Annotated in this window: 50 protein-coding genes, 1 tRNA gene and 4 pseudogenes (2 of these 55 running past the window's edge); 26 read left to right on the forward strand and 29 right to left on the reverse strand. The window is 59.2% G+C overall.

Annotated features, from left to right (window positions below; translation table 11 throughout):
- On the forward strand, positions 1–3060 hold the 3' portion of the coding sequence (locus tag AB7933_RS05100; RefSeq protein WP_024073230.1) for a CusA/CzcA family heavy metal efflux RND transporter. Its footprint begins 84 nt before the window's first position; 3060 of the gene's 3144 nt are visible here — the last part of the coding sequence; its start codon lies beyond the left edge, outside the window; its stop codon occupies positions 3058–3060.
- Positions 3061–3175: 115 nt separating this feature from the next.
- Here AB7933_RS05100 and AB7933_RS05105 read toward each other — a convergent pair whose 3' ends face one another.
- From AB7933_RS05105 to AB7933_RS05115, 3 genes are all read right to left on the reverse strand, one after another.
- A complete protein-coding gene (locus AB7933_RS05105) occupies positions 3176–4579 on the reverse strand; it encodes a heavy metal sensor histidine kinase (RefSeq protein WP_024073231.1) in 1404 nt (467 codons plus the stop codon).
- Entirely contained in the window at positions 4576–5250 is a 675-nt protein-coding gene (locus tag AB7933_RS05110) for a heavy metal response regulator transcription factor (protein WP_024073232.1), read from the reverse strand. Before AB7933_RS05110 ends, AB7933_RS05105 begins: the two co-directional genes overlap by 4 nt.
- A gap of 339 nt (positions 5251–5589) precedes the next feature.
- Positions 5590–6909 (reverse strand): OprD family porin, encoded by a 1320-nt coding sequence (locus tag AB7933_RS05115; RefSeq protein WP_024073233.1) that lies wholly within the window; start codon positions 6907–6909, stop codon positions 5590–5592.
- Positions 6910–7134: 225 nt separating this feature from the next.
- On the opposite strand from AB7933_RS05115, the gene AB7933_RS05120 reads away from it, so the two are divergent.
- The 3 genes and pseudogenes from AB7933_RS05120 (at position 7135) to AB7933_RS05130 (ending at position 8285) form a co-directional block, all read left to right on the forward strand.
- Positions 7135–7467, forward strand: coding sequence for a DUF2790 domain-containing protein (locus tag AB7933_RS05120; protein WP_024073234.1), 333 nt, complete (start codon positions 7135–7137; stop codon positions 7465–7467).
- A gap of 85 nt (positions 7468–7552) precedes the next feature.
- A pseudogene (locus AB7933_RS05125) lies at positions 7553–7659 on the forward strand (methyl-accepting chemotaxis protein); the annotation flags it as partial.
- Positions 7660–7709: 50 nt separating this feature from the next.
- A complete protein-coding gene (locus AB7933_RS05130; RefSeq protein ID WP_024073235.1) occupies positions 7710–8285 on the forward strand; it encodes a flavin reductase family protein in 576 nt (191 codons plus the stop codon).
- Positions 8286–8325: 40 nt separating this feature from the next.
- Here the strand turns inward: AB7933_RS05130 and AB7933_RS05135 are convergent, their stop codons facing one another.
- Positions 8326–9135 carry an AraC family transcriptional regulator gene (locus tag AB7933_RS05135; protein WP_024073236.1) on the reverse strand — a complete coding sequence of 270 codons (810 nt, stop codon included), beginning with the start codon at positions 9133–9135 and terminating at the stop codon, positions 8326–8328.
- A gap of 138 nt (positions 9136–9273) precedes the next feature.
- Here AB7933_RS05135 and AB7933_RS05140 point away from each other — a divergent pair, with 138 nt between their 5' ends.
- The gene (locus AB7933_RS05140) at positions 9274–9912 is read left to right on the forward strand and encodes a LysE family transporter (protein ID WP_024073237.1); all 639 of its coding nucleotides are present in this window, start codon (positions 9274–9276) and stop codon (positions 9910–9912) included.
- A gap of 43 nt (positions 9913–9955) precedes the next feature.
- Positions 9956–11050, forward strand: a complete 1095-nt coding sequence (ddlA, locus tag AB7933_RS05145) for a D-alanine--D-alanine ligase (RefSeq protein WP_024073238.1) — start codon at positions 9956–9958, stop codon at positions 11048–11050.
- 55 nt (positions 11051–11105) lie between these two features.
- Here the strand turns inward: ddlA and pgeF are convergent, their stop codons facing one another.
- From pgeF to ssuD, 8 genes are all read right to left on the reverse strand, one after another.
- Complete coding sequence (gene pgeF / locus AB7933_RS05150; RefSeq protein ID WP_024073239.1) at positions 11106–11828, reverse strand: peptidoglycan editing factor PgeF; 723 nt, start codon at positions 11826–11828, stop codon at positions 11106–11108.
- Between the two features lie 23 nt (positions 11829–11851).
- Positions 11852–13681, reverse strand: coding sequence for a gamma-glutamyltransferase (ggt, locus tag AB7933_RS05155; RefSeq protein WP_093235691.1), 1830 nt, complete (start codon positions 13679–13681; stop codon positions 11852–11854).
- Between the two features lie 36 nt (positions 13682–13717).
- Positions 13718–14497, reverse strand: a complete 780-nt coding sequence (locus AB7933_RS05160) for a PhzF family phenazine biosynthesis protein (protein ID WP_024073241.1) — start codon at positions 14495–14497, stop codon at positions 13718–13720.
- A 193-nt stretch (positions 14498–14690) separates the two neighbouring features.
- Entirely contained in the window at positions 14691–15941 is a 1251-nt protein-coding gene (locus AB7933_RS05165) for an acyl-CoA dehydrogenase family protein (RefSeq protein ID WP_024073242.1), read from the reverse strand.
- A gap of 31 nt (positions 15942–15972) precedes the next feature.
- Positions 15973–17400, reverse strand: coding sequence for an LLM class flavin-dependent oxidoreductase (locus AB7933_RS05170; RefSeq protein WP_024073243.1), 1428 nt, complete (start codon positions 17398–17400; stop codon positions 15973–15975).
- A gap of 214 nt (positions 17401–17614) precedes the next feature.
- Entirely contained in the window at positions 17615–18787 is a 1173-nt protein-coding gene (locus AB7933_RS05175) for an acyl-CoA dehydrogenase family protein (RefSeq protein ID WP_024073244.1), read from the reverse strand.
- 79 nt (positions 18788–18866) lie between these two features.
- Positions 18867–19712: an amidohydrolase family protein gene (locus AB7933_RS05180; protein ID WP_093235688.1), complete on the reverse strand. Its 846-nt coding sequence runs from the start codon at positions 19710–19712 to the stop codon at positions 18867–18869.
- Positions 19709–20854, reverse strand: coding sequence for an FMNH2-dependent alkanesulfonate monooxygenase (gene ssuD / locus AB7933_RS05185; RefSeq protein ID WP_024073246.1), 1146 nt, complete (start codon positions 20852–20854; stop codon positions 19709–19711). The genes AB7933_RS05180 and ssuD overlap by 4 nt, the downstream gene beginning before the upstream one ends.
- Before the next feature lie 432 nt (positions 20855–21286).
- On the opposite strand from ssuD, the gene AB7933_RS05190 reads away from it, so the two are divergent.
- The 7 genes and pseudogenes from AB7933_RS05190 to AB7933_RS05220 all read left to right on the forward strand — a co-directional run bounded on the left by AB7933_RS05190 (position 21287) and on the right by AB7933_RS05220 (position 28930).
- Entirely contained in the window at positions 21287–22378 is a 1092-nt protein-coding gene (locus tag AB7933_RS05190) for an AMP-binding protein (protein ID WP_024073247.1), read from the forward strand.
- Between the two features lie 8 nt (positions 22379–22386).
- A complete protein-coding gene (locus AB7933_RS05195; RefSeq protein ID WP_024073248.1) occupies positions 22387–23187 on the forward strand; it encodes an ABC transporter ATP-binding protein in 801 nt (266 codons plus the stop codon).
- A 2-nt stretch (positions 23188–23189) separates the two neighbouring features.
- Entirely contained in the window at positions 23190–24071 is an 882-nt protein-coding gene (locus AB7933_RS05200; protein WP_024073249.1) for a branched-chain amino acid ABC transporter permease, read from the forward strand.
- A 21-nt stretch (positions 24072–24092) separates the two neighbouring features.
- Complete coding sequence (locus tag AB7933_RS05205; protein WP_024073250.1) at positions 24093–25160, forward strand: branched-chain amino acid ABC transporter permease; 1068 nt, start codon at positions 24093–24095, stop codon at positions 25158–25160.
- A 49-nt stretch (positions 25161–25209) separates the two neighbouring features.
- Positions 25210–26541: pseudogene (locus AB7933_RS05210) on the forward strand (ABC transporter substrate-binding protein).
- A gap of 6 nt (positions 26542–26547) precedes the next feature.
- The gene (locus AB7933_RS05215) at positions 26548–27315 is read left to right on the forward strand and encodes an ABC transporter ATP-binding protein (RefSeq protein WP_024073252.1); all 768 of its coding nucleotides are present in this window, start codon (positions 26548–26550) and stop codon (positions 27313–27315) included.
- Positions 27316–27577: 262 nt separating this feature from the next.
- Positions 27578–28930: an OprD family porin gene (locus tag AB7933_RS05220; protein ID WP_024073253.1), complete on the forward strand. Its 1353-nt coding sequence runs from the start codon at positions 27578–27580 to the stop codon at positions 28928–28930.
- A 284-nt stretch (positions 28931–29214) separates the two neighbouring features.
- On the opposite strand, the pseudogene AB7933_RS05225 reads toward AB7933_RS05220, so the two are convergent.
- From AB7933_RS05225 to AB7933_RS05260, 8 genes and pseudogenes are all read right to left on the reverse strand, one after another.
- Positions 29215–29922, reverse strand: a pseudogene (locus AB7933_RS05225) (PDC sensor domain-containing protein); the annotation flags it as partial.
- A gap of 68 nt (positions 29923–29990) precedes the next feature.
- A complete protein-coding gene (locus AB7933_RS05230; RefSeq protein WP_024073255.1) occupies positions 29991–31034 on the reverse strand; it encodes a methyl-accepting chemotaxis protein in 1044 nt (347 codons plus the stop codon).
- Positions 31035–31778: 744 nt separating this feature from the next.
- Positions 31779–32044, reverse strand: a pseudogene (locus AB7933_RS05235) (Arm DNA-binding domain-containing protein); the annotation flags it as partial.
- A gap of 769 nt (positions 32045–32813) precedes the next feature.
- Complete coding sequence (locus AB7933_RS05240; protein WP_024073257.1) at positions 32814–33836, reverse strand: hypothetical protein; 1023 nt, start codon at positions 33834–33836, stop codon at positions 32814–32816.
- 252 nt (positions 33837–34088) lie between these two features.
- Entirely contained in the window at positions 34089–34289 is a 201-nt protein-coding gene (locus tag AB7933_RS05245; protein ID WP_024073258.1) for a hypothetical protein, read from the reverse strand.
- 676 nt (positions 34290–34965) lie between these two features.
- Positions 34966–35565: a histidine phosphatase family protein gene (locus tag AB7933_RS05250; protein ID WP_024073259.1), complete on the reverse strand. Its 600-nt coding sequence runs from the start codon at positions 35563–35565 to the stop codon at positions 34966–34968.
- A gap of 194 nt (positions 35566–35759) precedes the next feature.
- Entirely contained in the window at positions 35760–35981 is a 222-nt protein-coding gene (locus AB7933_RS05255) for a hypothetical protein (protein WP_024073260.1), read from the reverse strand.
- A gap of 396 nt (positions 35982–36377) precedes the next feature.
- Positions 36378–37145, reverse strand: a complete 768-nt coding sequence (locus AB7933_RS05260; protein WP_143036952.1) for a hypothetical protein — start codon at positions 37143–37145, stop codon at positions 36378–36380.
- 559 nt (positions 37146–37704) lie between these two features.
- Between AB7933_RS05260 and AB7933_RS05265 the strand changes: the two genes are divergently transcribed.
- On the forward strand, positions 37705–38133 hold the full coding sequence (locus tag AB7933_RS05265; protein WP_024073262.1) for a hypothetical protein: 429 nt from the start codon (positions 37705–37707) through the stop codon (positions 38131–38133).
- Between the two features lie 451 nt (positions 38134–38584).
- Positions 38585–39361 (forward strand): hypothetical protein, encoded by a 777-nt coding sequence (locus AB7933_RS05270; protein WP_143036951.1) that lies wholly within the window; start codon positions 38585–38587, stop codon positions 39359–39361.
- Between the two features lie 215 nt (positions 39362–39576).
- Here the strand turns inward: AB7933_RS05270 and AB7933_RS05275 are convergent, their stop codons facing one another.
- The 9 genes from AB7933_RS05275 to AB7933_RS05315 all read right to left on the reverse strand — a co-directional run bounded on the left by AB7933_RS05275 (position 39577) and on the right by AB7933_RS05315 (position 47284).
- Positions 39577–40224, reverse strand: a complete 648-nt coding sequence (locus AB7933_RS05275) for a YkgJ family cysteine cluster protein (protein ID WP_081730318.1) — start codon at positions 40222–40224, stop codon at positions 39577–39579.
- Positions 40225–40452: 228 nt separating this feature from the next.
- Positions 40453–41091, reverse strand: coding sequence for a DUF2625 family protein (locus AB7933_RS05280; protein ID WP_024073264.1), 639 nt, complete (start codon positions 41089–41091; stop codon positions 40453–40455).
- Positions 41092–41121: 30 nt separating this feature from the next.
- On the reverse strand, positions 41122–42657 hold the full coding sequence (tnpC, locus tag AB7933_RS05285) for an IS66 family transposase (protein ID WP_024073265.1): 1536 nt from the start codon (positions 42655–42657) through the stop codon (positions 41122–41124).
- A gap of 63 nt (positions 42658–42720) precedes the next feature.
- Complete coding sequence (tnpB, locus tag AB7933_RS05290) at positions 42721–43056, reverse strand: IS66 family insertion sequence element accessory protein TnpB (protein WP_024073266.1); 336 nt, start codon at positions 43054–43056, stop codon at positions 42721–42723.
- Entirely contained in the window at positions 43053–43373 is a 321-nt protein-coding gene (gene tnpA, locus AB7933_RS05295; RefSeq protein ID WP_024073267.1) for an IS66-like element accessory protein TnpA, read from the reverse strand. The genes tnpB and tnpA overlap by 4 nt, the downstream gene beginning before the upstream one ends.
- Positions 43374–43615: 242 nt before the next feature.
- Complete coding sequence (locus AB7933_RS05300) at positions 43616–44971, reverse strand: PBS lyase (RefSeq protein WP_024073268.1); 1356 nt, start codon at positions 44969–44971, stop codon at positions 43616–43618.
- A gap of 345 nt (positions 44972–45316) precedes the next feature.
- On the reverse strand, positions 45317–45961 hold the full coding sequence (locus tag AB7933_RS05305; protein ID WP_024073269.1) for a hypothetical protein: 645 nt from the start codon (positions 45959–45961) through the stop codon (positions 45317–45319).
- Positions 45962–46239: 278 nt separating this feature from the next.
- Positions 46240–46316, reverse strand: a tRNA-Met gene (locus tag AB7933_RS05310).
- Between the two features lie 416 nt (positions 46317–46732).
- Positions 46733–47284 carry an RNA polymerase sigma factor gene (locus tag AB7933_RS05315; protein ID WP_024073270.1) on the reverse strand — a complete coding sequence of 184 codons (552 nt, stop codon included), beginning with the start codon at positions 47282–47284 and terminating at the stop codon, positions 46733–46735.
- Positions 47285–47545: 261 nt separating this feature from the next.
- Between AB7933_RS05315 and sctW the strand changes: the two genes are divergently transcribed.
- The 11 genes from sctW to sctU form a co-directional block, all read left to right on the forward strand.
- A complete protein-coding gene (sctW, locus tag AB7933_RS05320; protein WP_024073271.1) occupies positions 47546–48619 on the forward strand; it encodes a type III secretion system gatekeeper subunit SctW in 1074 nt (357 codons plus the stop codon).
- Positions 48616–50709, forward strand: a complete 2094-nt coding sequence (gene sctV / locus AB7933_RS05325; RefSeq protein WP_024073272.1) for a type III secretion system export apparatus subunit SctV — start codon at positions 48616–48618, stop codon at positions 50707–50709. The genes sctW and sctV overlap by 4 nt, the downstream gene beginning before the upstream one ends.
- A 62-nt stretch (positions 50710–50771) precedes the next feature.
- Positions 50772–51677, forward strand: coding sequence for an FHA domain-containing protein (locus AB7933_RS05330; protein WP_024073273.1), 906 nt, complete (start codon positions 50772–50774; stop codon positions 51675–51677).
- The gene (locus AB7933_RS05335; protein ID WP_024073274.1) at positions 51674–53035 is read left to right on the forward strand and encodes a FliI/YscN family ATPase; all 1362 of its coding nucleotides are present in this window, start codon (positions 51674–51676) and stop codon (positions 53033–53035) included. The genes AB7933_RS05330 and AB7933_RS05335 overlap by 4 nt, the downstream gene beginning before the upstream one ends.
- On the forward strand, positions 53022–53435 hold the full coding sequence (sctO, locus tag AB7933_RS05340; protein WP_024073275.1) for a type III secretion system stalk subunit SctO: 414 nt from the start codon (positions 53022–53024) through the stop codon (positions 53433–53435). Before AB7933_RS05335 ends, sctO begins: the two co-directional genes overlap by 14 nt.
- Positions 53432–53884, forward strand: coding sequence for a type III secretion system HrpP C-terminal domain-containing protein (locus AB7933_RS05345; protein WP_024073276.1), 453 nt, complete (start codon positions 53432–53434; stop codon positions 53882–53884). The genes sctO and AB7933_RS05345 overlap by 4 nt, the downstream gene beginning before the upstream one ends.
- The gene (locus AB7933_RS05350) at positions 53881–54912 is read left to right on the forward strand and encodes a FliM/FliN family flagellar motor switch protein (RefSeq protein ID WP_041160833.1); all 1032 of its coding nucleotides are present in this window, start codon (positions 53881–53883) and stop codon (positions 54910–54912) included. Before AB7933_RS05345 ends, AB7933_RS05350 begins: the two co-directional genes overlap by 4 nt.
- Positions 54909–55562 carry a type III secretion system export apparatus subunit SctR gene (gene sctR / locus AB7933_RS05355; RefSeq protein WP_024073278.1) on the forward strand — a complete coding sequence of 218 codons (654 nt, stop codon included), beginning with the start codon at positions 54909–54911 and terminating at the stop codon, positions 55560–55562. Before AB7933_RS05350 ends, sctR begins: the two co-directional genes overlap by 4 nt.
- 7 nt (positions 55563–55569) lie before the next feature.
- On the forward strand, positions 55570–55833 hold the full coding sequence (gene sctS / locus AB7933_RS05360; protein WP_024073279.1) for a type III secretion system export apparatus subunit SctS: 264 nt from the start codon (positions 55570–55572) through the stop codon (positions 55831–55833).
- A 10-nt stretch (positions 55834–55843) separates the two neighbouring features.
- Positions 55844–56632, forward strand: a complete 789-nt coding sequence (gene sctT / locus AB7933_RS05365; RefSeq protein ID WP_024073280.1) for a type III secretion system export apparatus subunit SctT — start codon at positions 55844–55846, stop codon at positions 56630–56632.
- Positions 56629–57671 carry the 5' portion of a type III secretion system export apparatus subunit SctU gene (sctU, locus tag AB7933_RS05370; RefSeq protein WP_024073281.1) on the forward strand. It continues 55 nt past the right edge of the window, so 1043 of the gene's 1098 nt are visible here — the first part of the coding sequence; its start codon is at positions 56629–56631; its stop codon lies beyond the right edge, outside the window. The genes sctT and sctU overlap by 4 nt, the downstream gene beginning before the upstream one ends.

A 57671-nucleotide genomic window follows, 5' to 3' on the forward strand; every position in this document is an offset into this window, starting at 1 on the left:
GCCAGCTATCAGAAACTGCCGATCGACGCGGTGCCCGACATCACCAATGTGCAAGTGCAGATCAACTCCGCGGCCGCGGGTTTTTCGCCGCTGGAAACCGAGCAGCGCATCACCTTTCCCATCGAAACCGCCATGGCCGGTTTGCCCGGCTTGCAGCAGACCCGTTCGCTGTCGCGCGCCGGGTTGTCCCAGGTAACGGTGATCTTCAAGGACGGCACCGACCTGTTCTTCGCTCGCCAACTGGTCAATGAGCGTCTGCAAGTGGCCCGTGAGCAGTTGCCCACCGGCATCGAAACGGCGATGGGGCCGATTTCCACCGGGCTCGGGGAAATTTTCCTGTGGACCGTGGAAGCCGAAGAGGGCGCACGCAAGGACGACGGCACGCCCTACACCCCGACCGACCTGCGGGTGATCCAGGACTGGATCATCAAGCCGCAACTGCGCAACGTGCCGGGCGTGGCCGAGATCAACACCATCGGCGGCTTCGCCAAGGAGTACCAGATTGCCCCCGACCCCAAGCGTCTGGCCGCCTACAACCTGACCTTGAGTGATCTGGTCACGGCGCTGGAGCGCAACAATGCCAACGTCGGCGCCGGCTATATCGAGCGCAGTGGCGAACAGTTGCTGATCCGCGCACCGGGGCAAGTCGCGTCCATCGATGACATCGCCAACATCGTGATCACCACGGCCGATGGCACGCCGATTCGTGTGCGCAATGTGGCCCAGGTTGAGATCGGCCGTGAGCTGCGTACCGGCGCCGCCACGGAAAACGGCCGTGAGGTGGTGTTGGGCACGGTGTTCATGCTGATCGGCGAAAACAGTCGCACCGTGTCCCAGGCGGTGGCGTCGAGGCTGGAGCAAATCAACCGTTCGCTGCCCGAAGGCGTGGTAGCCGTCACGGTCTACGACCGCACCAACCTAGTCGAAAAAGCTATCGCCACCGTGAAGAAAAACCTCTTCGAAGGCGCGCTGCTGGTGGTCGCGGTGCTGTTCCTGTTCCTCGGCAATATCCGCGCGGCGTTGATTACCGCGATGGTGATTCCCCTGGCGATGCTGTTCACCTTTACCGGGATGTTCACCAACAAAGTCAGCGCCAACCTGATGAGCCTCGGCGCGCTGGACTTCGGCATTATCGTCGACGGTGCAGTGGTGATCGTCGAGAACGCCATCCGCCGCCTCGCCCATGCCCAGCAACGGCACGGCCGCCTGTTGACGCGCAGCGAGCGCCTGCACGAAGTCTTCGCCGCGGCCAAGGAAGCCCGCCGCGCCCTGATTTTCGGGCAACTGATCATCATGGTGGTGTACCTGCCGATCTTCGCCCTCACCGGTGTCGCCGGGAAGATGTTCCATCCCATGGCCTTCACCGTGGTGATCGCCCTGCTTGGCGCGATGATTCTGTCGGTGACCTTCGTGCCGGCGGCGATTGCGTTGTTCGTCACCGGCAAGGTCAAGGAGGAAGAAAACCTGGTGATGCGCAGTGCGCGCCGCGCCTATGCGCCGGTGCTCGATTGGGTGATGGCACACCGGCCACTGGTGTTCGGCCTGGCGGTGTTGACCATCGTTGCATCAGGGGTGGTGGCCAGCCGCATGGGCAGTGAATTTATCCCCAGCCTCAGCGAGGGCGACTTCGCCCAACAGGCCCTGCGCGTGCCCGGTACCAGCCTGACGCAATCGGTGCAGATGCAGCAGCAGTTGGAAAAAACCTTGATGGCCCAGGTGCCGGAAATCGAGCGGGTGTTTGCCCGCACCGGCACTGCCGAGATTGCCTCGGACCCCATGCCACCGAATATTTCCGACAGTTACGTAATGCTCAAGCCCAAGGATCAGTGGCCTGATCCGAAGAAGTCGCGGGATGCCCTGATCGCCGATATCCAGCGCGCCAGTGCAATCGTGCCAGGCAGTGCGTACGAGTTGTCGCAACCGATTCAACTGCGCTTCAACGAGTTGATTTCCGGGGTGCGCAGCGACGTGGCGGTGAAGGTGTTTGGCGATGATATGGCGGTGCTCAACGCCACCGCCGGGGAAATCGCCGAGACCTTGCAAAGGCTTGGCGGCGCCTCGGAGGTGAAGGTGGAGCAAACCTCCGGCCTGCCCGTGCTGACCATCAATATCGACCGCGACAAAGCCGCACGTTTTGGCCTGAACGTCGGGGATGTGCAGGACACCATTGCGGTCGCCGTCGGTGGGCGCCAGGCCGGCACGCTGTACGAAGGTGACCGCCGTTTCGACATGGTCGTGCGTTTGTCCGATGCGCTGCGCACCGATATCGACGGCTTGTCGCGGCTGCTGATCCCGGTGCCTGCGTTGGCGGGTAGCGCGTCCGCGCAATTGGGCTTTATCGCCTTGTCCCAGGTCGCCAGCCTGGACCTGGTGCTCGGCCCCAACCAGATCAGCCGCGAGAACGGCAAGCGCCTGGTGATCGTCAGCGCCAACGTGCGTGGGCGGGATATCGGCTCGTTCGTGGACGAGGCCGAGGCGGCCATCAGCGCCCAGGTCAAAGTACCGGCGGGCTACTGGACCACCTGGGGCGGCCAGTTCGAGCAGTTGAAGGAAGCCTCCGAGCGCTTGCGCATCGTGGTGCCGGTGGCGTTGCTGTTGGTGTTCGGCTTGTTGTTCATGATGTTCAACAACCTTAAGGACGGGTTGTTGGTGTTTACCGGAATTCCGTTCGCATTGACCGGTGGGATCATGGCCCTGTGGTTGCGGGATATTCCACTGTCGATCTCGGCGGGGGTGGGGTTTATCGCGTTGTCCGGGGTGGCGGTGCTCAACGGCCTGGTAATGATCGCGTTTATCCGCAACCTGCGTGAGGAAGGACGTTCGTTGTCAATGGCGATCAATGAGGGGGCGTTGACCCGCCTGCGTCCGGTCTTGATGACGGCGCTGGTGGCGTCCCTCGGGTTTATCCCCATGGCCCTGGCCACTGGCACCGGCGCCGAGGTGCAGCGACCGTTGGCGACGGTGGTGATCGGCGGGATTATCTCCTCTACGTTGCTGACCTTGCTGGTGTTGCCGGCGTTGTACCAGTGGGCACATCGCCGTGAAGAGGAGGCTGCCTGACTTCTTTAAAAACACCGCAAAACCATGTGGGAGGGGGCTTGCCCCCGATGGCGGTGGGTCAGTTGATACAGGTGTCAGCTGACACACTGTTATCGGGGGCAAGCCCCCTCCCACTCTAGACCTGCGCTGTTTTCAGGTGCTGGGGAAACACCAGGTTGAACCGCGTGAAGCGCCCGGGCTGGCTGCTGACGTCGGCGTGCCCCTGATGCAGGTGCATGATCGACTGCACAATGGCCAGCCCCAGCCCGGTGCCACCTTCGGCGCGGGTACGGCTGCTGTCGGCGCGGTAGAAGCGTTCGAACAGGTGCGGCAGGTGGTGCGCTTCGATGCCGCGCCCCGGGTTGCCCACCGACAACGACACGTGCTGGTCGTAGGTCTCCACCAGCAGCAACACGCTGGAGCCTTCGGGCGTATGGCGAATGGCATTGGACAGCAAATTGGAAATGGCTCGCTGAATCATCAGGCGATCCCCCATGACCCAGGCGTCGCCGCGCAGGTTCAGGGTCAGGTGCTTGTCTTCGGCACTCAGGGCGAACAGCTCCATCACCCGTTGCGCTTCCTCGCCCAACGAGACCGGGCTAAACCCGGCCCGCGCCGCTGGGTGGCTGACCTGGGCGAGAAACAGCATGTCGGAGACGATGCGCGACAGGCGCTCCATTTCCTCGGTGCAGGATTCCAGCCCGGCCTTGTACTCCTCCAAGGGGCGGTCGCGGGACAACGTGACCTGGGCCTTGCCCATCAGGTTGGTCAACGGCGCACGCAGTTCGTGGGCCAGGTCGTCGGAGAACTGCGACAACTGCCGTACACCGTCATCCAGGCGATGCAGCATGAAATTGATACCCTGGGCCAACTCACCCAGCTCCTTGGGGAGGTTGTCCAGGCTCAGGCGATGGGTCAGGTCCTGGGTGCTGACCTTGGCCGCCACGCGGCTGAACTGCTGCAATGGGGCGAGCCCGCGTTGCACCAGCCACCAGGCGCCCATGCCGATCAGGATCAGCAGCAGCGGCAGGGCGATCACCGTGGAGCGCAGGTAGGCACTGAGCAACGCCTCGTCATCGGAGCGATCCAGTGACAGCAACACACGCACGTTTTCCCCGCTGTGCAATGGCAGCAGGCGGGTGGCACTGAGGATACGGTTGCCACGGTCATCCACCCAGTTCAGGTAGGCCAGGGCCTTGCCGGCGGGTACGTCGAGCAACAGCGGCTGCTGGGGCTTGGCACCGACGCTCAGCAAGACCGGCGCATCGGCTCCGGTGCCCATGATGGTCAGGTAGATGTTGTCGTGGCCCATGATCAGGTCCAGCAGCGAATGGGGGCGGGCGCTGATGTCGTCGAGGTTGAGGCCCTGGCGCAGGCTGTGCTCCAGCTGCTCCAGCTTGTTTTCCAGGCCCCTGCGCGCAAGTTTCTCCAGTTCGTGGGTCAAGGCCAGGTAGGCCAGGGTCGCCAACAGCACGACCAGGCCGGCGCCCATCAGGCTGACCGTCAGGCCCAGGCGCATCGACAGGCTGCTGGTCCTCATGGGCGCGCCTCCAGCACATAGCCGACGCCGCGAATGGTATGGATCAGCTTGACCTCACTCTGGTCATCGACCTTGCCACGCAGGCGGCTGATGGAGACTTCCACTACGTTGGTGTCGCAGTCGAAATTCATGTCCCAGACCAGGGAAATGATCTGCGTGCGGGTCATCACCTCACCGGCCTGGCGCATCAACACGTGCAGCAGGGCGAACTCCTTGGTGGTCAGGTCGATGCGCCGGCTGCCGCGATAGGCGCGATGCCGACGCGGGTCGAGTTCCAGGTCCGCGACACGCAGCACGTCGGGCAACGGAATATGTTCGCTGCGCCGCAGCAAGGTGCGCACGCGGGCCAGCAGTTCGGGAAACTCGAAGGGCTTGACCAGGTAATCGTCGGCGCCCATGTCCAGGCCCTTGATCTTGTCGGCCAGCCGGCCACGCGCGGTCAGCATCATCACGCGTTGATTGCCGTCGCGGCGTAGTTGTTCCAGTACCTCCCAACCGTCGGTGTTGGGCAGGTTGACGTCGAGGATCACCAGTTCATAGGTGTTCTGCCTGGCCAGGTGCAGACCATCGATGCCGCTGGCGGCACAGTCGACGACATAACCACTTTCGGTCAAGCCTTGCTGCAGGTAGTCGGCGGTTTTCTGCTCGTCCTCAACCACAAGGATACGCATGGGGATTTACCTTCAAGTGAAACGAAAGGAGATGACCTCATAGAGGCTTGAATGGGCGTAGGAAAACTCTGAAGCCTGAAGTAACTTTAGGGTCAAGCCGCGTCAGGCCGGTGCGACGATTCGTCACTGAACCGGCACACAAAAAAAACGCCCCGGCTGGGGCGTAAAAATTCATCTCTGTTCCAAAGGAGCTACACAAAAGCCGCAGAGATGAGATGTGTTCGATGCGCAGTATAAAAAGTGCAACTTAACGGGAAGGTGAGGCCGATATTACAGTTCTGACAGACTTCAACTTGTGAACAGATGTAGGGCATCGGCAAGTTAATGTAAGCGGGTGTCTTAGAGCACCGCCAAGGGATATTCGACAATCACCCGGACTTCTTCCAAGTCGGATTCAAACGAACTTGAGCGCACGGTGGCCTGGCGAAGTCGCAGCGACAGATCCTTCAAATTGCCGCTTTGCACCACATACTTGGCTTCGATATCCCGCTCCCAGCGACGTTGGTCGGTCAGCGGGTTGCCGGCGCCATCGCGGCGCATATACACCGCGTTGGCGTTGCTGTAGTCGGCGTCGGTGCCCTTGCCGTAACGGGTCATGAATGACAGGCCGGGAATGCCGAAGGCCTGCATGTCCAGGTCGTAGCGCACCATCCACGAGCGCTCCTTGGGCGAGTTGAAATCGCTGTACTGGATCGAGTTGTTGAGGAAGATCGAGTCCGACTGGCGCAGGTAATCGAAGTCGTCATCGCCGTTGTTGCGCTGGTGCGACACGGCCAGGCTATGGGCGCCAACCTTCACCCCGAGGCGGGCGCTCCAGATGTTGTTGTCGAATTGCCCGAGCAGCTTTTTGCCTTCATCCACCGCCTTGTAATAGTTGACGTCGCCAAACAGCGAGACGTCGTCATTGAGTGGGTAACTGGCGGCGCTGCCGACGTAGTACTGGTCCCAGGCGTCTTTCAGGCGGCTGCTGTACAGGCTGACGCTCAGATGCTTGTTGAGTTGGTAATCGCCGCCGAAATAGCCGATCCAGGGCGAGTCGACCGGGCCGGCATAAAACGTCGCGAAACCTTTGTTCATGCCGCTCTCGTTGGGCTGGCTCATGCCACTCAGGCGCCCACCTTGCACGCTCAAGCCTTCGAGGCTGGTGTTCTGCAAGGTCACACCGCGAAAACTCTCGGGCAATACACGCGAATCGCCGTAGGCCACCACCGGGGTCAGCGGGAATACGTCACCGGCCTTGATCACGGTATCCAGCACGCGCAGTTTCGCGGCGCCGCCGACTTTGCTGTAGTTGTCCTCGGGGTGGTTGCTGCTGTCCACCGGCAGGACGCCGAACGACCCCTTGCCACCGCTGCGGCCGGTGCCCGAGTCGAGCTTTACGCCGACCATGGCAAAGGCGTCCAGGCCGAACCCTACGGTGCCTTGGGTGAAGCCCGATTCGAACTTGCCGATCAGGCCCTGGGCCCAGGCTTCGGAATAGCCATTGCCGGTGGGGCTGGACTGGCCCTTGCGATCATCGCGGTTGAAGTAAAAGTTACGCGCCAGCACGTTCACGCTGCTGCCTTCGATAAAGCCTTCGGGTGTGTCTTCCACGGCCACGGCTGCCAGGGGCAAGGCCGCACACAGTGAAAGGGGAAGTGTGACGTAACGGATACGCATGTTCAGCTCCTCGGTGTTGGCAGTTATCAGCTTCTTATGGAGGTGGGCGTTCTTATTGATCTGGCCCGGGCTGATAGTTGCAAACCGAAGATAACGGCTGCGTGGCGCGGACATTACAATTCTGGAAACTTGCGGCCACCTAACAGATAAGTAATGTTCCAGTGAACATGGCGTCAGGGTTCGCTGGTTAATCTCGGCACTGAACTTTCAGTCGAGGAACCTGTGATGAACTTTTATAAAACTGCCCTGGGTGTATTCATTGCCGTTCTGTCATTCGGTGCGCTGGCCGAAGGCGGCGGCGACCGTACCTTCGCCCTGATGATGGAGCGCAACGAACAAGCCATGGCCGCCTACGCCGCGAAACAGGGCAAGCCGGCGCCCGAGGTGCAGGCGTATCGCTATGGCCTGGAGTTGGACATTTCCAAGGTGGTCAACGTGACGCCGCCGATCCGCTCGTGCAACGCTGTACCGTCGCGGATGACCTATGAAGACTCCAACGGCAAGCTCAATACCCTGGAATACCAAGTGATGGGCGTGTGCCGAAATAACGGCAGTTAATGGCTCTGGAAAAACAATGGGGCGCAGCCTGGAACGGCTCTTCAGAAAACGCCGGCAGCGCCGATGCAGGGCAGTGAATGCCCAGTCCCAAGTGATCGGCAGCATCGTCAAGACCATCAGTGCATCGCCGAACAGACCAACCTGCTGGCGCTCAACGCGGCCATCAAGGCGGCGCGAGCCGACCCGCAGGGCTTGTGCTTGAGGTATCGTAGGCTTTTTCACGTTTGAAGAGCCGACCCTCCATGAGCCCTACCCACCGTCGCCCCGTTCCGCTGTCCAAGGCCTACCGCTTGCTCAACCACGGCCCGACCGTGCTGGTCAGCGCGGCGCATAATGGCCAGCGCAATATTATGGCCGCCGCCTGGGCCATGCCGCTGGACTTTGAACCGCCGAAAGTCGCTGTGGTGCTGGACAAAGCCACCTGGACCCGCCAACTGCTGGAAGGCGCCGGTACCTTCGTGCTGCAAGTGCCTTGCGCGGCGCAGGCCGACCTGGTGCAGACTGTCGGCAACACTACCGGCACCGAGCGCGACAAGTTCGCCGCCTATGGCTTGCACACTTTCCAAGGGGAATACACCGACGCGCCGTTGCTGGAAGGCTGCGTCGCCTGGTTGGAATGCCGGCTGCTGCCCGAACCCCACAACCAGCAGACCTACGACCTGTTCCTCGGCGAAGTGGTCGCGGCCTATGCCGACGAGCGCGTGTTCAGTGATGGCCGCTGGCACTTCGAAGGTTTTGATGAGCTGCGCACCTTGCACCATGTGGCGGGTGGGCATTTCCTCACCATCGGCCAGCCGATTGATGGGCATCAGCTCTAGGCATGTCCCCGTGGTTGAGCGTGTTTCAACGCGGGCGCGGTCAGCGCCCGAGCATCTTCACCCAACGCGATGGCGGCATGCCGTAGGTGCTGCGAAATTGCCGGGTCATATGGCTCTGGTCGGTGAAGCCGGCGGTCATCGCCGCATCCACCAATGATTGGCCCTGGGCCAGCAAGTGACGCACCAGATCCAGCCGGCGCATGGTCAGGTAACGGTAGGGGCTGGTGCCGAACAGCAAACGGAAATCCCGCGACAAGGCCCAGCGATCGCGCCCGGCGTGATCGGCGATTTCATCCAGCGTGATGCTGCGGCCCAGGGCGCTGTGGATAAATTCGCGGGCGCGCTCGGCGGCCACGTAATCGAAGGTCTTGCGGCTGATAATGGCACCGGAGGCGTTACTCAGCGCGTGGGCCAGATCGAACATCGCGTCCTGTTCCTGCAACGGGTCGATAGGGTTATCCAGGTTTTGCAATAACACTTCGCTGGCGCGGAACAGCCTTGGGTCGGTGGATAAACCGTTGGGGATAAACGGCAACGGCTTGCCGCCGAGGATCTGTTGGATCAGCGACGGCTCTACGTAAATCATCCGGTACTTGAAGCCCTCGTCACTGCCGGCGTGGCCGTCGTGGGTCTCATCGGGGTGAAGCACCATGGTCGTGCCGGGCAGGCTGTGGATCATGTCGCCGCGATAATGAAAACTCTGCACGCCGAACAAGGTACGGCCGATGGCGTAGGTGTCATGGCGATGCGGGTCGAACGCGAAGCCGGCAAAGTACGCCTCGATACGGTCCAGGCCGCTGGCGTGCGGGGCGCGGTGCAGCCAGTCGAGAGTGGGGGTGGGTTTACCCATGGTGACTTGTCACAAAAAGAGGTGGAAACACGTTAACCCAGTCTGCGTCCCTTGTCTGCCGGGGTCTTGTACGATTGTGCAGGGGGCAGGCGAGGCCTATGATCGCGGTTCGTGCCCTGTGCTGATGGAGTTGCTCCCATGGATGTTCTCAACCCCGCCTACGTGGCGCCGCTGGTCTCGCTGGCCCTGCTGTGGACGGTGGCAGTGGTCACGCCCGGCCCCAACTTCTTCAACACGGCGCAGCTCGCCGCCAGCTGTTCGCGCCGCCATGGCGTGGTGGCCTCGGCAGGTGTGGCCACCGGGACGATCATGTGGGGGTTGGCGGGTGGCCTGGGCATCAAGTCGCTGTTTACCGCCGCGCCGATGCTGTACCTGGCGTTCAAGATCATCGGCGGCTGCTACCTGATCTACCTCGGGTTGAAACTGTTCAAGCGCTCGGCTCCGGCCATGGGCCAGAGCCTGTTGCCGGACGAACCCCGGCGTTCGTTATTTTCCGCCTGGCGCCTGGGCTTGTTGGGCAACCTGTCGAACCCCAAGGCCGCACTGTTCGTCGCGACCATCTTCGCATCCACCATGCCGCCGTCACCGTCTCCGATGCTGCTGACCCTGGCGGTGATCACCATGGCGACCTTGTCGTTCAGTTGGTACTCCAGCGTGGCGCTGGTGTTTTCCAGCGCGCGCATGGCCAACCTCTACAGCCGTTCGCGTAAATGGCTCGACCGCTTTGCCGGTGGGTGCTACATGCTGTTTGGCGCACATCTGGTAGCGAATCGCTGACCACCCGTGGTAAGAAGCCTTACTTTCAAAAGCGAGGCGGATCATGAGCAAGTTGCGCGTAGGGATTATTTTTGGTGGCCGTTCGGCCGAGCACGAAGTCTCGCTGCAATCGGCGCGCAACATTGTCGATGCCCTTGACCGGTCACGCTTCGAGCCCATCCTGATCGGCATCGACAAGGCCGGCCACTGGCACCTCAACGACACCTCGAACTTCCTGATCAACCAGGAAAACCCGGCCCTGATCGCCCTCAACCAATCCAATCGTGAACTGGCGGTGGTGCCCGGCAAGGCCAACCAGCAAGTGGTGGAAACCTCAGGCAGTGGTTTGCTGGAACACATCGATGTGATCTTCCCCATCGTCCATGGCACCCTCGGCGAGGACGGCTGCCTGCAAGGTTTGCTGCGCATGGCCGACTTGCCTTTTGTCGGCTCTGACGTACTGGGGTCGGCGGTGTGCATGGACAAGGACGTCAGCAAACGCCTGCTGCGCGACGCCGGCATTGCCGTCACCCCGTTCATCACCCTCACGCGCCGTACCGCGGCCCGCACCTCGTTTGAAACGGCCGTGAATACGCTAGGCCTGCCGATGTTCGTCAAACCGGCCAACCAAGGCTCCTCGGTGGGGGTGAGCAAGGTCGCCAACGAAGCCGAATACCACGCGGCCGTCGAACTGGCCTTGGGCTTTGATGAGAAAGTGCTGGTGGAGTCCGCTGTCCAGGGGCGCGAGATCGAATGCGCCGTACTCGGCAACGATAACCCCATCGCCAGCGGCTGCGGCGAGATCGTGGTGAGCAGCGGGTTCTATTCCTACGACAGCAAGTACATCGACGACCAGGCCGCCCAGGTGGTGGTCCCGGCCGATATCAGCACTGAAGCCAGCGAGCGAATTCGCCGCCTGGCGATCGAGGCGTTTGAGGTGCTCGGGTGCGCAGGGTTGGCTCGGGTCGATGTATTCCTCACCGATGACGGTGAAGTGTTGATCAACGAAATCAATTCACTGCCCGGTTTTACCCGTATCAGCATGTACCCCAAGTTATGGCAGGCGGCGGGGATGAGTTACAGCGAGTTGGTGAGCCGGTTGATCGAGCTGGCGCTGGAGCGGCATGCGGGGCGCAAGGGCTTGAAAATCAGCCGCTGAACATACCGAGAGGGCGCTGTGACGAGTGGCCCCGCCACAGGTGGGATGTACGCGCTCAGGGTTTGCGAGCGATCCACGAGTAGATCAGCGTCTTCGTCTCCTGCGGGTGATGGGTCCTTCGGCGGTAGCTGGCAAACAGCGGCGACGTGCAATACGTACACACTTCACTCACCTCGATCTGTTCGCGCCGAACCCCGGCCGCTTGCAGCAGCATCAGCCCATACCGGCTCAGGTCAAACCAGGCACTGTCTGTGTGTCTTGCTTGGGGGGGCGTGATGTGCGGCGCCAGCAGCGGTCGTGGTTGCTCAATGCTCCATGGCGCCCGGTCGTGTTGCCATAAGTGGCCCTGGTCAGCCTGGAACTCGGCAATGAACCCTTCGCTCACTTCATAACAACACGGTTTGATCGATGGCCCGATGGCGACCAGCAACTGATCGACGCCAATCCCTGCGTCGGCAAAGTGCTGCACGGTAGTGGCGACAATCCCGCGTTGCAGGCCTTTCCAGCCGCCATGAACGGCCGCTACGCGTTCGCCATTTTTGGCGGCGAACAGAATGGGCAGGCAATCGGCGGTGATCACTGCGATCGGCTGGTGCTGGCCTGTATGTACCCCATCCGCCTCGATCGTATTGGCCACCTGGCCCGCTTGCCACTCAATCACCGCGGCGCTGTGCACTTGCTTGCAGATGAATACTTCATCTGGCCGCGATGGGTCGTCGATCAAACAAAAACCATGGTCGACACCCGCGAGGGCGCCGAGATTATTGGCCTGCTGCAAGGGGCTTTCTCCGCTGATTGACCTCAGTCACCGTATGCCTCGCCTTCCCGTCGAGGGTCCGCGCCGCCGCTCAGCGATACCTTACCCTGGGCGTCGCGCGTGCGAATGATCGCCTGGATACCGCTGGTCATCTCAATCTCGCTCAGCGCATGGCCCTTGTCCTTGAGTGCCTGTTTCAACACGGGGCTGAACAAACCGCTTTCCAGTTCGGTTGCGCCATTACGGCTGCCAAAGTTGGGTAGGCTGATGGCGGCTTGCGGGTCGAGGTTCCAGTCGAGCATGGCCACCAGTGACTTGCTGACGTACTCGATGATCTGCGACCCGCCCGGCGAGCCCAGTGTGGCCAGCAGCTCACCGCTCTGGCGGTCGAACACCAGGGTCGGCGCCATGGCCGAGCGCGGGCGTTTACCGGGTTGTACGCGGTTGGCCACCGGCTGGCCGTTTTCTTCGGCAATAAACGAGAAGTCGGTCATCTGGTTATTGAGTACAAAGCCCTGGACCATCAGGTGCGAGCCAAACGCGGCTTCCACCGTGGTGGTCATCGACACGGCGCCACCCCAGTCGTCCACCGCTACCACCTGCGAGGTGGAGATGCGCAGCGGCGAGCGGTCGGGGGCGTAGGCCACCTGGATACCGGCCGGCTGGCCGGGCTTGGCGATGCCCAGGCTGCGTTCACCGATCAGCGCGGCGCGTTGGGCCAGGTAGCTCGGCGCGACCAGGCCGGCCACGGGCACCGGTACAAAGTCTGCATCGGCCACATACAGCGCACGGTCGGCAAAGGCCAGGCGACCGGCTTCGGCGATCAGGTGCACGGCTTCGGGTACCGGCTCAAGGCCGGCCGGCGAAGCGCTCTTCACCGGCCTCATGGGGGCGATGGCCAGGCGTGGGTCGCGGGCCTCCAGCGCCTGCAATGTGCCCATGATCTGCGCGATGGCAATCCCGCCCGACGACGGTGGTGGCATGCCACAGATTTTCCAGCGCTTGTAATCGCTACACAGCGGCACGCGTTCCTTTGCCGCGTAGCCCTTGAGGTCGGTTGCCGACAGGCTGCCTGCATTGTGGTTGCCCTGCACCTTGCGGGCGATCTCCTCGGCAATCGGGCCGTTGTACAGCGCGTCCGGACCATCCTGGGCGATGCGCTTGAATACGGCGGCCAGCGCCGGGTTTTTCAGCAGGGTGCCGGTGGCTTTCGGCGTGCCATCGGCATTCAAGAAATAGGCGGCCATGTCTGGCGAGTGCGGGATAAAGCGGTCAGCGGCAATCAGGCTGTGCAAGCGCGGGGAAATCGCGAAGCCCTGTTCCGACAGACGAATCGCAGGCTCGAACAGCTTGGCCCATTGCAGGCGTCCGGTCTTTTTGTGCGCCATGTCCAGTGCACGCAACACACCGGGCGTCGCCACCGAACGCCCGCCAATCTGCGCATCGGTAAACGCCATCGGCTGGCCGTCGGCCTTCAGGAACAAGCGCTCAGTCGCCCCGGCCGGTGCCGTCTCACGGCCGTCATACGCGTGCACGTTTTTTCCGTCCCACAGCATGATGAACGCACCACCGCCGATGCCGGACGATTGCGGTTCCACCAGGGTCAACACGGCCTGCATGGCAATCGCCGCGTCGATGGCAGACCCGCCCTGGCGCAGCATTTCACGCCCGGCCTCGGCCGCCAGCGGGTTGGCGGCGGCCGCCATATGGTGCTGGGCGTGCTGGGTGGTGAGGTCGGCGCGATAGCCCGACCCCAACTCCGGCGCCGGTGGCTGTTCGTTGACGGGGGGGTGGCAGGCCGCGAGGGCCAGGGCTGCGGCAATGATCGTCAACTGACGGCGGTAAATCGAAAACACGCGCTGAACTCCGTTCATTTTGAGAATGATCTGTTGTTCGTGGGTTACTGCGTTCTACAGGTAAATCGTGCCTTGCATATACAGCACCGCCTTGCCGGAAATGATCACCCGGTCGCCCTTGAGCGCACAACGCAACTGGCCCTTGCGTGTGCCGCCTTGCTCCGCCGTGAGGGTCGACTTGCCCAGGCGCTCGGCCCAGAACGGTGCCAGCGACGTGTGCGCCGAACCGGTGACCGGGTCTTCATTGACGCCCACGTTCGGCCCGAACCAACGAGAGATAAAATCAAATCGCGCGCTTTTGGCCGTCACTGCAATCCCACGCTTGGGCAGGCCCTTGAGTCGCGCAAAGTCTGGCGTGAGCGCGGCGACCTGGGCTTCGTCCTCCAGCAACACGATGTAGTCATCGGTGCCGAACACCTCGGCGCTTTCAATCCCCAGGGCGCTCAACATCCCGGCGGGCGGCTCACAGGGTTGCGGCGCTTTGGCAGGGAAATCCATCGCCAGTTCATCACCCTCGCGCGTGACCCGCAGCTCACCGCTGCGAGTGGCAAAACGCAGCACTTGAGGCGCATCCGGCAACTGGTGAATCAACACCCACGCCGCCGCGAGCGTGGCATGGCCGCACAGGTCCACTTCGACTTGCGGGGTGAACCAGCGCAACTCATAGAAGTCGCCACGGGGCACGAAGAACGCGGTTTCCGAGAGGTTGTTTTCGGCGGCAATGTTGTGCAGTTGCGCGTCGCTCAGCCATTCGGTCAGTGGGCACACCGCAGCGGGGTTGCCGCCGAAGGGGTGTTGGCTGAAGGCGTCGACTTGGTAGATGTCCAGTTTCACCGTGGTGTACTCCATGCGTGGTGGGAGGCTGGACACTAACAGCGGGCTCTGGGGAGCGTCAAAATACAGAAGGCGTGTTTTTTTGCGCGCATGCAAGCTGCAGGGAAGGGGGCGGCGGAGTTTTTTCTGTGTCTCAGAAAAAATGCCCCGACAGGCCGGGGCATTTTCAGGTCGCGGTTTACACAGTCCGGCGCTATTTCTGCGCGTGGTTTTGCTGGCCGCCACCGCCGATCTGCCACACGTAGGGCGGTTCGGTGCCATTGATCTCCCAGTCACCGATGATCCGCTCTTTATAGATCAATGGATTATGTGAGGCCGCTGTGCGCGCATTGCGCCAGTGTCGGTCGAGTTGCAGGCTCGTGCGTGCGGCGGATGCGCCAAGGGCGTTGAACAGGTCGCTGGTGGCGCGAAGCACCAGATCGGCAATCACCACTTGCGCTTGGGCCGACTCCAGCTCTGCCGCAATATTGGCCTCGCGTTCGGCTTGCGCATCCTTGGCGAAGTGCGCCACGTAGGCGCGTTGTGAGGCCTGTGCGGCGCGCAGGGTAGCCGCTTCGGCCGTGTAGACCTGCGCCGAGGCCTTGCCGACCACCTGCTGCACCTGCGCATCGTCACGCACCGCCGCGGCATTGCCATGGCTGAACACCCGGGTGCGAACACGTACCTGTTGGGCCACCTCTCGCACGGCCGCCTGCCCCGACCCGACCAGGACGGCCAGCAGGGTCAGTTGGTAAAACGCCGTTTGGTATTTAAAGCGCGTGGAGAAGTCGATCAGGTGGTCGTCTTCAACCACTGCGTTTTCAAACACGGAAGTGCCGCTGCCGGTGGTGCGCTGACCGAAGCCATCCCAATCGTCGCTTTGACGCACACCCGGTTGCTGCACGCGGACCGCCGCGATCACATCGGCACCGGTGTCGTCCCGTTGGGCGTACAGGTCGATCCAGTCGGCGAACAGGCTGCCGGTGCTGTAGAACTTGGTGCCGTTGGCGACCCATTGCTCGCCCTGGCGGCTGATGCGGGTAATCACCTGGCCGATCTTCACGTCGCCGACTTCGGTCCAGGCATTGCCGACCAGCTCCCCGGCCACAAACCGCCCGAACCAGGCGTTCTGCGGGCTGAATGCCTGGGCGTTGAGGCGGTCTTCGACAAACGCAAAATGCCCGCGCAGGGCTTGTGTCACGTTGGAGTCGGCAGCCGCCAGTTCAATCAACAGTTGGAACAGTTGCGGCAGCGAGGCGCCGGCCCCGCCGAATTCGACCGGGACACGCACGGCGCCGAACCCGGCTTGCTTGAGCCATTTGATCGGTTCGAACGGCAGTGTGCGAGTGCGTTCGCGCTCGACCGCGCCCTCGGCAATACGCGCAAAGATCGGCCGAAAACGCGCGGCGAGCGCTGCGTAATCCGTACCGACAGACAGTGTGTTCAGCGTGGCGAAACTGGACATGGAATGGCTTCCTCTTCAGCGCAGATAAGCGTCAAGTCAGGTCAGAGAATTTGGACGGTTTGGTGTGATCGGTGGCGTTGGCGCCGGTTTTGAATGCACCGCGATAACGTGCCGCCGGATGGTCATCGGCGGCATACGGCGAAGTGCCGTCGAGCAGGTTTTCGCGCAGGGTGTCGCCCTCATAGGAGGTGCGGACACGGCCCCGGCGTTGCAGCTCCGGAACGATGAACTCAACGAGGTCTTCGAACGTGCCCGGGGTGATCGCATAGGCCAGGTTGAAGCCGTCGATACCGCCGACGTCCACCCAGCGCTCCATCTCGTCGGCCACCGTTTTCGGGCCGCCCACCAACACCGGGCCTAGGCCGCCGATGCTGCGGTGTTTGATGATGTCGCGTGGCGTCCACTTGCGGTCGGGGTCGGCGGTGGCGAGCAGTTCCAGCACCGAGCGGATGCTGTCGTTGTCGATCGCCTCCAGGGGTTGGTCCGGGTCGTATTCGGAAAAGTCGATGCCGGTCCAGCCGCCATAAAACGACAACATGCCTTCGCCATTGGCATAGCTCAGGTAGTCGCGGTATTTGGCTTGCGCGGCTTCATCGCTTTCAGCGGTGATCACCGTCAACAGCGTGAACACCTTGACCGAATCACGGCTACGTCCCGCTTCCACGGCGCGGTTGCGGATGTCATCGGACACCTCGCGCGCCTGTTCTGCGGTGGCCGGGCTGATGAACACCCCTTCGGCGTGCTTGGCGGCAAAGGCGCGGCCACGGCTGGAGGCGCCGGCCTGGAAAATAACCGGGGTGCGCTGTGGCGACGGCTCGGACAAATGGATGCCCGGCACATCGTAGTATTTGCCCTTGTGACCGATCGGGTGGACTTTGCTCGGGTCGGTAAAGATCCCGCGCTCACGGTCACGCAGCACCGCGTCTTCATCCCAGGAGCCTTCCCACAGTTTGTAGGTCACGTCCAGAAACTCATCGGCGATGTCATAGCGTTCGTCGTGCGAGATCTGTTGCTTGAGGCCCAGGTTGACCGCCGCGCTGTTGAGGTACGAGGTCACCACGTTCCACGCCACGCGGCCCTTGGTCAGATGGTCGAGGGTCGAGAACTTTCGCGCCAGGGCGTAAGGCTGTTCATAGGTCAGCGCCGAGGTCACGCCAAAGCCCAAGTGCTTGGTGACGGTGGCCATGGCTGGCACTTGAAAGAAGGGATCGTTGACCGGCACCTGATCGGCGTCAAGCAAGGAGGTTTCCACCGAGCCGCGATAGATGTCATAGACGCCGACGACGTCAGCGATAAACACCGAGTCGAAATAGCCGCGCTCAAGCAGCTTGGCCAACTCCACCCAGTAATCAATGTCTTTGTATTTCCATGCCTGGCTGTCTGGGTGACGCCAGGTGCCCGCGGCCTGATGACTCACGCAGGTCATTTCAAACGCATTGAGGATTATGCGGGAAGCCATAGTCGATTAACTCCAGTTGTCTTGATTCATGGGGCACGCACGGCGGTCCAATCGTGGTTTAAAGGGGTGATTGCATAGTTCATGCCGAGTGCTAAAGGGCTGTAATACCTGGGTTTTTTCCGGCTTTTGGGCCGGGCGCCTATCACTGGGTAACACTTTGTTGTTTTGGTGAACGGTGGCGAACACCGACCCTGCCTGGCCGTGATCGCGAGCCTCAGGAATAGAAGCTCGGCGTTGGCGGTTTCTGCTTTAAGGCCCACTCGCCGAGTTCGCGGATGCGGTAGTCCACCGGGTCGTGCAAGGTTTGGGTCCGCAGGTTTCGCCAGTAGCGATCAAAGCGCCGCGAGGCATGGGTGGCGCGGGCGCCTGTCACCTCAAACAGCCTCGAACTCAGGTCCAGGGCCACCCGGGTGGCATGGACCTTGGCGCTGCCGATGGCCAGGGCCAGGTTCGCGCGCTCCTCGGCGCGCAGCTGTTCGCCGCGGTTCCAGGCGTTGTCGAACAACGCGTTGGCCCGTTCTGCCAGGGCGCGTACCGCCTCCAGGCCGACCCAGAACTCGCCGTAGTGGGCTAGCACATATGGGTCGTCGACCGCCCGGTCGACCTCGGACTTGAACCAGGCGCGTGCTTCGTGGGTGGTGTAGTGCTGCGCCTGCTCAAAGGCGCCTTCGGCAATGCCCAGGAACAGGTTGACGAACGTCAGTTGCGCCAACAGCGGCCGCAGCCCGGAAAACACCGTGCTCAGCGGGCCCGGGTCCAGCAGCAGTTCATCCTCGGCCACGCGCACGCGTTCGAAACGGGCGCTGCCGCTGTCGGTCTGGCGTTGGCCCATATTGTTCCAGTCGTTGAGCAGGGTAATGCCGACGCGGTCGGTAGGGATCGCGGCGATCAGCAGTTTGCCTGCGCCACTGTCCTCCAACGCCGAGGCAATCAGCCGGTCGGAGTCGCTGGCGCCGGAGCAAAAGCTCTTCATCCCGGAAAACTCCCGCCCGCCGTCGATACGCGTGGCCACGGTACGGGTGTCCAGCGGGTTGAGGGCGTTGCCCCAGAACCAGCGCTGGCGGACGGTTTGTTCCAGCCAGGGCTGCCACTGATCGGGCCGCGAGAACAGGCGCACAGTGGCCAGCATCAAGTGTTGGAAACCAAACACGTGGGCCATCGAACTGTCGACCTTGGCGAACTCGCGCACGATGTTCAGCGTGTCGCTCCAACTGGCGCCGAGGCCGCCGAATTCACGGGGAATACTCAGGGTCAACAGGCCGCTGTCGCGCAGGGCATCACGCTCGCGTTTCGGCGTGCCGCCGCGCTCGTCACGCTCGGCAGCCGTACTGGCCCAGTCGGCCGCCAGGCGGCGGGCGACGAGCACAGGATCGTTGGGGGTGGTCACAGGGGAACTCCTTGAAGTTGAAAACGGCGCCGGGCCGCCCCTGGATGACGGCCGGTCCCAGCGTGTAGCGCGAGGTGTTCTACAGCCCAAACAGCCGGGCGGCATTGCCGTAGAGGACGTTGTCGAGTACCTCGGGTTTGAAACCCAGGCGCAGGACATCCTCGATGGATTGACGAATCGGGCGGAACGGATAGGACGAGCCGAACAGCAACTGCTCTGCCAGAAAGCCGTTGGCCGCCTGCACGTAGGCGTCGCTGCCGGGCTGGAACAGGTACATGTCCGGCACCAGGTAGATGTTCGGGTAGCGAAACGCCACGCCCAGCGCTTGCTGCACGTTGGGCCAGTAGCCGTGGTAGCAGACGATCGACAGCTGCGGGAACGCCCGGGCGACCTTGGCCAGGTGTTCGGGGTTGTTGAAGGCGGGGTCCGGGGTGGTCGGCCCGCTCATCAGAAACAGCGGAATGCCGTGTGCCTGCAAATGCTCGTAGATCGGCCAGTACAACGGGTCATCCGGCCGCCTGGCCGGTTCGCCAAACCCTGGCTCCAGGTCGATCCCGGCCAGGCCCAGCGCCGAGATGGCGCGCTCGATCTCGCCCAGCGCGCCGTCGATACCCTGCAGCGCCGGGTCGATGCTGGCGATGCCGAGCAACTCAGTGTGGTCGCGCACGATGCTGTGAATCAGGTCGTTGGGCAGATGCTGGCCGGGCGTGTGCCGACCGACCACCACCGCCCGGCTCAACCCGGCGTCGCGCACTTCATCGAGAAACCCCTGGGGTGTGCGCGAGCGGGCGAAGTGCTCGTCGTCGCCATGCGTGCCCACCCGCCGGTTCAGCCAGCGGGCGGTGGCGGTCTCGGCGCTGCCTGGGGTGGCGCCGAAAAAATCGTGCAGGTACGCCGGGCGGCAGCGCATATCAATCACGTTCATGCCGTGGCCTCGTCCTTGACCGATGTGTGGCCGGCCCGCACGTCGAACGCGCCGCCGGTGAGTACTTGGTCGCGGACCGTGACAGGCTGTTTGCCCAACAGTGGGAACACCAGTTCGGCAAAGCGGAAAGCCTCTTCCAGGTGCGGGTAGCCGGACAGTACAAAGCGGTCTACGCCGAGGTCGGCATATTCCTGCAGGCGCTTGGCCACGGTCTGAGGGTCGCCCACCAGCGCCGTGCCGGCGCCTCCGCGCACGAGGCCGACACCGGCCCACAGGTTGGGCGAGACCTCGAGCTTGTCGCGCTGTCCACCATGCAGGGCGGCCATGCGGCGCTGACCTTCGGAGTCCATCTTGGCGTAATTATTTTGCGCGTCGGCGATGACATCGTCATCGAGGTGGCTGATCAGTTCTTCGGCCGCCGCCCAGGCCTGCTCGTTGGTTTCACGCACGATCACATGCAGGCGCACACCGAAATGCAGCGTGCGCCCATATTTTTTCGCGCGCTCGCGCACATCGGCGATTTTCGCGGCCACGGCCGCCGGCGGTTCACCCCAGGTCAGGTAGGCGTCGACCTGTTGGGCCGCCAGTTCATGGGCAGCAGGGGACGACCCGCCAAAATACAGGGGCGGGTGCGGTTGCTGTATGGGTTTGAAGAAGTTCTGCGCCCCTTCGACGCGCACATGCTTGCCGGTGAAATCCACCACCTCGCCACTGAGCAAGCGACGCCAAACGGTCAGGAACTCGCCAGCGGCTTCGTAGCGTTGGTCGTGGTCGAGGAAAATACCGTCGGCGGCCAACTCGGTGGCATCGCCGCCGGGTACGACGTTGAGCAGCAAGCGGCCGTTGCTGGCCTGGTCCAGTGTGGCCGCCTGACGGGCCGACGCCGTGGGGTTGCCCAGCGAGGTGCGCAGCGCCACCAGCAACTTCAGGCGATGGGTGACCGGTACCAGGCTGGCGGCGGTAATCCACGGGTCCAGGCAACTGCTGCCGGTGGGAATCAACACCCCGTCATAGCCCAGGCTCTCGGCGGCTACCGCGATTTGCTGCATGTATTTGTTGGTGGCCGGGCGGCCGCTGTCGGATCGGCCCAGATAACGGGTGTCGCCGGACGTGGGCAGAAACCAAAAGATATCAAGACTCATCAACACGCTCCTCGCTGCAAAAATAAGAAGCCCGCTGCCTTGGGTAAGGTAAGACGGCAGCAGGTTGTGCAACGCAGGGCCGGCACGGCTCTATAGAGGCGCTTGTTGGAACAAGTCTGTGGCTGTGGCCGATAGTTCCAAGAGAGCAAGCATCGTACCAATTTGTTAACTTATTGATTTATAAGGTAATGATTGGTTTTTGTGGGGCGATGACTGTCGCTGGAAGCGGGCAAGTGTTGAAACGCTGTTGCCCGGCAAACAGTTGTGCGCAAAGAGAGAAGTGTTCGCTGGGCAACAGGCTTTAAGCAGGCTGTGCCAAATCAATACATGATTGTTTCCGCAAAATGCATATAACTCGTTGATAAATAACAATTTAAATCTTGGCATGGAGACTGCAAAAGTGGCTGTATAGCACTCTGAAGGAGAGTCCCCATGGCCCAGACACTGCCGCTGGCGTTGTTACAGCAAGCCCAAACCCGAGGTTCGGCGGTAGCCCTGCGCTACAAGCGCCTGGGCATCTGGCACGCCCGCAGTTGGAGCGAGTTGGCGCAGGATGTTGGCCGTCTTGCGGCAGCGCTGCATCAGCGCGGGTTCGGTCGCCACGACGATTTACTGATCATCAGCCAGGCGCGTTCCGAAGCTTTGTTGCTGGCCCTGGCCGCGCAGTGGCTGGGCGGCAGTGTCACGTTGCTGGACCCCGAACGCGACAACCGCGCATTGCTGGCCCGCCTGCGACCGAGCTTCGTGCTGGCCGAAGCCCTGGATGCCGTGCAGCAGGTCCGGCATGCCGATCTTCCACCCCGTGTGCTGCTGTTCCTCGACGGGCGCGGCCTGAATGCCGGTGAAGGGAAGGGGTTGAGCGCTTACGCCGATTTGTTCTCTGGCGTGGCGGCGGAACCGCCGGTCTGCGCGACTGAGCCGGCGGCTATCGCCTTCGTGTTCCATGCCGATACGCACGGGCCTTCCCTACGGTTGAGCCATGCGCAGCTGCTGGGGGGCGCCCGCAAGCTGGTAGCGCGCGAGCACCTGAGCGGCGCCGAAGAAGCCTTGGCGGCCCGTGTGTTCGCCGCCAGCGGTCAGGCGCGTTACCTGCTGGCGCCCTGGCTCTGTGCCGGGTTCTGCCTGAATTTCCCGGAAGCCATGGCCACGCGCGACACCGACCGCCGTGAGTTGGGGCCAACCCTGGTGCTGGGCACGCGTGAGTCCTATGCCCGTCTGGAGCAGTGGGCGCGAGAGCGTCTGCCGTTACCCGGCACGCTCGGTCATCGGTTGTACCGCTGGGCGATGGTGCCGGACGCGCAGGCTTTCCGCCGCTGGCTCGGCTACTGGCTGATCCGCAGACCCTTGCTCGATGTGTTGGGCATGAGCCGCCTGCGCGTGCCGTTGCTGGTCGGGCCCGCGCTGAGCCAAGAGAGCGCCGCTTTTTTTGGTGCCCTGGGCATCCACCCGGGCAACTGGCAGGAACCTTCCGCCCGGCAGGAACCTGCCGATACCCGCATCCCCCTGATTTCTCAATCCGTCTGACGAGCCCCATGAGCGCAACCACTGAATCCGAATTACTGCGGCTCGATGACATCTCCCTGTCGTTCAAGGGGGTCAAGGCCATTACCTCCATCAGTTTCGCCGTGAAGGCCGGGGAAATCTGTGCATTGATCGGCCCCAACGGCGCGGGCAAAAGTTCGCTGCTCAATGTGATCAACGGCGTCTACCAGGCCCAGAGCGGCAGTGTCACCTATGCCGGACAGGCCCGGCGCCGTATGCGCCCGCACCAGGCCGCCGAGCGCGGTATTGCGCGGACCTTTCAAAACATCGCGCTGTTCAAGGGCATGAGCGTGCTCGACAACGTGCTGACCGGCCGCAACCTCAAGCTCCGCAGCAGTTGGATCGAGCAGGTGCTGCGCCTGGGCCGTGCGCCTCGCGAGGACGACGAGCAGCGCCGTCACGCGGAAAAAATCATCGAGTTCCTGCGCATCCACCCCTGGCGCCATGTGCTGGTGGGCAAGCTGCCTTACGGCTTGCAGAAACGTGTCGAACTGGCCCGCGCCCTGGCCGCTGAGCCGAGGTTGCTGCTGCTGGATGAACCCATGGCCGGCATGAACGCTGAAGAGAAGGACGAGATGAGCCAATTCATCCGCGACATCAACCGCGAGTTCGGCACCACCGTGGTGCTGATCGAACACGACATCGGGGTGGTCATGGGCTTGTGCGACCACGTGGTCGTGCTCGATTACGGCCGCAAGATCGGTGATGGCACGCCCGAGCAAGTGCGTGCCAATCCCGATGTGATCGCCGCTTACCTGGGCACGCGGCGTTCCCGTGCGGAGAGCCACTGAACATGCAATTTTTCTTCGAAGTGCTGATTGGCGGGCTGCTGGCGGGCGTCATGTACTCCCTGGTGGCAATTGGTTTTGTCCTGATCTACAAGGCTTCCGGCGTGTTCAATTTCGCCCAGGGGGCGATGGTGCTGTTCGCCGCGCTGACCTTTGTCAGCCTGCTCGAACGCGGCTTCCCGTTCGCGTGGGCGTTTGTCATCACGCTGGCGAGCATGGTGGTGCTGGCGTTGCTGATCGAAAAAATGGTGCTGCGGCCCCTGGTCAATCGAGCACCGATCATCCTGTTCATGGCCACGCTCGGGCTGTCCTACATGATCGAAGGTTTTGCGCAGTTTCTATGGGGGGCTCAAGTCCACGGTCTGGAATTGGGCATCGCCGATGAGCCGCTGGAAATCCGCGGCATGTTGCTCTCGCAATTCGACCTGTTTGCTGCCGGAACGGCGGCCACTTTGGTGATCGCCTTGTCGCTGCTGTTCAACCGGACCCGAGTCGGTTTGTCGCTGCGCGCGGTTGCCGATGATCCGTTGGCGTCCCTGGCCGTGGGCATCCGACTGCCACGCATCTGGGCGCTGGTGTGGGCGGTGGCAGGTTTTGTCGGGCTGGTGGCCGGGTTGCTCTGGGGCGCTCGTCTGGGGGTGCAGTTTTCCTTGTCATTGGTGGTGCTCAAGGCCTTGCCGGTGTTGATCATCGGCGGTTTTTCCTCCATCGGCGGGGCGATTGTCGGCGGGCTGATCATCGGTGCGGCGGAAAAAGTCGCGGAGATTTACCTCGGCCCGGTCATCGGCAGCGGCATCGAAAACTGGGTGCCTTACGTCCTCGCCTTGCTGTTTCTGTTGGTGCGGCCTGCCGGGTTGTTCGGCGAGCGGGCGATCGAACGGGTCTGATTTTTTTCAAGGAATGCCTTCATGCTTTATCGAGAAGCCGGTCAACTGAGCACCTCTTATGCGATGGAACGGCGCACGTTCCGCTTGCGCCAGGACCGCGTGGGCCTGTGGCTGCTCTTGGGGTTTGCCTTCATTGCGGTGCCCTGGCTGGGCAATGACTATTGGTTCAGCGCGATTCTGCTGCCGCTGCTGGTGTTGTCCCTGGCGGGCCTGGGGTTGAACCTGTTGACCGGTTATGCCGGGCAGCTGTCCCTCGGGTCGGCGGCGTTCATGGCGGTGGGTGCGTTCGCCGCCTACAACCTGCAATTGCGCGTGCCGGGTTTGCCGCTGCTGGTGAGTTTCGCGCTGGGTGGGGTGATCGCTGCGCTGGTGGCTGTGGTCTTCGGTTTGCCGAGCCTGCGGATCAAGGGCTTTTACCTGCTGGTGGCGACCCTGGCCGCGCAGTTCGTGGTGGAGTGGGTACTGACCCGGTTCAGTTGGTTTACCAACGACAACGCCTCCGGGGTCATCACCTCGCCACCGCTGCTCATCGCGGGGCTGGATTTCAGTTCGCCCCGTGGGCGTTATCTGTTGACCCTGGCGGTGGTCGTGGTGCTGTTCTGGCTGGGCAAAAACCTGGTGCGCAGCGAGTTGGGCCGCAACTGGATGGCTGTGCGCGACATGGACACCGCCGCCGCCGTGATCGGCATCCGCCTGTTCAAGGCCAAGCTGCTGGCGTTTGCCATCAGTGGCTTTTACCTCGGGGTTGCGGGTTCGCTGTGGGCGTTTGCCTACCTGGGCACGGTGGAGCCCCACGGCTTCGATCTCAGCCGCTCATTTCAAGTGCTCTTCATCATCATTATCGGCGGCCTGGGCAGTGTGCTCGGCAATGTCCTGGGCGCCGCTTTCATCGTGTTGTTCCCGATTCTGCTGGCCAACCTCTTCGGGCTGTTGCCCGGCGGGCTGATCGATTCCGGTCAGTTGGAAAACATCCAGAAAATGCTCTTTGGCGCGTTGATTATCGCTTTCCTGATCAAGGAACCCGAGGGCCTGGCCCGACTGTGGCAACGCTTTCGCCAACGGGCCCGGATCTGGCCGTTGCGTTACTGATTGTTCTCATCCCTGACCCCCCATCCTTCGTTCACGAGGAATTGCCTTCATGACTCACCGCACACCGCTGCGTCGCCTGCTATTAGGCTTGGCCTTGATCACCGCCGGGCTCAGTGCCGGCGCTCACGCCGACAACGAACAGTACTTCCCCTTGCAGAGCTATCGGGTCGGACCCTACGCCGCCGGTGGCACCGGCTTCTTCGGCGGCTTTATCGACTACCTGCAATACATCAACGCAAAGGGTGGGGTGAACGGCGTCAAGCTGACCTGGAGCGAGTGCGAAACGGAGTATGTGGTGGAGAAGGGCGTGGAATGCTACGAGCGCCTCAAGGGTGGCCTTAATGGTGCGCCGGCCGCCGCGACCAACCCGTTGTCGGTGGGCATTGCCTACGCGACGCTGGAACGTTCGACCGCCGACAAATTGCCACTGATCACCATCAACCACGGTCGCACCGACTCCACCGACGGTAGCGTGTTCCCTTACGTGTTCCCGCTGCAGCTCAACCCGTATTCGGAAGTCTCGGCAATCATCAACTACATCGGCACGCGCGAAGGCGGGGCCGACTAACTCAAAGGCAAGAAGATCGCCGTGCTTTACCACGGCTCGCCGTATGGCAAGGAAACCAATGGCGTCCTGGAAACCCTGGCGAAAAACGCCGGTTTCGAACTGACCCTGCTGGAAGTGCCGCACCCCGGCAACGAGCAGCAATCGCAGTGGCTCAATATCCGTCGCCTCAAGCCGGACTGGGTGATCCTGCGCGGTTGGGGGGTGATGAATCCGGTGGCGCTGAAGTCCGCGCAAAAGGTCGGTTACCCGGTGGATCACATCATCGGCAACATCTGGAGCAACTCGGAAGAGGACGTGGTGCCGGCAGGCGCGGCCGCCAAAGGCTTCATTTCCATCACTACCCACCCTTCCGGCACAGATTTCCCGGTGCTGCAGGGCATCAAGCAAAGCGTGGTGGACGCCGGCAAGGGCAACCTGGCCGATCCGAAGCGCTTCGGTACGGTGTACTACAACCTCGGTGTGGTGAACGGCATTCTCAACGTCGAAGCCGTGCGCCTTGCACAGGCAAAATACGGCGCCAAGCCATTGACCGGCGAGCAGGTGCGTTGGGGCTTCGAACACCTGAACCTCGACGATGCGCGCTTGCAGGCATTGGGCGCCAAGGGCCTGGTGCAGCCGTTGAAGTTGTCGTGCGCCGATCATGAAGGCGGCGGTGCGGTGCGCTTTCAGCAATGGGACGGCCAGCGTTGGAACCTGATCAGCGACTGGGTCCAGGCCGACCGTGCGTTGTTGCGGCCGATCATCGAGGCTTCCGCCGCCCAGTACGCCAAGGAAAAAGGCATCACCCCGCGCAATTGCAGCCAGGAGCAATAAGGTCCGATGAGCCAGAGCCTATACGCCACCCCGCCCTTGCTGAGCGTCGAGCAGGTCGTCGTTTTCTACGAACAGTCGATCCTCGCCTTGCGCGGCGTAACGCTAAAGGTCGGCAAGGGGCAGATGGTGGCGTTGCTCGGGGCGAATGGTGCGGGCAAAAGCACCACCCTCAAGGCCATCTCCAGCCTGGTGCGCGCAGAGCGCGGTGAAGTGACCGAGGGCCGGGTGGTTTACCAAGGGCAAGTGGTCACCGATAGCGACCCCGCCAACCTGGTGCTGTCGGGGTTGGCCCAGGTGCTTGAAGGGCGACATTGCTTCACCCACCTGACGGTCGAGCAGAACCTGCTGATCGGCGGCTTTTCCGGGCGACCGTCGCGCAAGGTATTGAACCAGCGTCTGGAGCGCATCTACGGCTACTTCCCCAGGTTACGCCTGCTGCGCAAACGCCTGGCGGGCCTGACCTCCGGTGGCGAGCAGCAAATGGTCGCCATCGGTCGCGCGCTGATGTCCGAGCCGTGCCTGTTGTTGTTGGACGAACCGTCCATGGGCCTGGCGCCCCAGGTGGTCGAAGAAATCTTCGAGATCCTTGCCCGGCTCAATCGCGATGAGGGGTTGAGCCTGCTGGTGGCCGAGCAGAACATCAACATCGCCCTGGATTACGCGCATTACGCGTTTGTGCTGGAGAACGGTTGGGTAGTGGATGAAGGTTCGGCAGCCGAACTGGCGACACGTAAGCAAATGCAGAACTATTACCTGGGCGCTGCGCAGGCTTAGGCGGTGTTGCGTGTTGAAAAAGGAAAGGCCATAAGCCTTTCCTTTTTTTGTTTGTGCGCCAGACAAGTTTAACGTGTGCCAAGTGTTTGCAGTGCAACACCGAGTTCACAAAGTGCGGATTAATACGCCCGAAAAATAGTCGTTAAGTTGGTCTAAATAATTGAAATATATGCTTTTATTGGATTGGCATGATTTTCGGATTGTTGCGAAAGGATCAGCATTTTTTGCATCCCTACCGCCTTAATAATTTGAAGAGAACATCATGCGTAAAGTGGCCGCTTTGTCTGCGTTTTTTGCCGTTACCACGCCCGGTTATTCATGGGCCGACAGTGATAAAAATGAAAATGGATTTATTGAAGATAGCCATTTGAACATTCTCAACCGGGATTTCTATTTCAGTCAGGACTTCCGAAATGGCAGCAGTGCAACCAACCCTCACACGGGCGCGCCCCAGAGTCGCCGGGCGGAATGGGCGCATGCGGTGATCGGGCGCTTTGAATCCGGCTTTACCCAGGGCCCCGTGGGGTTTGGGGTCGATGCTTACGGGCAGTTCGGGGTCAAGCTCGACGGCGGTGATGGCGTAGTGGGCAACGGTGTCGGCGGGCCGGGGTTGATTCCGCGTAAAGGCGACAATAACGGCGAGCCCAAGGATGAGTGGGGCAAGGCCGGCGGCGCCGTGAAGGTGCGAGCGTTCGATACGGTGGTCAAATACGGCGATGTATCCCCAACCAGCCCGGTACTCCATGCCGGTGATATCCGCCTGTTGCCGCAAACCCTGACCGGTCTGATCTTCGACAACACCTCCATCGCCGGCTTGAAAATTGAGGGCGGCAAACTGACGGCGTCCAGCGATCGCAGCGGCGTCAACCATAGCGGCGACCTGGGCACGGTCTACGGTGGTCGCTTGACCGGGGCGGATAATGTCCAGTACATCGGCGCGGATTATCGTTTCAACGACAACTGGAGTTTCAAGCTGCACACCAGCCGCCTGGATAACGTCTGGAACCAGTCCTTTGCCCGGGTCGACTTCAAGCAAAGGCTCACCCCCACCATCACGTGGGATACGGGGCTCAATTACTACCGCACCCGTGACAGTGGCGAGGCCTTGCTCGGGAAAATCGATAACGATAGCTGGAGTACTCACCTGGGGCTGAATGTCGGATTCAACCGTTTTCTGCTGGCATACGAGCAAGTGCGTGGTGACTCGCCGTTCGACTACGTGTGGAACACCTACGACCTGGAACTCGACAACGCCTCCCAATGGTCGGACTTCAACAACCCCAACGAACGCTCCTGGCAGGCCAGCTATACCTATGACTTCGCCGGGTTGGGTCTACCGGGGCTTAGCCTCACGGGCCGCTACCTGCGCGGTGACAACATTGATGGCACACGGGCAACGGGCGGCTACACGGCGTTCAATAGCGTCAGTGACGGCAAGCACTGGGAGCGCGATTTCTGGGCGAGCTACGTCGTTCAGAGCGGCCCGGCAAAGGACTTGAAGCTTCAGGTACTTCAAGCCACGCACCGTGTGGGAGGCGATTTCGGTAACTACGACTCCAACGTTGACGAGCTGCGGGTCATCGTCGAATACCCGTTGGATTTGCGCATGCTGTAACCGCGCCATCCATGCCTGCCACAGAGTGTAATGGCAGAAACAAGAAAGCCCGCACGAGGCGGGCTTCTTGGGGATTCATAGGCGGCTGTGAACGTCTATGGATCGGTGCTTGGAATAGGTCAGATGCGGAAACTGCCCACCAGATGCTTCAGCCGTGCCGCCTGCTGTTCAAGCGCTCGCCGACCAGGTTGGCGATTTCCATGCTGTCTTGGCTATGGCGCTGGCTGTCGCCCATGGTGCTGACCGAATCCCGCGCGCCGACTTGCCGCTCCTCGAGCATCTTTGGTGGCAATCACCGCCGAATATCGGCATTGGCTCAGCGTCGCGTAAGCCTTGTCTTTATCGATAGAGAGGCCGATGTACCCGTTGGCGGAAGGTAGCCCTTTGATTGGTGCGAAGGTCAGCAAGCGGGCTTGCCCGTTGAACTGGACCTCGGTCAGCTCGCCGGAAAGTTTCGGTGTGTGTGTACGGTACAAATCCGAAAGCGACTTCATGACCAGCGCTTTGTCCGGATGGACCAGTATCTTGCCCTGCTCGTTGATCAGGAACGCATACCCCATGCCGCCAAAGTTCAACGAGTTGATGAGTTCCACCAGGCCATCCAGCGCCAGATCGCCGCCGACCACACCGATGCTGCTGGAAACCTTACTGATGACACTAATGACCATCTTGTTGGTGGCCAGATCAATATAGGGCTCAGTCAGTATGGCGCCGCTGGCGTTCATACCGTCCTTGTACCAAGGGCGGGAGCGCGGGTCATAACCATCGGGCATCTTGGTGTTCGGACGAATACTGAAACTGCCGTCGACCTTGCCTAGGTAGTCGGTGAGAAAACTTGAGGTCACGACGCTCTCATCCATCAGCGTCTCGGCATTGGCAGGCTCCCTGGCAATGTTCTGCGCCAGATTCCTCACCAAATTAATCCGCCCCTCCAGCAGGTTGCGAATATTGGTGGAGGTAGAGTCACCCATTTCAGTCAAATAGTTTTCCAGGCTTAGAGATCTGCTAAGCGAGCTAGCGGTGCTCGTCCAGCGCGTTGGTAACGCTCAAGCGCTTTGGGTTACGCGTCAATCGAGGGCAAATGCTGTTCGATTACGCCTAGCCACCCCATACCCGGATATGTTTCAAAGCCTGGCGTTATCGAGTAGCCCTGAATGAGGTTTTTACTCAGGACGCTGTATCCGCTCGATTGGGTGGCTTTAGTCTTTAACTCGACGCTTTCGCCCAGATGATTCTGTGTATCTGAGCTAGCAATTATCCTGTGGTTGTCGTCGATTATCATCAATCGACTTCGCGGGCGTTCTTCCTCGCTCAAGCGAACTCCTTTTAGAACGGAATCGGCTTGATTTCTCCAGTCGAAAAAAATCCCGATAACGCCAATCACAGGCGTCTGTTTACCGGCCTTGCTGCGCACAGCAGCACTGAATGCGCAGGTTTGTGAGTCGTTCAGAAGCGGCTCGGCAGTTACTTGGCCAGCGAAATACTGATCACCTGAAGAGTGAAGCATTGCTCTTTTAAACCAAGGCTCGTTCGCGACATTGGCTCCGATGACTCTGCCAAAGGTCCCAGGTCGGCCCGACGCTATGATTCGTCCACTGCTGTCAGCGACCCAGATATCTAAGTACACGGTGTAACTGTCGAGAATGATGCCAAGGCGTTCGCTGGCATAGACGCAGCTTTCTGGTGAGCGATTGGTCAGCGCGTCTACCAACGATGCATCAGTTGCCCACCAGCGCACGTCGCATGTGCGCTCGTAAAGGTTTCGATCGATGATCTCGATCATGTTAAGCGACAGATCAGCCAATCGCTGACCCCGTACGTCAAAGCACATACCGCGACCGAGCGCTGTCAGTTCATTGACCGAAACCTGCAAGTCTTCGGTCAGCCCGCTGGCAATTTTCGAGATACGTTCGGAGATATTTTTGACTTCTTCGGCCACAACCGAGAACCCCATCCCGGCCTTGCCTGCATGCGCCGCCTCAATGAGTGCATTGATTGCCAGCAATCGAGTTTGGCGAGTGATTGCCTGTATATCACTGACACCACGATTCGCCAGAGACTCCACTTCCCGGGAAAGGGAGACGATCCGTTCGGGTTCGATCATTTTCTTTCTGCTTCTACCAGTTATTGATGGCGGCAGTGGGTTGCTTATCAATGAACGAAGAAAATACAAAACTGGGCTATAGCTGCCCTCTAATCGAATGAAGGTTGGGACCCCTCTCACAACAAGATCGGCTGATTTCATTGGGCCATTAGGTGAATCCGAAAAAATTAATCCAAATATTCAAGCCCCGGATCCCTCTTGGCTTGGGTCGTAAGGAATGGGGCACCCCTGAGCGCTGGCAAGAGCCTAGAGACTCAGCAGTTTGAATACGGCATTCTTGACGTGGTCAGTCCTAGGAGGGCAGGGCGGCCGTGCCGCATAGGGTTGACCCTGTGCGCATCAAGCGCCGAACCTAGACGGTTTCATTCAGAAAACTCAGTGCAGTGCAGGGAGTTGCTTCGGGTGGAGCAATCACATGAGCATCGTTCAGATCGGATAGATAGCTCTGGTTCTGGTTGTCAGTTGGGTTGCTACCCGTGAAATCCACTTGGTCTTGCACGGATCATCAGGAATATCATCAGCTAAGGGAAAAGACGATGAAGCTTAGTTTTTGGCAGTATATGAGGGGTTACGCAATTGGTATGGCAGCGTTTCACCTTTGGAAACTCTACCGAGGTGATCCTTTGCCAAATGTGCTGGCGAATTATGGAATTTCGCTTGTTCTCGGCGCGATTTTTTACGGGATCGGGACGGTTCTCATAGTGAAGCGCGACCAGTAAGGATGAATCGCTGCGCACCACCGGCCCTTGATTGGGATGCGTCTGCGCGTAGATCACCCGCTTTCTGCCGAGCGAAAGCGCCGCCCACTTCCGGGTAGCCGCCAAGACCAAGCCATGACCATTTGCCGTCCGGCTTCTTGTAGCGTAATTCCCAGGACTTTTGGCCGTTTGGCTTGACCCTGAAATACAGGCCTGGGCTGTCTAGTTCGCGGTATGCCCCGGCCTCAGGCTCCAGGCTGGAAAGTGTCGTGCCAGCGAGAGGGCGCGTCGCCTGATATCGGTGCGTTTCATCCTTGTATGTCTTCAGTTCAATTATTTGTGAAACATACACGTGGGCATAGGCGGAGGGGGATGATAGGGGGATAGAGGTGAACAGCCAGAAACAAGAAAGCCCGCACTAGGCGGGCTTCTTGAGGTGATTCATAGACTGCTGTAGACATCTATGGATCGGTACTTGGTGGTACACAGACATTTGAACCTATACTGTAAGTTGATGATTTTGTTGGATATTCATGTTTTTGTGTTTGTAAGGGATACACGGGGGGATACATGGCGCTGGCTGCTGGGGCGTTTTTGCCCGATTTATACTGGCTGAAATAGCCGCCGAGGCTCGTAGATACATCCCGACGAACGGTTGCCATTTTGATAAAACCACCGCAGATGCAAAGGCGGAGTCGTCAGCAGGCAACACCAGTACGTCGAGATATTCCGCTTTCGTATTTCGTCTTTCCGGTACCACTTCGTAATTGGCTCGCCAGCGACCACTACCTCATAGCAGGGTAGTGGTCGTAAGTCGGCGCAGGACTTCTCTTCGGCCAATCAATGGACAAAAAAACCCAGCAGGTAGCTGGGCTTTTTCTTCAGCAGGATCTACGCGGAAGCGACAGCTGCATAGGTAACAGCACCACCTCGAATCACAATCTTGTAATTCTGAGCTTTTTCTTCTCGAGGCGGAGATTCGTAAGACGATCGGGAAACCAACCGTCCACTTCGCTCATGATCCTGGGGGGCTGAGGGAGAACCTGCATGACTAGGCAGGCTGCCTGCGTTCATCAAGTCATCATAGATCATGGGAATACCCTGTATGGTTATGAGTGAGCTCTGGCTCGTTTAACATTTTGAAGCTTTCGCCACGACGAAGGACACCGATGTGGGTTCTTCCTCCGACGGTCGGTATGCCACTGCCGAAGCGTTGCATGCCTGATTGAGTGTTGACCAAGAGTTCCACGAACTCGATAGCGTACTGCGTGGAGAGGTCTTGAAACTGAATGTCCGTCTGAGCAACCTCCCAAGAGGGGGCGGCTTGCGTACCGGATACGTCCATTTCAAAACCTTCCGGAATATTGACGCCGCTCTGCGTCAAAGATTCCACCATGTCAGTCAAAGCTTTGGTCGTTGCGTCTTGAACTGTACGGTCAAACTGCTTCTGTACTGAATTTCTGACGCCATAGTCAACGCCAAGCAAAAGCCGTTCCACAAAGTCTGATTGTCCTGCCCACGTTGCGCCGCAATGATCTCCGTTTGGGAAGGTATCAACACAAGCAGGTGCTGCAACGTCTAATTTGAAAACTCTCCCAACGTGATCTGCTGAGCAGTGGCCAGCTACGATGAACTGTAGCGGCGGAAGGAAATTTCGCAAACTCGGATCTGTATTCGCGAAATCAACGTCCTCCTCCCATCGCGCTCGTATGAACGTGAGGAAAGCATTTGCCACTTCTTCGACCGTTGGAAAGGAAACTTGAGCGTCTCTGTTTTGGTAACAGAATCTCTTAGCCAGTTCCGCAACTGTTAAGCCACCTAATGTTGCCTTTCCCGCTGTCACAGCGGCGACAGAAAAACCGCTGTTGTCGTAAAGGGAAAACATTTTGCTTACGCCACCATATACGTTTGTGACGACGCTACGAACCTGCCCGACGGGGACCAGTCGCCGGCCTTCGCCATCTTTGAGCTCATTCCCATCAGCGTCTTTCGCGAATCCCATGCCGTTTCGCAGTGGAAAAGCAGCAGTTTCCACAACACTAGAAAGGCTATCACAGCCCAAAATTATCGCGTCACGAGTAGCGACGGCAATGTTAATAGTCAAATTTCAACGCTCCCTGTTTTTTTTCCCGGGCGCGAGTATGTCTGTGATGGCCAAATGCAACAAATGCTATTTCGCTATATCGTTGCTCAAAATTCGATCATTCAGCTTCGGTCGAATTTCATTTATGGGTTGGTTTTCGCAAATGAAGGCGCTGTTACCTGCGGCGGGATATTCCGTAATTAACCTGGTCTCCCGTTTCGGTATGGCAGGTACTTGAAAAACCACCGCGGCCGCGGCAGTTCCATTTTGCGCTTACAAGAGCATTTCCCTGATGACTCGCCTTGGCTCAATTCCCTGCGAAAGTGCGCGTCGGGCGTCCTTGGTGAGCTGATCGAGGGCTTGCTCCTCGAATGCCGCAGCCATTGCGCTGGCCTTCCTGACAATCAGTAGCGCCAGCTCCGGCGGAAACACCACCTTGTCGGCGGGTAGATAATCACAGTCAATAACGGACACGGCTCTATCCTCGGTGCGCGGTTGATGCTGGCGCCGGAATGAAGCGGGGCCAGCAGATGACATGCAGATGTTACCAGCGGAACGTGAGCAACTACCTGGAAACTGGGGGTTGGCCAAGCTGGCAAGTCGACCGGCTTCCGCTCCAGGGGGAGCAAATCGTTCACCACCTGCTCCGACCTGCTGTCAGGTCGCTGGAAACCCCGGAAAATACTTGACGAGCATCAAGCACCAGCATGCCACCTTTGATGCTGGAAGCGGCACATTGCTTGGGCTGCGGGCAATTGACTCTTGTTCTGTCGGCGAAAATCCGTCTAGGGCCTGTCTAGTATTGCCTGGCGCGCTAAGGATTTGTCTGGCCCGGTATTTCACCACCCCATCCCGGCTGGGTGGGCCTTGATATTGATCGAGCAGCTACCTTGACGGGTACTTCTAGAATTCTTGACGAGGCCGGTGCTGGCCAAGCTGCAAGAAAGCCCGCAAAGCCTTGACCCGCATGGCTTTCAGCGATCCATCTGCTGGTGGCGCCAGATAAATCCGTCAAGACCTGTCAAGAATTTCGTCAAGGCTCCGTCAAGGATGGTCAAGGGTTTCGGACGTGTCTCCTGATCATGGAATAAGCCCCAGGAATCGCCGTACAAGGTCAGGGGGCGGCCGAATTAATGGAGCACAGGCCCGCTCATTCATCTGGAATCTCTGATTCCCACGATTGCGGCGAGGCGCTCGGAGGCTGAAAATTTTCCAATGCCAGCACCGAGCCATTGGCGAGTTGCCACTGGTAGAAATCAGAGAAGTCCTGCCTGGCTAATGCCCTAATGGTCTTGGCAATAAAACCATGAGCGACTATTGCTACATTTTTCCCGGAATGCATTTCATGCAATTGCTGCAAGGTTGTGTGAACCCTGCTGACTACTTCGAAAATCGATTCCCCGCCGGTAGGTGCAAGTGCCCAGTGCCGAGTAACATTGAGACTCCATAGGTCCGGGTGACGCTCGCGTGCTTCGGCCTGGGTCAGTCCCTCGAAGACACCGACATTGCGCTCGCGCAGGCCTTGAAGTGTCTGAACCTGAAGCGCTCGGGAGTGATTAAGTATCTCGGCGGTCTGCTGTGCCCTCAATAGCGGCGAGACGGCCAGCACCGATAATTCTCTAGGCAACTGTGCGTCAAGCGTTTGGGCCTGCTTGCGGCCCCTCTCAGTCAACTCGGGATCAAGTGCGCCCAGATAGCGGCTTTCTATATTGGCCCATGTTTCGCCATGCCGGACTACATAAAGATTCATTCCTGAAGCTCCAAAATAGTAGAGCTCAAACCCTACCATGACATGGCGTAACTTCGAGTTGGCATCTCTCTGCTTCTGGACGAGGTAGATTCCGGCCGCCTACGCGATCTGCCTCCAGCCCATACTGGTTTTGGCTTCTGGGCCGAGTTGGATGAACTGCGGCCACTCCGGCCGTCCAGAGCCTGTCCAGAATCCTAGCCTGAGTCACGACTGCCCAGGCTGCCGGCGACGGTCAGCTCAGCAATGCCCTGGCGAATGAACACCAGGTTCTCGTCTAGCGTTTCCAGCGCGCCGCGCACGTTGTTGGCAATGTCTGCCGATCCGCGCTGCTCGACCCAGTTGGAAAGCTCCTCCACCGCGGCGCCCAAGGCGAGATGGTTCTGATTGAAGCGGTCGAACAGGTTGGTCTCCGTCATGGTGGTTCTCCTTGTTTCGAAAGAGCGTAGCACCGCCGCCGTGAATGCCTGGAATCACCTTTAGGTGGTTTGCGTCTGCCGGCGGCAAAGTACTCTGGCGATGTGATACGGGATTTCCCCGCATCTAATGCGTGAGCACCGCCCGCATGGGCTGCGGCGCGTTCTCAGACCGCCACGCTCGCCGAATTTGTCTCATGCCTGTCTCACATTCGCCAGCGATTCGGTAAAGGCCAGGTAAAAGTAGGCGGCCCGAAAGCGCCGTGTCCGTCTGGGGTCTGTCAGGGGTATCAGCGGCCACGGTGCGCTTGTTTGACGGACTGGCCACGCGATAAGCCTCAGACGCCCACCCGTCGTGGTTTTGGTCTGATGCCTGTCTCGCATTCCCTCAAAGCTTAGTCAAAGTGGAGAGCCAGGTTTTACGCGCATTGCGAAGCGCCGTGGGACCGTATGAATCTCCAAGGCCACACCCCATGCTTCCACCACCTCATCAGCGGAGAGCAGTCCGGTTGAGCTGACGCTTCCAGTCGCCTGGATCGTTATGTCCCCCAGCACAGCCATGTAGGCGGCGATGGTTTGTGGCAGAACTAGAAGACCGGAACCATGGCTGTCGTGAACCATGAGTTCGTCCCGGCCGAGTGAAACACTGTGGAGAAGTGCCCGATAAGTGCGATGGGTGAATTTGGACAGTTCCTGATAGAAGACTCTGCGTTCAGTAGCCGCTTCCACTCCGTCTAATGCTTCGATCAGTTTCCGGATTTCGCCATGAGAAATCGTGTCGTTCGCGTACCACTTCTTCAAAGCCAATTCGGCCTTTGGGGATTCCGCGTGCAAATAGCGCATCACGTCGATCGCTTCAACTGCGTCACGGAAGACTCGCGCAACTGGGCGGTGCCGTGTCTCCTTCAGTAAGGTCACGCAGTCTAGGAGTGATGCCAGCAAGTCCATGGTGATCAGCCAAGTCGCCTTTTGCAGCGACTGCTCGTCGCGATGGTATTTCAGTGTGTGCGGCCTGAGGCGTTTGATGATTTCGCGAAGCAGGGCACCGCATTCCCTGAGGAATTGCCGTTGGGCTTCGTGCTCATACGGGTTGTCATAGGCCTCTTGGGGATGTCGGCCCCAAACGATACTTGGCATTTTGTTCTCTCTGAAGGTTCCGATGTTCAATCATGGGAGTTTCCCCAGCTGGGGTAAACGTCTTGCACCAGACAGCCAGACAATATTCCGGCGGACGCTTAGGTTGCCAGTCAAAAGGCCTGCGTTTGGTGGAAACCTCAGTGGAAACCAGCGCCTGGCAGCCGTGAATTTTGATAACAGGCCGGCGGCCTGGTTCGCGTAAGAGGTTGCGAACCAGAAGTGCGAACCTCGGCGCGAACCTGCCTCAGGTGCGCACCCAGAATGCGTACCAACCGTGCGTACCGGTCTGCGTACTTGCTGTGCGCAATTTGCGCAGTTACTGCCCAACCAAGTAACAGGCGATGGTTTGCGTTAGATCATCTACATAGCGCCGGCCTTCAAGCGGCCCCAATTCATGGCTATACGGTTTGAAGCCTTCCGAGGAAGGCTTTGCAAATTGCCGCGCTCGGGACTTTTCTGATGGGGCACCGATCTGCTCCAGAACTCGCATCGTCAACTGGTAGCGTACTGTGCAGTTATATGCTCAATTGGAAGCAGGTCAGCACGGCATATCGCCATTGCGTACGAGCAAAATTTGCACGGAGCAGTCATGAGAATGAAGGTAGCCTTAGCGGGCTGTGTTTTAGCACTTTTGTCGTTTAGCGCATCTGCCTTAAATGTAGCGATGAGTGTGAGTTCTGACGGTGACGGAAAGCCAACTATCTCCGGGCAAACTAACCTGCCTGATGAGACTGAATTGATAGTTGGCATCCAGCTGGTTGGTGGAAAGTACTTCGCGCAATCTGAGGCAACCGTTAAGGGCGGCAAGTTTTCGGCCGGAAAATTCTCTGATGGTGACGCCGCCTTACCTCTAGGCCTTTACACCATCGAGGTGAGTGCAGGGATGGCGGCAGTTCAGCCGGAAAGCGTTCAGTCGGTTTTTGGTCATGAGGGTGAGAATCTCAAAGGGCGATATGTGAAAACCCTAGGTGTAGGTGGTTCCTACGTTAACTTCAGCACCAAGATGCAGTTGCCTTAGACCGCGTCAGTACCGGCTTGAATTCGAGATCAGTTGCACTTCGATCATTGGCGCCTACCTGGTTGTGTAGAGCGTTGGACCAATGCCAACCCGTGGATACCAGAGTGGATACCGCGCGATCTGGTCAGCGCCAGCGACTTAACAAAACGTAACCTTTTTTCAGGTCGAGAACTTGTCAAAACTTGACATCAAGCGCGCACCAGAACCTGACAAAACCTGACATTGGATCGAGTGCGGGGCCTGGCTCGATGTTGAGAAATGTTGAGGTCAGATCGGCCTGGAGCTGATGGCAAAGCCTGCCGCCTGTTAGCAGAAGTGAGTCACTAGGGAGGATGGCCGAAGTGGTAAGGCAAATTTCAAACCTTCCAGCTGCGGCTATCATTGCGCTTTCAAGTGGGCGGCATGGTTCGTCGACAAATCCAAGTTTCTCAAGATCGCGAGGAGCCGCACGGTGGGACTTTTTTTTGAACCATACCAAGCTGACCTCTGCTGCCTGTGTGGCTCCTCTGCATCGCTCACGGGAGAACACAAGGTAAAAGCTTCTGCTTTACGAAAGATCTTTGGGAAAGAACCTATGGTCATCGGCAGTTTTGATGGCGCTAGCATTCCTCGTAGCGCGCAAGGTCCAAAGTCCCAAGCCTTTCATTTCTCGGCTCGCATATGTGCAATATGTAATAGCACTCAAACCCAAGCTCCTGATCACGAGTTTGACCGGTTTCATGCCGTGGTATCTGAGCTGCTTTCGCAAGGTAAGGCTCCAGAAACAGTATTCAGCCTGCCGCAATATGATCTGTGCTCCACGCCGTACCTCAACGTATTCCGCTACTTCGCCAAACTTCTATGTTGTCACGTTGCGGAGTCGGGTGGCCCGCGCCCATTAGCTGTCAGCGAATTTTCATTGGGTCGCACGGGTATTAACGCCGTAGGTTTGTATATCGATGCTGATCCAACGTATGAAACCTTTCATGAAAGTTTCGGAGAGCATAAATATGCGGCGCACGGAGGGCTCATCGTGCCTGTAGATCCAAAAACACAGCTTCCTACCAGCTTTCGAAGTTCGCTCACTCTAGGTGCAGTTCGCTATATATTTTGGTTCAGGTTTGGCCTGCTGGCCGGAGTAGCTCTTCAAGTGTTTCACCGGGCTTTCTTCGAAAAGTGCGAAGCGGCATATCGTGAAGCGCTAGAAAACCCATTGTCAGCTCATGAGCGGCGTCGCCTAGGTATCTAGCAGACGAATATTTCTTTGACGGATGGTAACCAGGTGGAATCGTTACTTTTGGTGGTCACCGTGCCTGGACACCGCCCGGGTATCCATCTTGGATCAGCGTCAATCCGTGGATACCTAAGTGGATACTGGCAGGCTTCGGCCCATAGCGGCTCCTCACGGCTGGTTAACGCTGAGGCTTTAGCTAGATAAAAGTAATGTGAAATTTTAAACAGTTGTTAGAGCATTATTCTTTCCGGTAACAACTCGTAAACCTGCGCGCCATTTGCCCATTTTTCAGGGAGGTCCTCATTATCTAAGGCGGCCAAAACGCCTTGCGTTAATTCGGTCGGGTGCATGACACACCCTTTAGACTTGTATTTATTAACAGTCTCATTAGTAATTACGTCGTGGAGGTATTTTATTTCTTGGACTTCCTCAGCGTTGCGCGTTGAAATGCACGCCTTTACGTTAGTCGATATGTTTGAACGGCATTTATGTGGGCGTACAGAATAAATCTGGCATTCCCCACTTTCTGATAAAAAAGCACATGCCTTATTGTATGCATGAAAGGTTTTGTCTTTAGCATATATGGCATGTTCGCGTAGCTTGCTTACCAACGGCTCTCTTTGTTTAATGGGTAGTGATTTTACGTGATTCGCGATTAGAAAAGCCTCAGGAGGTAGAACTTCAACTCTCAGGTTGCAGCAATGGTGGCATCCTCTTCTGCACTCAACTCTAGTTTTTGTCGTTGAAAGGATATTTTTTGTAATCGAGTCAGTCTCCAACTCGAACTCCGAAATTGCGGCTACTAAAATCCTGGGGTCTTTCCCGATGCGGATTTTTTTCTTCAGTTTTGAAGAGTATTTTTTAATGTTGTAAGTCACTTTTGCGTACTCGAATGATTAGGCTGTAGCGCCGTTCGACAGAGCATCCGAAATAGGGAGGCAGACGAGAGTTTCGCCCGAGGGTAGCATTTCGCCATCAAGTCGTCGAGCGACTGCCTTTGGCCAATTTCTCACGTTTGGTCAGCGCCAGCGACGTAAGCGTTCGGTAATTACACATATCAACTTTGAAATGCCTGTGCGCTACCAGCACACGTTGACTCCGGGCGGCTACAACTGGCCGGCTAATGTGCAGTTCAAATCATACTGTTCAGCCATGCTGACAACCCTGCGCGTGCTTATTGCCACTGAGCCCTCTTTTGTCCATAGGAATGGGTAGAAAGACACGCACTGATCACCGCTCACACACTGAATGTCGTCGTGCCAGGATTCCCAACGCAGGCCCTCATAGAAGGCCGCCGTACGATTGCTCACAGCCCATTCCAAGAAGGCTGTATAACCGATGCCCAATGGCTCCCAAAGCAGATTGTCGGGCGCCCAGTAGTACACCGCTCCCACATCATCACCCAAGCCGCCGCCGTTGATGGAAAAGCATCCACCTGCCGCGTCATCTGCCACCAGCAAATGCCCTTGCGCCCGTCCCTCGCTCCACCCCGTCAGGGTTCTTGTGAGTTTTTGATGACCTGAACCAAGAATACGAAGCCAGCCATGATCAATCAGTATCCCGCCAGTCTCAAATGCTATAGCGCCCAAAGTCGACTTGGTCGTTACCTGTAGCTGTACGAGGACACTGGTGTTTTTAGGTGAGGGGGGAAGCAAGTCGTAGGGGCGGTCGGCCTGCTCCAGCATCTCCCGTATGTAGATCATGGCTGGGTCATTAATTTCAACCAAATCTTCTATGCCTTTCATTAGCCAATCCTTGATAGCAAGAATTCTGAGTTAGACGGACACCCACTGATGCGGCAGTAATTGCACGATCTCACTGGCCCGCTGTGTCGGCAGCCGTGTCAGCACATCCTTGAGATAGGCATACGGATCATGCCCATTCATACGCGCCGACTGGATCAGGCTCATGATGGCCGCCGCCCTTTTACCGCTGCGCAGCGACCCGGCAAACAACCAGTTTGAGCGCCCGAGTGCCCACGGCCGTATCTGGTTCTCGACCTGGTTGTTGTCGATGGGCACAGCCCCATCGTCCAAGTAGCGCGTCAGCGCTACCCAGCGTTTCAGGCTGTAATCGAGGGCCTTGGCCGTTGCTGATCCGCTGGGCACCAGGTCGCGCTGGGCCAACATCCAGTCATGCAGTTTTTTGATGATCGGTACCGCCATTTCCTGACGTATTCGCCAACGGTCTTCATCACTCATGTCCCGTGCTTGGCGTTCGACTTCATACAAACCGCTGATGGAGTGCAGCGCTTGTTCGGCCAACTGACTTTTGTTCGCCACATGCAGATCGAAGAACTTGCGCCGGGCGTGGGCCATGCAGCCGATTTCAGAGATACCTTGCTCAAAACCGGCTTTGTAGCCAGCGAAGTCGTCGCAGACCAGCTTGCCGTTCCAGTCGCCCAAAAAGTTGCGTGCATGTTCGCCGGCACGGCTTGGACTGAAGTCATACACCACTGCTTTGAGCGCTGAAAGCGGTGTGCTGCTGTAGGCCCAGACGTAGGCCCGGTGGGTTTTCTTCTCGCCTGGCGCGAGCATTTGTACCGGTGTTTCATCGGCGTGAATCACGCCCTGGTTCAGCACCGCTTCACGCAGTGCATCGACCAGCGGCTTGAGCCGCACGCCGGTTTGTCCAACCCACTGAGCCAAGGTCGAGCGAGCGATTGCCAGCCCGGCGCGACCAAAGATTTTCTCCTGTCGATAAAGCGGCAAGTGATCGGCAAACTTCGCCACCATCACGTGGGCCAACAAGCCTGCGGTCGGGATACCTTTGTCGATAACCTGCGCCGGCACCGGCGCCTGGATCAGTGTTTCGCACTGGCGGCAGGCCCATTTGCCACGTACATGTTGCTCGACGGTAAACACGCCCGGTGTGTAATCCAGCTTCTCGCTGACGTCTTCGCCGATGCGCTGAAGTTGGCAGCCACAAGCGCACTGAGTGTTTTCGGGCTCGTGGCGAATCACGGTGCGCGGAAACTGCGGCGGCAATGGCGCACGCTTGGGCGATTGCCGTGGCTCGGCCTGTGACGAAGCGGGAAGAAGCTGTTTTAGCTCTGCCTCGATAGCTTCAAGGTCTGTATCGAGCAGGTCATCCAGCAAGCTGCCTTGTGCCGGGCTGATTTGCTCGCTGCGCTTGGCAAATTTGTGGCGTTTGAGCAGGGCGATTTCGTACGTGAGCTGTTCGATGATGGTTTCATCGTTCTGGATCTTCCTGCTCATCGCCTCGACCTGGGACTGCAACTGCAACGCCTGTGCCGCCAAGGCACGAAGCTGTTCCGGGGTCATCTGGTCGAGGTTGGGCGAGAAAGTCATGCCGCCGATTGTGCCAGAGCAGGCCCGAAACGACGACAAGCAGACCGGTCAAATGGCCGGCGATTACAGCATGCTGATCACACCGCCTGCGCCGACTCGCTGCCACGGCAAGCCCAGTACCAACGCCTTGAGTTGTTCACTGTCGAGTTCGACCTCGCAACCATGGCGAATGCCGGGCCAGTGAAACTTGCCTTGATTCAGTCGCCGCGCGGCAAGCCAGACACCCACGCCATCGTGTACCAGCACTTTCATCCGGTTAGCCCGGCGATTAGCGAACAGATAAGCGCAGTGCGGCTTCGCCGCACCAAACACCGCGATCACCCGGGCTAATGCGGTCTCGGTACCGGCGCGCATGTCCAGCGGTTCGGCGGCCAGCCAGATCGCATCGATGCGGATCATTGAGTGACAGCCCGGATAAATTGCGCGCAGCCCTCAGGATCTGAGGCTGGCCATTTCACCGTGATCAGTCGCCTGGCGATGGGCAGTTCGATGACCACTGAGGCATCGGCTTGCCGTTGACGTGCGGATTTTAGCGGGACGAAGGTTGGCAGTGAGGTTGTTGCGGGCTGGTCTCGATAGAGCGGCATCCATTTGCGGATGACGTTGGCATTGATGCCGTGGCTGATGGCGACACTGGACACAGTTGCGCCAGGTTGCAGGCATTCCTGAACGACCTGGGCTTTGAACGCTTTGGGATAAGAGCTTCGTTGGCGCATGGAAATCCTAGCGATAAGGGTGATCGCGTCCGCTTAAAAAAACGCGGACACCATCGCCCTTAAAGCTGGAGTTCGGAAGGTGAGTTCGCAGGACACTTACGGTTGGCCAACCCGTTACCCTGTTAACAATTGTCAAGCTTGGCGGGCGTCGGGCGACTCGGTGACGGAGATCACTGTGATAGATGGTAACCAGGTGGGTATCGAGTCACGAGTTGAGCGGTAATACACCGTTTACACCCCAGTCACCTAGCAATGCGGGCGACAATGTCGCTGCGGATGAAGCCTCCTGCGGCCAAGCTTTGAAGCTTTTTCACCAGCACTCCTCTCTCAATTTTCGACGTTACCGGGTCGACAATTTGATATTGACGATCGCACCACTGCTCAACCTGACGAAGCCAGAAAGCCTTCACAATGTGCTCTGTGTCCAGCCGTTCCAACAGATATGCCACCTGTTGCCATCCCGGTTTTAATTGAAGTATCGCTTGGCGGCGGGCTGTCGACAGTTCATGCCAGTCCAGATCTAACTTTTCGTCTAATCCCGCGCGCACGGAATTCCATGGTTGTTTGTCTAGCGCTGTCACCGCAGCACGAAACACTTTGTCCGACGGATCATCAAGCGCCTCAAAAAGTTCGGGCAATTGGTCATCCCCGAGCAGGCGCACAGCCGCATGCCGCACGGTGGAATAACTAGAACGTAGCGCTTCTGTCAGCCATCGCTCGTCGAGTTCGGCGTTGAGCTCTGCTGCCAGGCCAAGAACACCGAGCCAATCACGTTTCCCTGCGGGCACATCTTGGTTCACTCGTTCTGATAGTACCTCCAGTGTGTTGACGTTATTACGTGGTGCCTCAAAGCGTGCCAGGCTACGGATCGAGGGCGATGCATCCAGCAAGGCCTTGCGTAAAAGTGGCCTTGGATTGTCGAGCAATGGGAGCAGCGCTCGTAGTACGCAGACCCGCACTTTGGCTCCTGGCTGTGACAGGGCTTCAAGCAGCAGTGGCGAAGCTTGCGCAACTGGCATATCCCGGCAAGCAGACACGGCTGCTAGCCTTACGGTCAGCTCACGATGAGTTAGAGCGCTACGGAGAAGGGCTTCTGGCGCGGTATTTTTTTCCAACAAAAGCGCAAACAGATAGCGCGCAGCTTTTCCTTGTCGAGTAAGGAAATTTGCGTAGACCTCATCTTGGATTTCGGGCGACTGTAGTACATCGCGTACGGATTTTAACGTGGGGCCATGATCGGCTCTCTGCCGTGCAGCCAGCGCCATAAGAGGCTCCAGCGCAAATAGCAACGCTTGAGTCTGCGAGGCCGACAGATAGAGATTCATGCCTACTAACGCCAAATCGCGAATCTGCGGAACCCAATCATTCAGCCGATCTATCAAAGCCACTAACGCTTGTGGAGAAGGGTGGCTGCACAATTCCCTGACTGCGACTTCTCGAATGAAGCCGTTGTAGTGGGTGCTGAGTTCTACCCAGGTCTCTTTACTCTTGGCATTTTTGAGTAGTTCCAAGGCTTCGTTGCGTCGATTTTCAGACCATGAGGAAGCAGGTACTTGTTTGTTCCTCAGTCTATCTAGCCACTTCTCTATGGAGGTCATGCTTCAACCTTTTCTATACGCCTGTGCGGGCGTTTTGATAGATGGTAACCATACGAGGTGGTTACTATTGGTGGTTACCAGAGTGGTGACTGCCCCGATCGGGACACCACCAGCGACTTAACAAAACTTAACCTTTTTTCAGGTCGAGAACGTGACAAAACCTGACATTGGATCGAATGCGGGGCCTGGCGCGATGTTGAGAAATGTTGACATCACGCCGGCCTGGAGCCATCTGCAAAGCTCTCTGTCTGTTAGCAAAAGTTAGTCCCGTGAGCGGTTGCCCAACCCCTAGCCTGTTAACAATTATCAAGGTTGGCGGGCGTCGGGCGACTCGGTGAGGGAGGTCTAGTTGTTCAACGGCACGAATGGCTGGGTAATCGGAAGCTTGAGTAGGCTTCGTGTTCGATCTACTACGGAGGCAATCTCTGAAGTAAATAATTTTTGATCATGAGCCATCGAAGCCAACTGCGCCGCTCGGTCCCGTAGTGATCTCATCCATTGAGCCTTGGGCTCTTCTTTCGCAATTCTAGAAAACTGATATTCCGCGGTCTCGGCATTACCAGACAGGCCGGCCGCTACTCCCGCATGAAAGTAGCCCCATGGAGCATTCAGTGCATGGGTACACAGATGTTCTGCGCAAACTTCGATCGTGGGATATTTTAGGCGCAGTTTCAGCACTTCTTCCCTGGCACTCTTGGCTAGATATGTCGCATCCTCAGCAAACTGCTGCGCATTTGTGAATTCTTGAAATGGCTTCACTCTGTGGCCATCATCAAACGAAAAGTAGTCCTTTTCGAACCATAGCCAACACGCTCCTACATTCAGGTAGCTGCCGCGTGCTCCGGAATGCGGCTGGAATTCTACCACGCCAACCCACCAACCATGATCATCCAGCCAGGTTCTGGACCTGCCTTTTTGTGAGCAGCCTATGGGGGCGAGCTCAAGCTTGGCGGCTTCGGATATGAGGCGATTATGCGCGGTAGGCTTCATGATCTAAATTTCCTTTCAACAGCATCATCTGCGAGGTGGCGAAACAGACTCCAGGCCGGCCAATGCGGTATCGGAAAGGGGGAGGCGTTTTATCTCGGATCGCTTCATTTGGGCTTGTATCCCCTCGGTTCAATTATTAGTCGAGGATATACAGGGGGATACACGGAGGGAAGGCATTGGGGAATACAAGGAGAGATAGCCAGAAACAAGAAAGCCCGCACGAGGCGGGCTTCTTGAGGTGATTCATAGACTGCTGTAGACATCTATGGATCGGTACTTGGTGGCTACACAGGGACTTGAACCCCGGACCCCAGCATTATGAATGCTATGCTCTAACCAACTGAGCTATGTAGCCAAGTGGCGCGCATTATTCGCGTAGAACGGAAATGCGTCAAGCGTTTTTGTTGAATTTTTATCTACGCTTTCAACTGTTTAACCGAAAAGCGCTGCGACGGCGACGAATGGCGAGGCGGGTGCAGGCTTTATAGCGTTGCAGATCTAAGGGGCGCGCGGGCTTGCTCGCCATAGCGCCGTCCCAGCCTGTACCTCCACCCATTGAACAGCAAGCCTGCTCCTCCATTGGGCTTTCGGTGATTTCCAGAGCGCGTTCTTGGCGATGGTGGTGTACGCACAGGAATCGGTACCAGACGATGTGGGGGGGGATCGCGGGGGGGGCTTTGGGCTGCTGGCGATTTTTTTGCCACGCGCGGAAAAGGTCTGAATCGGTTGGGCAGATATCCCTGCCGCCCAACGGTTTCCAGCTAGGCTGGCTTACGGGTGCAGTGGGTTGTGGGTGACGCGCTTGAGTTGTTCACGCGCCCGTGACAAGCGTGAGCGCACCGTGCCAATGGGGATGTCCAGGGCGTCGGCAGTGTCCTGGTAGCTGCCGTCGGTCTCCAGTGAGGCGTACAACGTTTTGCGCATCTCCGCCGGCAGGTGCTTGATGGCGATCAGGGTTTTTTCCAGCCGGCGGTTGATCTCGAACTCCCAATCCAGGTTGTGGTTTTCCTCTTGGCCATGCCACAGCGCTTCATCGAATTCGCAATGCACCGGTTTGGCGTACAGGCGCCGAAAGTGGTTGCGAATCAAGTTCTGGGCGATTCCGCACATCCAGGTGCTGAGGGTGGCCTGGCCGCTGAAGCGGTCCCTGTTGCGCCAGGCTTCCAGGTAGGTGAGTTGCAGAATGTCGTCTGCGTCTTCGGGGTTGAGCACACGCTTGTGGATAAAACGTCGGAGTTTTTTCTGATGGTCGTCCGTCAGGTGGAGCATGAATTGAGGCGAGCCGCTGACAAAGTGAGCTAAAGCACCAATAGGGATATCCATGATTTTTTCCTCAGGGTAGACGCTATCGAAATGGTTTCGACGGAAAGCCCTTTAGCACTGCCTGTGCCAAGCGGAAAAAACACATAACTAATTGATTTTTATAAATAAATATTCTGAAATCAGCCTGCTTTGCGCAAGGCTTTGCAAAAAGGCGCTTGAGTCCGTGCCGGTCTTTTCAAAAAGCCGGTCAAGAGGGGTTTCAATGGAACCGTAACGGGATTGTTTGCCACACAAGCACACACTTCCTGTCCTGGCACGCCCATGAAAGTCGAATCCCTCCCTGATGTGCAGAAGCTCCAAGGCCTGGATCAATCCGCCCCTGCTAACGCCACCCGCCCCCAAACGCCTGCCGTGTCATCAGATGTCGACGCTCTCGCCAACCTCTTCAGTCAGGAAGTGGTGTCTAACAGCAAGGCCCTGAGTCAGCGTTCAATGGGCGTTCGAGTCACCCCGATGGAGCAACTGTCCCAGCTGTATGACCAGTTGGGGCATCCGGCCCAGGCTACCCTGGCCTCGGTTTCTCGACGTGTCAGGCTGCAATTGCTGCAGCAACCCAGTGTCGGCAAGCTGCTGGAACTCACCGGCAACGATCCGGCGCGTACCTACGTGGTACTCCAGCAGATAACGGCACAGGCGGAAGCCGAGGTGCGCAAGACCGAAGCGGCATTGGCACGTGATGCCCTGGCCAGGCTGGAGATGCGCTACAAGCGAGAGATCCAGGCCGGCCTGAACATCGCCATGGCCTTGCAGGCGGCCAGTGATGACCCCCAGGAACGTCAGGCAGTGCGCGCGTTGTACTACGCCAGCGTGGTGGTGCGCCAATCCCTGGCGAGCATGATGCAGTCCCTGCTGGGCGTGTACGGCGGCGAGCAGTTCGCGACCGGGCTCAAGGTGATGCGTCGCGCTCTGGCGGACGATATCGCGGCCTGCACTTCGTCGGTTCCGACGGCGCAGTTGCGCACGCTGCTGCAGGGGCTGCAGAGCTGTGGTCAATTGAGCGGGGTGTTGTGCAACTGCCAGTCGTTGATCCTGCGCCTGAAGGTCGAACATGACGCCGTGGTGCTGCTGCAGCGTCTGTTGGGGTATGCCGCAAATGGTATCGCCGCCTCTGAAGTCCAGCGCCTGGGGGAGGCATTGGTGGGGGAGGCGTCGAGCGGCAAGTTGGCCTCGCTGAACGCGCTCTACCCGATGCTCAAGGGGTTGCCATTAGTCCTGTGGCGCGATAGCCGTGGGCGCCAGGAAGGCCTGCATAACTTTTTGCTGGTGATGGATGAGCTTACCCGTCTGGAACAACTGCCGCCGCGACTTGGCGATGACGCGAGGGCCAAGGCGTGACGGCGCTGGCGTCTATCAACCGGGTGCTGCTGAAGGTCGCACAACGTGCCGAAGTGTTGGGCGCCGTGGTGGTGATGGCCATCGTGTTCATTTTTATCGTGCCGTTGCCCACCTGGCTGGTGGATATCCTGATCGCGCTGAACATCTGTATTTCCTGCCTGTTGATCGTACTGGCGTTGTACCTGCCCGGGCCGTTGGCGTTTTCCTCGTTTCCGTCGATTCTGCTCCTGACCACCATGTTTCGCCTGGCGCTGTCGATCGCCACCACACGCCTGATCCTGCTGGAGCAGGACGCGGGCGACATCGTGGAGGCCTTCGGCAATTTCGTGGTTGGCGGCAACCTGGCGGTGGGGCTGGTGATCTTCATGATCCTCACCATCGTCAACTTCCTGGTGATCACCAAGGGCTCGGAACGGGTGGCCGAGGTGGCCGCGCGCTTCAGCCTGGACGCGATGCCCGGTAAGCAAATGTCCATCGACAGTGACCTGCGCGCTGGCCTGATCGATGGCGCGCAGGCCCGTGACAAACGTGAGCAGCTGTCCCGTGAAAGCCAGTTGTTCGGCGCCATGGACGGGGCAATGAAGTTCGTCAAAGGCGATGCGATTGCCGGCCTGGTGATCGTGGTGATCAACCTGCTGGGCGGCTTTTCCACCGGGATGTTCCAGCACGGCATGAGCGCCGCCGATTCCATGGCGCTGTATTCGGTGCTGACCATCGGCGACGGCCTGATCGCGCAGATCCCCGCGCTGCTGATCTCCTTGACTGCCGGCATGATCATCACCCGTGTCGCCCCGGACGGACGCCGGGGCGTGACCAACATGGGCGCCGAAATCGCCCGGCAGATGACCAGCGAACCCAAGAGCTGGATGATCGCGTCGGTGGGCATGTTGGCATTTGCCGCATTGCCGGGGATGCCGACGGTGACGTTCATCATCATCTCTTTGATGACTGGGTCGATTGGCTACTATCTGGCGTACGAGCGTAAAAAACAGGAGCAGCAAGAGGGCTCGGATGGCGACGCCATCGCCCCGGAGCAAAACGGTGAGGAGGACCTGCGTTCGTTTGACCCGTCGCGGCCCTACCTGCTGCAGTTCCCCGCTGCGCTCAACGGTAGCCGCCTGGCGGTGGAGTTGATGCAAAGCATTCGCCAGACCCGTAATGGGCTTGTCGCCAACCTGGGCTTGACCCTACCCCCCTTTGAAATCGAGTTTTCTACGGTGCTGGCTGAGGATGAGCTGCGCTTTTGCGTACATGAGGTGCCTGTGCTCAGGGCCACTCTGGGGCCGTGGCTGGCGGTGGAATATGCCGCGCTCAGCGAGGTGCCCCATGACGGTGTACGCGGGCAGGTAGCACGGGAAGAAGAGGAGTGGGTGTGGCTGGCAATGGATCATCCGCTGCTCACCGATGAACATCTGGAGCGGGTCACCGCGCAGAACTTGATCCTGGAACGCATGGAGCGCGCGATGATGCTCAGCGGGCCCCAGTTTCTTGGGGTACAGGAGAGCAAGTCGGTCCTTAGTTGGCTGGAAATAAGCCAGCCGGAACTGGTGCAGGAGTTGCAACGCATCATGCCGTTGTCGCGCTTTTCGGCGGTGTTGCAGCGTCTTGCCAGTGAAGGCGTACCGCTGCGGGCTGTGCGTTTGATTGTCGAGTCGCTGGTCGAGTACGGCCAGCATGAGCGCGAGCCGGATGCCCTGGCCGACTATGCGCGCATTGCCCTCAAGTCGCAGATATTCCATCAGTACAGCGAAGCCGACGGCCTGCATGCCTGGCTGCTGTCGCCCCAGACCGAGAACATCCTGCGTGAGGCGCTGCGTCAGACCCAGACCGGGGTGTTTTTTGCCCTCGACAATGACAGCAGCGCGGTGCTGATCAGCCTGCTCAAGCAAGCCTTCCCCATGCGCTTCAAGCGCAAGCGCGTGCTGCTGGTCGCGCAGGACCTGCGCAGCCCTCTGCGGACCCTGTTGTTGGAGGAGTTCAATCATGTGCCGGTGCTGTCTTTCGCCGAGTTGGGGAGTGCCTCGAAGGTCAAGGTGCTGGGGCGTTTCGATCTCGCCGGCGATGGTCAACTGCATGAGGCGGTGGCATGAGGCAGTGGCATGAGTGTGCGCGGTGATGACTGGCCATTTTCAGCGGTTTCGAGGGCCTGACCATGTTTGAGTTGCGCGTACTGAACGGCTTGCACCAAGGAGCCGCGTTGCCGTTATTTGGCGAGCAGTGGTGCATCGGCTCCAATGCGGAGGCCGATCTGGCGCTTTACGACCCGGGTATTGCCACGCGCCATGCCTGGCTGCGCCAGGTGGAGCAGCGCTGGTGCGTGCAGGCAGAAGAAGGGTTGCTGCACGACGACCAGGGGCAGGTGTTGGCGCAAATTGTTGACCTGGCCCTGGACCGGCCGTTTTCCATCGGCGCCATTCGGTTGTGTGTGTCGCTCACCGATCAGCCGTGGCCTGCGGAGCCTGCGCCTGAACCCAGTGTCGAGATGTTTGAGGTGCCCGCTGAGGCGCCGCCGGAGCTGCGCCTGAGCACCCTGCGCGGGCCTGCACAAAAACGCGTGATCAGTGGGCTGGTGGTATTCGCGGTGCTGGTTGCTGCGGTGGGCGTGATGAACGCCGGCGATCAGGATGTCCAGGCTTCACTGATGCCTGCGCCCGTGCAGAAAATTGATCTGGCCACCGTCGCTGAAGTGCGCCAGCAGTTGCTCAAGATGCTGAGCGAGCGCGAGTTGGCGCAACGGGTCAGCATGCAGGTGATCAATGGGCAGATCTCACTCAACGGTGACGTGTCATCGGAAGAAATGGCGCTGCTGTCGCGCATGCTCGGCCGTTTTGCCGAGCGTTTCGACACCCCCGTGCCGGTCATCAGCCGGGTGAGAGAAGGCAATAGCCAGCCGCCGTTCAAGATTACCCAGATTGTCGGTGGCCCGAACGGTCATGTCGTACTGGAGGGCGGACGCAGGTTGTTCCTTGGGGATGAAGTGGACGGGTTGCGCCTGGTCTCCATTGATAATGCCAAGGTGGTGTTCGATGGCCTGCGCCGCTATGAGGTGCGCTGGTGAGCCAGGACCTGCAGGACCGCCTTGACGCGTGGCAGGCACGCCAGGTCAGTCATCTGGCCAGCTTTGCGCCGGTGGCGGTGCGCGGACGTATCCAGCGCGTCAACGGCATGCTGTTGCAATGCCGGCTGCCTCAGGCGCGCATCGGCGACCTGTGCAAAGTGGATAAATACGGTGATGACAGCATGCTCGCCGAAATCATCGGCTTTGATCACCAGGATGCGGTACTCAGTGCCCTGGGCAACCTCGAAGGCGTGCAAGTGGGCGCCAGCGTGCAGCGCCTGGGCGTGCCGCATCGTGTGCGGGTCGGCCATGAACTACTGGGGCAGGTACTCGATGGTTTCGGTCGGCCGATAGCGGGCGAGGGGCCGGGGGCGTTTGTCGATGATGCCGACACCAAGGACGCGACCACGGTGCTGTGCGAAGCGCCGCTGCCCACTGAGCGCCCGCGTATTCATCAGGCGCTGGCGACGGGCGTGCGCTCGATCGACGGCTTGCTGACATTGGGAGAAGGCCAGCGCGTGGGGCTGTTCGCCGGTGCTGGTTGCGGCAAGACCACCTTGCTCGCCGAGATTGCCCGGAATGTCGAGTGCGATGTGATTGTGTTCGGCCTGATTGGTGAACGGGGCAGGGAGCTGCGCGAGTTTCTTGACCATGAACTCGACGACCAATTGCGGGCCAAGGCGGTACTGGTATGCGCAACGTCCGATCGCTCAAGTATGGAGCGGGCGCGTGCCGCCTTTACCGCCACGGCGCTGGCCGAAGGGTTTCGCCGCAAAGGCCAGCGGGTATTGCTGCTGATCGACTCCCTGACCCGTTTTGCCCGGGCTCAGCGTGAAATCGGTCTGGCTGCGGGTGAACCGTTGGGGCGCGGTGGTTTGCCGCCGTCGGTCTACAGCTTGTTGCCGCGTTTGGTGGAGCGCGCTGGCCTGACTCGCGAAGGCGTGATCACGGCGATCTACACCGTGCTGATCGAACAGGACTCCATGAGCGACCCGGTGGCCGATGAAGTGCGCTCGCTGCTCGACGGGCACATCGTACTGTCGCGCAAGCTTGCCGAACGCGGGCACTACCCTGCGGTGGATGTGCTGGCCAGCCTGTCGCGGATTCTGAGCAATGTGGCCGAGCCTTCGCACATACAAGCCGGTACCGCGCTGCGGCGCCTGCTGTCGGCGTACCAGCAGATTGAACTGATGCTCAAGCTGGGGGAATACCAGGCTGGCAACGACGCCCTCACGGACATGGCGGTAGACAGTCGGCAGGCAGTCGATGGTTTCCTGCGCCAGGATTTGCGCGAGCCTTCGCCACTGGCGTCCACCCTCCAACAACTTTCGGAGCTGACGGCGTATGTCCCTTTCTGAACTGGAGACCCTGCGCCGCCTACGCAGGCATCGCGCCGATCGCGCCGAGCGCGCGTTGCGTGAAGCGAAGCGGCACCAGCGCGCCCTGCAGGCGCACATCGAGCAGGCCGAGGACGCGCTGGAGCAGACACGGCAGCAGGAGGCCAGGCAAAGCGCGCAATTACTGAGCGAGCACCAGGGGCAGGTGGTGTCGGTGTGCATGCTCAAATCCTGGACGGCCAAAGAACACACCCTGTCCGCCGACACCCGCCGTGAGGAGGATCGTTTGCAGGGGCTGCATGGGCAGAAGGAGACGCATGTGATTGAAGTGGAACGCGCACAAAAGCAGGTCAACCAGTGCTTGCGCCAGGTCGAAAAACTCCAGGAGCTTTCTGCTTTGTTGACACGGGAGGTGCTATGACACAGGTCCCGGCAGGCAAGCCTGAACGCCCCCGCCCATTGCGTGACGAGCGTGAGGCGACGCCAGGTCTCGTATTCCTGTGGGAGCAGGGCCGGCTCTTTGCGAACCTGTGCGCCGGCGAAGGCGGCGGGGAGGGGTTCGGTAGTTCGTTGCACGCCACGCAGGCATCTGCCGATACGGCGATGGTCGAGGCGTTCGCCGAGCAATTGGTACCGCGCCTCAATGCGGCGTCTCAGTGGCCTTTGCAGGCAGTGTTCTATTTGCCGCGGCTGGGCCGCATCGACGTCAACGTACGGCGAGAGATGGGGGCGCTGCAGATTGAACTGGACCCGGAGGAAGAGCGCACGCGGTCGTGGTTGGGGGATATGCGCCAGCGATGCGAGGACCGCTTGAGCGCTGAGTTGAGGCGGCCAGTGCAGGTGTCGGTGACCCTGTCAGGCTGCCTATGATGATTTCGCCTTTGACGCTGCCTGTGGTCGACGGCGCCATCGTTGCCGCCTTGCGACGGCTGGGACGGGGGTTGCGGCTGTCGTATCAGGTGGCGGGCCAGCATGGCGAGCTGTTGCTGGAGCCGGGCCATATGCCCCGCGCGAACGGCTCTTTTGTTTTCGATACCGCCTGTGGGGCGCTGGCGTTCGGTAATCCTGGCCCGGTCCTCAGCTTGCTCGGTGACTGCCCGGTGACATTGGCTGAGCACGGCAATGACCCTGATGCGTGGTTCTGGGCGTTGTTTCAACATCAACTCAGCCCTCAAGTGCAGTCGTTACTGGGGTATCTGCGCTTGCAGGAAAGCGAGCAGCCACACGATTTCAGTTGTCGCCTGACGGTGAGGTTGGGCGAATCCCGAGTGGTGGACCGCCTCTCACTCGCGCCCGATACCTTCCTTGCTCTGTGCGATGCGGGCCCCTGGCAATCGCTTGCCCCGTCGTTACCTCATTCGCTGACGCTCTCGGTGTCGGTGCTGCTGGGGCATTCGCAACTGCCTATCAGCCAGGTGAGCAGCGTACGCCCCGGTGACGTACTCATGTTGAAAAACCCGATGTTCAACGCCAACGGTGACGGGCGTTTGCGCGTGGGCCGCCAGGGCTTGCAAGGGCGGCTGGACCATGACACCGGGGTCTTGCGCTTTACTTTTTTTTCTATCGAGGAAATGTGTGTGGATGAGGTTTCAGCAGACCAGAACCAGGGCTACGAGTGGGCCGATCCGTCGCCAGCCACCGATCAAGCGCCTGTGGATATATTCGGGCGTGAGCCATTTGACGAACTGGCGATGGGTTTGAGCGTGCGCTGTGGCACGTTGCAGCTGACCTTGGGTGAGTTGCACCAACTCGCGCCTGGTGCCGTGCTCGGCGTCTCGGGGTACGCGCCGGGCATGGCGGGGCTGTATTACGGCGACCGGCCTATAGGGCATGGGCAACTGGTGGATGTGGATGGTCGCTTGGGCCTGCAATTGTCCCGCGTGATTTTTTCCCGATGAACTTCCAGGGGATCGACCCGCTTCTGCTCGCGCTGTTCCTGGGTGCCCTGTCATTGATGCCGATGTTGTTGATCGTGTGCACCGCGTTCCTGAAGATCGTGATTGTGCTGATGATCACGCGCAACGCGATTGGCGTGCAGCAAGTGCCGCCCAGCATGGCCATCAACGGCATCGCGCTGGCGGCGACGATGTTCATCATGGCGCCGGTGGGTTATGAAATCGCCGAGGCCGTCAAGGTAACGCCGGTGGACTTGAGCAGCGTGCACGCGTTTGAGCAGACCAGTGTCAACGCGATACAGCCCTTGAGGGCTTTTATGATGCGCAACACTGACGCGGACATCCTGACGCATTTGGTCGAAAACACCGCGCGCATGTGGCCCGCGGAAATGGCCCAGGCCGCACGTCGTGACGACCTGATCCTGCTGGTGCCGGCCTACGTACTGTCGCAATTGCAGGCGGGGTTCGAGATCGGGTTTCTGATCTATATCCCGTTTATCGTCATCGACCTGATCGTCTCCAACCTGCTGCTGGCGTTGGGCATGCAAATGGTTTCGCCGATGACCATTTCGCTGCCGCTCAAGCTGCTGCTGTTCGTGCTGGTTTCAGGTTGGTCGCGGTTACTCGACAGCCTGTTCCTGTCCTACCTCTGAGGCGCTTATGGACCCGATCATGCTGTTCAAGCAGGGCATGCTGCTGGTGGTGGTGCTGTCGGCGCCGCCGCTGATCGTCGCGGTGATTGTCGGTGTGCTGACGTCCCTGATACAGGCCCTGATGCAGATACAGGATCAGACGCTGCCTTTCGGCATCAAGCTGGTAGCGGTCGGCATCACCCTGGTGTTGACGGGACGTTGGATTGGCCTGGAGTTGATCCAACTGATCAACCTGACCTTCGACATGGTTGCCCGCTCGGCGCTGAACTGAGGTAACACCTGTGCTGCTTTATCTTGATTACTTGCCCAGCCTGGTGATCGCCATGGCGCGTATCTATCCCTGCGCGATTCTCGTACCGGCGTTTTGCTTTCAGCACATTCGTGGCATGCCGCGACATGTCATTGTGATGGTTGTGGCGTTGATGCCGGCCCCTGGGATTCATGCTGCGTTGGCGGGTGCGGATTATTCGCTGTTGATGATCGGCGCTCTGGTGCTGAAGGAAGCGGTACTGGGCTTGTTGCTCGGTGTGTTGCTTTCGATGCCGTTCTGGTTGTTCGAGTCGGTCGGCGCGTTACTGGACAACCAGCGCGGGGCCTTGACCGGTGGCCAGATCAATCCTTCGCTGGGGCCGGACGCAACGCCCATCGGTCACATGTTCAAGCAACTGGCGATCTTCCTGCTGATGGTAACCCTTGGGCTTGGCGTCCTGACCCAGGTCATTTGGGACAGTTACCTGATCTGGCCTCCCACCGCATGGTGGCCGGTGCCGGCGGTCAATGGCTTTGGCGAGTTCCTGGGGCTGCTGGGCGATACCTTCATGCATATGATGCTGTACGCCGCGCCCTTTATCACGGTGCTGTTGCTGCTGGAATTCGGGGTAGCGTTGCTCAGTTTATACAGCCCGCAATTGCAAGTGTCATCGCTGGCGATGCCCGTCAAATGCCTGGCTGGGCTGGCGTTCCTGCTCTTGTATTTGCCTCTTCTGCAAGACTTGATCATGGGCAGGATGAGTCTGTTGGGCGACCTTAAGCATTCTCTGGGCTTGATGTTCCAGGGGGCGCAGCCGTGAGTGACTCTGGGGAGAAAAAACACGCCGCGACTCCCAAGAAGCTGCGTGACCAGCGTAAGAAAGGCCAGGTTGCTCAAAGCCAGGACGTGGCCAAGCTGCTGGTACTGACGGCCTTGAGTGAAATTGCACTGTTCACCGCCGAAACCAGTATGCAGCGTTTTCAGCAACTGCTGGTGTTGCCCATGGCGCGCATGGGGCAACCTTTCGTGCGCGCACTGGAAGAGGTCTTGTTCGAAGGCTTGCTGGTGTTTTTCTCTTTTGCCCTGCTGATGGTGGGGGTGGCGATCGCGGTCAAATTGATCAGCAGCTGGATGCAGTTCGGTTTCCTCTTCGCCCCGGAAACCTTGAAACCAGATTTCAATCGGCTCAACCCCCTTAACCAGGCCAAGCAGATGTTTTCCGGCCAGTCGGTGATGAACCTGTTGATGGGGTTGGCCAAGGCCGTGCTGCTGACGCTGATTTTGTACGTGGTCATTGGCCCGTCGTTGAGCGCGTTGGTGAGCCTGGCCAGTGGCGACCTGCAAAGTTATGTCTTGGCGCTGATGACGCTGTTTCGACACTTGCTGCACATGTGCCTGGGCTTGCTGCTGGTGCTGGCAATCGTTGACCTGGCGTTGCAGAAGTACTTTTTTGCCAAGCGCATGCGGATGACCCAGGTGGAAGTGGTCAAGGAGTACAAGGATATGGAGGGCGACCCTCACGTCAAGGGCCAGCGCCGTCAGTTGGCCTACGAGTTGGCGAATGAGGAGCCCAAGGTCAAGCTGCCCAAGCTGGAAGAGTCCGACATGCTGGTGGTCAACCCGACGCATTTTGCGGTGGCTTTGTACTATCGCCCTGGCAAGACGCCGCTGCCGCAGCTTGTGGAAAAAGGTACGGACGCCCAGGCCCGCAAACTGATCGACCGATGCAAGTCGGCGGGCATACCCGTGATTCAGTGTGTCTGGTTGGCGCGCACGCTCTACAAGCAGAAGTTGGGGGGCAACATTCCCCGTGAGACGCTGCAGGCCGTTGCTTTGATCTACCGTACTTTGCGTGAACT

It is taken from the genome of Pseudomonas gorinensis (genome assembly GCF_042015035.1).
Lineage (GTDB): Bacteria > Pseudomonadota > Gammaproteobacteria > Pseudomonadales > Pseudomonadaceae > Aquipseudomonas > Aquipseudomonas gorinensis.

What these genes read in the sequence shown, in the direction of transcription:
- AB7933_RS05195 (WP_024073248.1), top strand. Translation starts at nt 22,387, where the DNA reads ATGAGCGCAACCACTGAATCCGAATTACTGCGGCTCGATGACATCTCC.
- AB7933_RS05215 (WP_024073252.1), top strand. Translation starts at nt 26,548, where the DNA reads ATGAGCCAGAGCCTATACGCCACCCCGCCCTTGCTGAGCGTCGAGCAG.
- tnpA (WP_024073267.1), bottom strand. Translation starts at nt 43,373, where the DNA reads ATGCGCCAACGAAGCTCTTATCCCAAAGCGTTCAAAGCCCAGGTCGTT.
- AB7933_RS05300 (WP_024073268.1), bottom strand. Translation starts at nt 44,971, where the DNA reads ATGACCTCCATAGAGAAGTGGCTAGATAGACTGAGGAACAAACAAGTA.
- AB7933_RS05350 (WP_041160833.1), top strand. Translation starts at nt 53,881, where the DNA reads ATGATGATTTCGCCTTTGACGCTGCCTGTGGTCGACGGCGCCATCGTT.
- AB7933_RS05265 (WP_024073262.1), top strand. Translation starts at nt 37,705, where the DNA reads ATGAGAATGAAGGTAGCCTTAGCGGGCTGTGTTTTAGCACTTTTGTCG.
- AB7933_RS05170 (WP_024073243.1), bottom strand. Translation starts at nt 17,400, where the DNA reads ATGGCTTCCCGCATAATCCTCAATGCGTTTGAAATGACCTGCGTGAGT.
- AB7933_RS05140 (WP_024073237.1), top strand. Translation starts at nt 9,274, where the DNA reads ATGGATGTTCTCAACCCCGCCTACGTGGCGCCGCTGGTCTCGCTGGCC.
- sctW (WP_024073271.1), top strand. Translation starts at nt 47,546, where the DNA reads ATGAAAGTCGAATCCCTCCCTGATGTGCAGAAGCTCCAAGGCCTGGAT.
- AB7933_RS05345 (WP_024073276.1), top strand. Translation starts at nt 53,432, where the DNA reads ATGACACAGGTCCCGGCAGGCAAGCCTGAACGCCCCCGCCCATTGCGT.
- ssuD (WP_024073246.1), bottom strand. Translation starts at nt 20,854, where the DNA reads ATGAGTCTTGATATCTTTTGGTTTCTGCCCACGTCCGGCGACACCCGT.
- AB7933_RS05220 (WP_024073253.1), top strand. Translation starts at nt 27,578, where the DNA reads ATGCGTAAAGTGGCCGCTTTGTCTGCGTTTTTTGCCGTTACCACGCCC.
- AB7933_RS05250 (WP_024073259.1), bottom strand. Translation starts at nt 35,565, where the DNA reads ATGAATCTTTATGTAGTCCGGCATGGCGAAACATGGGCCAATATAGAA.
- tnpB (WP_024073266.1), bottom strand. Translation starts at nt 43,056, where the DNA reads ATGATCCGCATCGATGCGATCTGGCTGGCCGCCGAACCGCTGGACATG.
- sctS (WP_024073279.1), top strand. Translation starts at nt 55,570, where the DNA reads ATGGACCCGATCATGCTGTTCAAGCAGGGCATGCTGCTGGTGGTGGTG.
- AB7933_RS05200 (WP_024073249.1), top strand. Translation starts at nt 23,190, where the DNA reads ATGCAATTTTTCTTCGAAGTGCTGATTGGCGGGCTGCTGGCGGGCGTC.
- AB7933_RS05165 (WP_024073242.1), bottom strand. Translation starts at nt 15,941, where the DNA reads ATGTCCAGTTTCGCCACGCTGAACACACTGTCTGTCGGTACGGATTAC.
- AB7933_RS05110 (WP_024073232.1), bottom strand. Translation starts at nt 5,250, where the DNA reads ATGCGTATCCTTGTGGTTGAGGACGAGCAGAAAACCGCCGACTACCTG.
- AB7933_RS05120 (WP_024073234.1), top strand. Translation starts at nt 7,135, where the DNA reads ATGAACTTTTATAAAACTGCCCTGGGTGTATTCATTGCCGTTCTGTCA.
- AB7933_RS05230 (WP_024073255.1), bottom strand. Translation starts at nt 31,034, where the DNA reads ATGATCGAACCCGAACGGATCGTCTCCCTTTCCCGGGAAGTGGAGTCT.
- tnpC (WP_024073265.1), bottom strand. Translation starts at nt 42,657, where the DNA reads ATGACTTTCTCGCCCAACCTCGACCAGATGACCCCGGAACAGCTTCGT.
- AB7933_RS05190 (WP_024073247.1), top strand. Translation starts at nt 21,287, where the DNA reads ATGGCCCAGACACTGCCGCTGGCGTTGTTACAGCAAGCCCAAACCCGA.
- ddlA (WP_024073238.1), top strand. Translation starts at nt 9,956, where the DNA reads ATGAGCAAGTTGCGCGTAGGGATTATTTTTGGTGGCCGTTCGGCCGAG.
- AB7933_RS05315 (WP_024073270.1), bottom strand. Translation starts at nt 47,284, where the DNA reads ATGGATATCCCTATTGGTGCTTTAGCTCACTTTGTCAGCGGCTCGCCT.
- AB7933_RS05115 (WP_024073233.1), bottom strand. Translation starts at nt 6,909, where the DNA reads ATGCGTATCCGTTACGTCACACTTCCCCTTTCACTGTGTGCGGCCTTG.
- AB7933_RS05130 (WP_024073235.1), top strand. Translation starts at nt 7,710, where the DNA reads ATGAGCCCTACCCACCGTCGCCCCGTTCCGCTGTCCAAGGCCTACCGC.
- AB7933_RS05135 (WP_024073236.1), bottom strand. Translation starts at nt 9,135, where the DNA reads ATGGGTAAACCCACCCCCACTCTCGACTGGCTGCACCGCGCCCCGCAC.
- ggt (WP_093235691.1), bottom strand. Translation starts at nt 13,681, where the DNA reads ATGAACGGAGTTCAGCGCGTGTTTTCGATTTACCGCCGTCAGTTGACG.
- sctO (WP_024073275.1), top strand. Translation starts at nt 53,022, where the DNA reads ATGTCCCTTTCTGAACTGGAGACCCTGCGCCGCCTACGCAGGCATCGC.
- AB7933_RS05205 (WP_024073250.1), top strand. Translation starts at nt 24,093, where the DNA reads ATGCTTTATCGAGAAGCCGGTCAACTGAGCACCTCTTATGCGATGGAA.
- sctR (WP_024073278.1), top strand. Translation starts at nt 54,909, where the DNA reads ATGAACTTCCAGGGGATCGACCCGCTTCTGCTCGCGCTGTTCCTGGGT.
- AB7933_RS05255 (WP_024073260.1), bottom strand. Translation starts at nt 35,981, where the DNA reads ATGACGGAGACCAACCTGTTCGACCGCTTCAATCAGAACCATCTCGCC.
- AB7933_RS05280 (WP_024073264.1), bottom strand. Translation starts at nt 41,091, where the DNA reads ATGAAAGGCATAGAAGATTTGGTTGAAATTAATGACCCAGCCATGATC.
- AB7933_RS05180 (WP_093235688.1), bottom strand. Translation starts at nt 19,712, where the DNA reads ATGAACGTGATTGATATGCGCTGCCGCCCGGCGTACCTGCACGATTTT.
- AB7933_RS05330 (WP_024073273.1), top strand. Translation starts at nt 50,772, where the DNA reads ATGTTTGAGTTGCGCGTACTGAACGGCTTGCACCAAGGAGCCGCGTTG.
- AB7933_RS05305 (WP_024073269.1), bottom strand. Translation starts at nt 45,961, where the DNA reads ATGAAGCCTACCGCGCATAATCGCCTCATATCCGAAGCCGCCAAGCTT.
- AB7933_RS05105 (WP_024073231.1), bottom strand. Translation starts at nt 4,579, where the DNA reads ATGAGGACCAGCAGCCTGTCGATGCGCCTGGGCCTGACGGTCAGCCTG.